59 protein-coding genes (2 of these 59 only partly in view) are annotated in these 55,639 nt (G+C 68.4%); 41 read left to right on the forward strand and 18 right to left on the reverse strand.

Annotated features, from left to right (window positions below; all coding sequences use genetic code 11):
• From gyrA to dnaA, 6 genes are all read right to left on the reverse strand, one after another.
• Positions 1-2,190 carry the 5' portion of a DNA gyrase subunit A gene (gene gyrA, locus GQQ95_RS12695; protein WP_157428032.1) on the reverse strand. It extends 465 nt beyond the left edge of the window, so 2,190 of the gene's 2,655 nt are visible here — the first part of the coding sequence; its start codon is at positions 2,188-2,190; its stop codon lies off the left edge, out of view.
• On the reverse strand, positions 2,126-4,138 hold the full coding sequence (gyrB, locus tag GQQ95_RS12700) for a DNA topoisomerase (ATP-hydrolyzing) subunit B (protein WP_157428033.1): 2,013 nt from the start codon (positions 4,136-4,138) through the stop codon (positions 2,126-2,128). The genes gyrA and gyrB overlap by 65 nt, the downstream gene beginning before the upstream one ends.
• 123 nt (positions 4,139-4,261) lie before the next feature.
• Positions 4,262-4,762 carry a DciA family protein gene (locus GQQ95_RS12705; protein ID WP_157428034.1) on the reverse strand — a complete coding sequence of 167 codons (501 nt, stop codon included), beginning with the start codon at positions 4,760-4,762 and terminating at the stop codon, positions 4,262-4,264.
• The gene (gene recF / locus GQQ95_RS12710; protein ID WP_157428035.1) at positions 4,755-5,984 is read right to left on the reverse strand and encodes a DNA replication/repair protein RecF; all 1,230 of its coding nucleotides are present in this window, start codon (positions 5,982-5,984) and stop codon (positions 4,755-4,757) included. The genes GQQ95_RS12705 and recF overlap by 8 nt, the downstream gene beginning before the upstream one ends.
• A gap of 94 nt (positions 5,985-6,078) precedes the next feature.
• Entirely contained in the window at positions 6,079-7,233 is a 1,155-nt protein-coding gene (dnaN, locus tag GQQ95_RS12715) for a DNA polymerase III subunit beta (RefSeq protein ID WP_157428036.1), read from the reverse strand.
• 454 nt (positions 7,234-7,687) lie between these two features.
• Positions 7,688-9,121, reverse strand: coding sequence for a chromosomal replication initiator protein DnaA (dnaA, locus tag GQQ95_RS12720; protein ID WP_425482577.1), 1,434 nt, complete (start codon positions 9,119-9,121; stop codon positions 7,688-7,690).
• 434 nt (positions 9,122-9,555) lie between these two features.
• On the opposite strand from dnaA, the gene rpmH reads away from it, so the two are divergent.
• From rpmH to GQQ95_RS12760, 8 genes are all read left to right on the forward strand, one after another.
• On the forward strand, positions 9,556-9,693 hold the full coding sequence (gene rpmH, locus GQQ95_RS12725; RefSeq protein WP_022892375.1) for a 50S ribosomal protein L34: 138 nt from the start codon (positions 9,556-9,558) through the stop codon (positions 9,691-9,693).
• Between the two features lie 7 nt (positions 9,694-9,700).
• The gene (gene rnpA, locus GQQ95_RS12730) at positions 9,701-10,102 is read left to right on the forward strand and encodes a ribonuclease P protein component (RefSeq protein WP_157428037.1); all 402 of its coding nucleotides are present in this window, start codon (positions 9,701-9,703) and stop codon (positions 10,100-10,102) included.
• A complete protein-coding gene (gene yidD / locus GQQ95_RS12735; RefSeq protein ID WP_157428038.1) occupies positions 10,095-10,526 on the forward strand; it encodes a membrane protein insertion efficiency factor YidD in 432 nt (143 codons plus the stop codon). The genes rnpA and yidD overlap by 8 nt, the downstream gene beginning before the upstream one ends.
• 9 nt (positions 10,527-10,535) lie before the next feature.
• Positions 10,536-11,495: a membrane protein insertase YidC gene (yidC, locus tag GQQ95_RS12740; RefSeq protein ID WP_157428039.1), complete on the forward strand. Its 960-nt coding sequence runs from the start codon at positions 10,536-10,538 to the stop codon at positions 11,493-11,495.
• Positions 11,496-11,497: 2 nt separating this feature from the next.
• A complete protein-coding gene (locus GQQ95_RS12745) occupies positions 11,498-11,995 on the forward strand; it encodes a Jag family protein (RefSeq protein ID WP_157428040.1) in 498 nt (165 codons plus the stop codon).
• Positions 11,996-12,011: 16 nt separating this feature from the next.
• A complete protein-coding gene (gene rsmG / locus GQQ95_RS12750; protein ID WP_157428041.1) occupies positions 12,012-12,647 on the forward strand; it encodes a 16S rRNA (guanine(527)-N(7))-methyltransferase RsmG in 636 nt (211 codons plus the stop codon).
• 3,459 nt (positions 12,648-16,106) lie between these two features.
• The gene (locus tag GQQ95_RS19685; RefSeq protein ID WP_281352032.1) at positions 16,107-16,982 is read left to right on the forward strand and encodes a ParA family protein; all 876 of its coding nucleotides are present in this window, start codon (positions 16,107-16,109) and stop codon (positions 16,980-16,982) included.
• Positions 16,982-17,980 carry a ParB/RepB/Spo0J family partition protein gene (locus tag GQQ95_RS12760; RefSeq protein WP_157428042.1) on the forward strand — a complete coding sequence of 333 codons (999 nt, stop codon included), beginning with the start codon at positions 16,982-16,984 and terminating at the stop codon, positions 17,978-17,980. Before GQQ95_RS19685 ends, GQQ95_RS12760 begins: the two co-directional genes overlap by 1 nt.
• A gap of 115 nt (positions 17,981-18,095) precedes the next feature.
• On the opposite strand, the gene GQQ95_RS12765 is transcribed toward GQQ95_RS12760, so the two are convergent.
• From GQQ95_RS12765 to GQQ95_RS12790, 6 genes are all read right to left on the reverse strand, one after another.
• A complete protein-coding gene (locus GQQ95_RS12765; RefSeq protein WP_157428043.1) occupies positions 18,096-19,070 on the reverse strand; it encodes a D-alanine--D-alanine ligase family protein in 975 nt (324 codons plus the stop codon).
• 16 nt (positions 19,071-19,086) lie between these two features.
• Positions 19,087-20,409: an aminotransferase-like domain-containing protein gene (locus GQQ95_RS12770; protein WP_157428044.1), complete on the reverse strand. Its 1,323-nt coding sequence runs from the start codon at positions 20,407-20,409 to the stop codon at positions 19,087-19,089.
• Between the two features lie 217 nt (positions 20,410-20,626).
• Entirely contained in the window at positions 20,627-20,950 is a 324-nt protein-coding gene (gene trxA, locus GQQ95_RS12775; RefSeq protein WP_157428045.1) for a thioredoxin, read from the reverse strand.
• 52 nt (positions 20,951-21,002) lie between these two features.
• Positions 21,003-22,010: a thioredoxin-disulfide reductase gene (gene trxB, locus GQQ95_RS12780; protein WP_157428046.1), complete on the reverse strand. Its 1,008-nt coding sequence runs from the start codon at positions 22,008-22,010 to the stop codon at positions 21,003-21,005.
• Positions 22,011-22,182: 172 nt separating this feature from the next.
• Positions 22,183-23,799, reverse strand: coding sequence for a murein biosynthesis integral membrane protein MurJ (gene murJ, locus GQQ95_RS12785; RefSeq protein WP_157428047.1), 1,617 nt, complete (start codon positions 23,797-23,799; stop codon positions 22,183-22,185).
• Complete coding sequence (locus GQQ95_RS12790; protein ID WP_157428048.1) at positions 23,792-26,332, reverse strand: DUF6049 family protein; 2,541 nt, start codon at positions 26,330-26,332, stop codon at positions 23,792-23,794. The genes murJ and GQQ95_RS12790 overlap by 8 nt, the downstream gene beginning before the upstream one ends.
• A 99-nt stretch (positions 26,333-26,431) precedes the next feature.
• On the opposite strand from GQQ95_RS12790, the gene GQQ95_RS12795 reads away from it, so the two are divergent.
• The 9 genes from GQQ95_RS12795 to GQQ95_RS12835 all read left to right on the forward strand — a co-directional run bounded on the left by GQQ95_RS12795 (position 26,432) and on the right by GQQ95_RS12835 (position 32,950).
• Positions 26,432-27,868, forward strand: a complete 1,437-nt coding sequence (locus GQQ95_RS12795) for a CCA tRNA nucleotidyltransferase (RefSeq protein ID WP_157428049.1) — start codon at positions 26,432-26,434, stop codon at positions 27,866-27,868.
• Between the two features lie 183 nt (positions 27,869-28,051).
• Positions 28,052-28,423, forward strand: coding sequence for a 30S ribosomal protein S6 (gene rpsF, locus GQQ95_RS12800; protein WP_067880937.1), 372 nt, complete (start codon positions 28,052-28,054; stop codon positions 28,421-28,423).
• Positions 28,424-28,428: 5 nt separating this feature from the next.
• Complete coding sequence (locus tag GQQ95_RS12805) at positions 28,429-28,953, forward strand: single-stranded DNA-binding protein (RefSeq protein WP_157428050.1); 525 nt, start codon at positions 28,429-28,431, stop codon at positions 28,951-28,953.
• 75 nt (positions 28,954-29,028) lie between these two features.
• Positions 29,029-29,289: a 30S ribosomal protein S18 gene (gene rpsR / locus GQQ95_RS12810; protein ID WP_022889097.1), complete on the forward strand. Its 261-nt coding sequence runs from the start codon at positions 29,029-29,031 to the stop codon at positions 29,287-29,289.
• A gap of 11 nt (positions 29,290-29,300) precedes the next feature.
• Entirely contained in the window at positions 29,301-29,753 is a 453-nt protein-coding gene (gene rplI, locus GQQ95_RS12815) for a 50S ribosomal protein L9 (RefSeq protein WP_157428051.1), read from the forward strand.
• 475 nt (positions 29,754-30,228) lie between these two features.
• Positions 30,229-31,599, forward strand: a complete 1,371-nt coding sequence (gene dnaB, locus GQQ95_RS12820; RefSeq protein ID WP_157428103.1) for a replicative DNA helicase — start codon at positions 30,229-30,231, stop codon at positions 31,597-31,599.
• Positions 31,600-31,743: 144 nt separating this feature from the next.
• Positions 31,744-32,022: a hypothetical protein gene (locus GQQ95_RS12825; RefSeq protein WP_157428052.1), complete on the forward strand. Its 279-nt coding sequence runs from the start codon at positions 31,744-31,746 to the stop codon at positions 32,020-32,022.
• 76 nt (positions 32,023-32,098) lie between these two features.
• A complete protein-coding gene (locus tag GQQ95_RS12830; protein ID WP_157428053.1) occupies positions 32,099-32,326 on the forward strand; it encodes a YkvA family protein in 228 nt (75 codons plus the stop codon).
• 123 nt (positions 32,327-32,449) lie between these two features.
• Positions 32,450-32,950 (forward strand): NUDIX hydrolase, encoded by a 501-nt coding sequence (locus GQQ95_RS12835; RefSeq protein ID WP_212275435.1) that lies wholly within the window; start codon positions 32,450-32,452, stop codon positions 32,948-32,950.
• A 21-nt stretch (positions 32,951-32,971) separates the two neighbouring features.
• Here GQQ95_RS12835 and GQQ95_RS12840 read toward each other — a convergent pair whose 3' ends face one another.
• Positions 32,972-34,228, reverse strand: a complete 1,257-nt coding sequence (locus GQQ95_RS12840; RefSeq protein WP_170297056.1) for an MFS transporter — start codon at positions 34,226-34,228, stop codon at positions 32,972-32,974.
• 56 nt (positions 34,229-34,284) lie between these two features.
• Here GQQ95_RS12840 and GQQ95_RS12845 point away from each other — a divergent pair, with 56 nt between their 5' ends.
• The 3 genes from GQQ95_RS12845 to GQQ95_RS12855 all read left to right on the forward strand — a co-directional run bounded on the left by GQQ95_RS12845 (position 34,285) and on the right by GQQ95_RS12855 (position 35,967).
• On the forward strand, positions 34,285-34,833 hold the full coding sequence (locus tag GQQ95_RS12845; protein ID WP_157428056.1) for a CGNR zinc finger domain-containing protein: 549 nt from the start codon (positions 34,285-34,287) through the stop codon (positions 34,831-34,833).
• Positions 34,834-34,906: 73 nt separating this feature from the next.
• On the forward strand, positions 34,907-35,245 hold the full coding sequence (locus GQQ95_RS12850) for an ArsR/SmtB family transcription factor (RefSeq protein WP_157428057.1): 339 nt from the start codon (positions 34,907-34,909) through the stop codon (positions 35,243-35,245).
• Positions 35,242-35,967, forward strand: a complete 726-nt coding sequence (locus tag GQQ95_RS12855) for a cation diffusion facilitator family transporter (protein WP_157428058.1) — start codon at positions 35,242-35,244, stop codon at positions 35,965-35,967. The genes GQQ95_RS12850 and GQQ95_RS12855 overlap by 4 nt, the downstream gene beginning before the upstream one ends.
• 75 nt (positions 35,968-36,042) lie before the next feature.
• Here the strand turns inward: GQQ95_RS12855 and GQQ95_RS12860 are convergent, their stop codons facing one another.
• The 3 genes from GQQ95_RS12860 to GQQ95_RS12870 form a co-directional block, all read right to left on the reverse strand.
• Positions 36,043-36,795 carry a helix-turn-helix domain-containing protein gene (locus GQQ95_RS12860; protein WP_246205474.1) on the reverse strand — a complete coding sequence of 251 codons (753 nt, stop codon included), beginning with the start codon at positions 36,793-36,795 and terminating at the stop codon, positions 36,043-36,045.
• A gap of 27 nt (positions 36,796-36,822) precedes the next feature.
• Positions 36,823-37,641, reverse strand: a complete 819-nt coding sequence (locus tag GQQ95_RS12865; protein WP_246205476.1) for an alpha/beta fold hydrolase — start codon at positions 37,639-37,641, stop codon at positions 36,823-36,825.
• An 84-nt stretch (positions 37,642-37,725) separates the two neighbouring features.
• Complete coding sequence (locus tag GQQ95_RS12870) at positions 37,726-38,439, reverse strand: hypothetical protein (RefSeq protein ID WP_157428060.1); 714 nt, start codon at positions 38,437-38,439, stop codon at positions 37,726-37,728.
• Positions 38,440-38,613: 174 nt separating this feature from the next.
• Between GQQ95_RS12870 and GQQ95_RS12875 the strand changes: the two genes are divergently transcribed.
• Both GQQ95_RS12875 and GQQ95_RS12880 read left to right on the forward strand, forming a co-directional pair.
• The gene (locus tag GQQ95_RS12875; protein WP_157428061.1) at positions 38,614-39,054 is read left to right on the forward strand and encodes a hypothetical protein; all 441 of its coding nucleotides are present in this window, start codon (positions 38,614-38,616) and stop codon (positions 39,052-39,054) included.
• 4 nt (positions 39,055-39,058) lie between these two features.
• Entirely contained in the window at positions 39,059-39,730 is a 672-nt protein-coding gene (locus GQQ95_RS12880) for a M23 family metallopeptidase (protein WP_157428062.1), read from the forward strand.
• A gap of 219 nt (positions 39,731-39,949) precedes the next feature.
• Here GQQ95_RS12880 and GQQ95_RS12885 read toward each other — a convergent pair whose 3' ends face one another.
• Positions 39,950-40,408 (reverse strand): peptidoglycan-binding domain-containing protein, encoded by a 459-nt coding sequence (locus GQQ95_RS12885; RefSeq protein ID WP_212275437.1) that lies wholly within the window; start codon positions 40,406-40,408, stop codon positions 39,950-39,952.
• 280 nt (positions 40,409-40,688) lie between these two features.
• Here GQQ95_RS12885 and GQQ95_RS12890 point away from each other — a divergent pair, with 280 nt between their 5' ends.
• Genes GQQ95_RS12890 through GQQ95_RS12900 form a run of 3 tightly spaced genes read left to right on the forward strand, consistent with a single transcriptional unit; the run spans position 40,689 to position 42,147 of the window.
• Positions 40,689-41,090 (forward strand): ArsR/SmtB family transcription factor, encoded by a 402-nt coding sequence (locus GQQ95_RS12890; RefSeq protein WP_157428063.1) that lies wholly within the window; start codon positions 40,689-40,691, stop codon positions 41,088-41,090.
• Positions 41,090-41,572, forward strand: a complete 483-nt coding sequence (locus tag GQQ95_RS12895) for an SRPBCC family protein (protein WP_157428064.1) — start codon at positions 41,090-41,092, stop codon at positions 41,570-41,572. The genes GQQ95_RS12890 and GQQ95_RS12895 overlap by 1 nt, the downstream gene beginning before the upstream one ends.
• A gap of 14 nt (positions 41,573-41,586) precedes the next feature.
• Positions 41,587-42,147 carry a dihydrofolate reductase family protein gene (locus tag GQQ95_RS12900; protein ID WP_157428065.1) on the forward strand — a complete coding sequence of 187 codons (561 nt, stop codon included), beginning with the start codon at positions 41,587-41,589 and terminating at the stop codon, positions 42,145-42,147.
• A gap of 33 nt (positions 42,148-42,180) precedes the next feature.
• On the opposite strand, the gene GQQ95_RS12905 is transcribed toward GQQ95_RS12900, so the two are convergent.
• The gene (locus GQQ95_RS12905) at positions 42,181-42,768 is read right to left on the reverse strand and encodes a GNAT family N-acetyltransferase (RefSeq protein ID WP_246205477.1); all 588 of its coding nucleotides are present in this window, start codon (positions 42,766-42,768) and stop codon (positions 42,181-42,183) included.
• A gap of 79 nt (positions 42,769-42,847) precedes the next feature.
• Here GQQ95_RS12905 and GQQ95_RS12910 point away from each other — a divergent pair, with 79 nt between their 5' ends.
• The 16 genes from GQQ95_RS12910 to GQQ95_RS12985 all read left to right on the forward strand — a co-directional run.
• On the forward strand, positions 42,848-43,939 hold the full coding sequence (locus tag GQQ95_RS12910) for a sensor histidine kinase (RefSeq protein ID WP_212275439.1): 1,092 nt from the start codon (positions 42,848-42,850) through the stop codon (positions 43,937-43,939).
• The gene (locus tag GQQ95_RS12915) at positions 43,936-44,571 is read left to right on the forward strand and encodes a response regulator transcription factor (RefSeq protein ID WP_157428068.1); all 636 of its coding nucleotides are present in this window, start codon (positions 43,936-43,938) and stop codon (positions 44,569-44,571) included. Before GQQ95_RS12910 ends, GQQ95_RS12915 begins: the two co-directional genes overlap by 4 nt.
• 130 nt (positions 44,572-44,701) lie before the next feature.
• A complete protein-coding gene (locus tag GQQ95_RS12920) occupies positions 44,702-45,097 on the forward strand; it encodes a hypothetical protein (RefSeq protein ID WP_157428069.1) in 396 nt (131 codons plus the stop codon).
• Between the two features lie 5 nt (positions 45,098-45,102).
• The gene (locus GQQ95_RS12925; protein ID WP_246205486.1) at positions 45,103-46,452 is read left to right on the forward strand and encodes a DJ-1/PfpI family protein; all 1,350 of its coding nucleotides are present in this window, start codon (positions 45,103-45,105) and stop codon (positions 46,450-46,452) included.
• Positions 46,449-47,201 (forward strand): alpha/beta fold hydrolase, encoded by a 753-nt coding sequence (locus tag GQQ95_RS12930; RefSeq protein WP_157428071.1) that lies wholly within the window; start codon positions 46,449-46,451, stop codon positions 47,199-47,201. The genes GQQ95_RS12925 and GQQ95_RS12930 overlap by 4 nt, the downstream gene beginning before the upstream one ends.
• Positions 47,198-47,812: a response regulator transcription factor gene (locus GQQ95_RS12935; protein WP_157428072.1), complete on the forward strand. Its 615-nt coding sequence runs from the start codon at positions 47,198-47,200 to the stop codon at positions 47,810-47,812. The genes GQQ95_RS12930 and GQQ95_RS12935 overlap by 4 nt, the downstream gene beginning before the upstream one ends.
• A 95-nt stretch (positions 47,813-47,907) precedes the next feature.
• On the forward strand, positions 47,908-48,519 hold the full coding sequence (locus GQQ95_RS12940) for a hypothetical protein (RefSeq protein WP_246205479.1): 612 nt from the start codon (positions 47,908-47,910) through the stop codon (positions 48,517-48,519).
• 61 nt (positions 48,520-48,580) lie between these two features.
• Positions 48,581-49,066, forward strand: coding sequence for a GNAT family N-acetyltransferase (locus tag GQQ95_RS12945; RefSeq protein ID WP_157428073.1), 486 nt, complete (start codon positions 48,581-48,583; stop codon positions 49,064-49,066).
• A 141-nt stretch (positions 49,067-49,207) separates the two neighbouring features.
• Entirely contained in the window at positions 49,208-50,125 is a 918-nt protein-coding gene (locus GQQ95_RS12950; protein ID WP_157428074.1) for an ABC transporter ATP-binding protein, read from the forward strand.
• A 37-nt stretch (positions 50,126-50,162) separates the two neighbouring features.
• Positions 50,163-50,867, forward strand: a complete 705-nt coding sequence (locus GQQ95_RS12955) for an ABC transporter permease (protein WP_157428075.1) — start codon at positions 50,163-50,165, stop codon at positions 50,865-50,867.
• Positions 50,864-52,210: a sensor histidine kinase gene (locus GQQ95_RS12960; protein ID WP_246205488.1), complete on the forward strand. Its 1,347-nt coding sequence runs from the start codon at positions 50,864-50,866 to the stop codon at positions 52,208-52,210. Before GQQ95_RS12955 ends, GQQ95_RS12960 begins: the two co-directional genes overlap by 4 nt.
• Entirely contained in the window at positions 52,207-52,836 is a 630-nt protein-coding gene (locus tag GQQ95_RS12965) for a response regulator (protein WP_157428076.1), read from the forward strand. The genes GQQ95_RS12960 and GQQ95_RS12965 overlap by 4 nt, the downstream gene beginning before the upstream one ends.
• Positions 52,837-52,902: 66 nt before the next feature.
• Positions 52,903-53,385: a Chromate resistance protein ChrB gene (locus GQQ95_RS12970; protein WP_157428077.1), complete on the forward strand. Its 483-nt coding sequence runs from the start codon at positions 52,903-52,905 to the stop codon at positions 53,383-53,385.
• Complete coding sequence (locus tag GQQ95_RS12975; RefSeq protein WP_157428078.1) at positions 53,382-53,813, forward strand: chromate resistance protein ChrB domain-containing protein; 432 nt, start codon at positions 53,382-53,384, stop codon at positions 53,811-53,813. Before GQQ95_RS12970 ends, GQQ95_RS12975 begins: the two co-directional genes overlap by 4 nt.
• Positions 53,810-55,180 carry a chromate efflux transporter gene (gene chrA / locus GQQ95_RS12980; protein ID WP_157428079.1) on the forward strand — a complete coding sequence of 457 codons (1,371 nt, stop codon included), beginning with the start codon at positions 53,810-53,812 and terminating at the stop codon, positions 55,178-55,180. Before GQQ95_RS12975 ends, chrA begins: the two co-directional genes overlap by 4 nt.
• Positions 55,181-55,402: 222 nt before the next feature.
• On the forward strand, positions 55,403-55,639 hold the 5' portion of the coding sequence (locus tag GQQ95_RS12985; protein ID WP_157428080.1) for a PadR family transcriptional regulator. Its footprint extends 117 nt past the window's final position; the window shows 237 of its 354 coding nt (coding positions 1-237); it begins with the start codon at positions 55,403-55,405; its stop codon lies off the right edge, out of view.

Consider the following 55,639-nt stretch of genomic DNA (forward strand, 5'->3'; position numbering starts at 1 on the left):
GCCCTTCACGCCCGACGTCGAACGACCCATCGGCCGGATGGCCTCGTCGGTCGCCTTGAAGCGGAGCGACATGCCCTTGCGGGACACGAGGAGGATCTCGTCCTTCTCATCGGCCAGCATCGCGGAGACGAGCTCGTCGCCCTCCCGGAGGTTGATCGCGATGACGCCGCGGGAGCGGTTCGTGTCGTAGGTCGTGAGCTCGGTCTTCTTCACCAGGCCGTCGCGTGTGGCGAGCACGAGGTACTGCGCCACCGCGTAGTCGCGGATGTCGAGGATCTCGGCGACCTGCTCGTCGGGCTGGAGCTCGAGCAGGTTGGCGAGATGCTGGCCCTTGGCGTCGCGACCGCCCTCCTGCAGCTCGTAGGTCTTCGCCCGGTAGACGCGACCCATGTTCGTGAAGAACAGCAGCCAGTGATGGGTGGTCGTCACGAAGAAGTGCTCGACCACGTCGTCAGCGCGGAGCTGCGCACCCTTGACGCCCTTGCCCCCGCGGTGCTGGGAGCGGTAGTTGTCACTTCGGGTGCGCTTGACGTACCCGCCTCGGGTGACGGTGACGACCATCTCCTCTTCGGGGATCAGGTCCTCGACCGACATGTCGCCGTCGTAGCCCGGCATGATCTGGGTGCGCCGGTCGTCGCCGTACTTGTCGACGATCTCGCCGAGCTCTTCGGCGACGATGGCACGCTGCCGCTCGGGCGAGGCGATGATCTCGCGGTAGTCGGCGATCAGCGTCTCGAGTTCGGTCGCCTCGTCGATGATCTTCTGGCGCTCGAGCGCGGCGAGACGACGGAGCTGCATCTCGAGGATGGCACGCGCCTGCAGCTCGTCGATGTCGAGCAGGTCGATGAGCCCGTCGCGCGCGGCTTCGACCGTCGGGGAACGACGGATCAGCGCGATGACCTCGTCGAGGGCGTCGAGCGCCTTGAGGTAGCCGCGCAGGATGTGCATGCGCGCCTCGGCCTCACGGAGGAGGAACTGCGTGCGCCGGACGATGACCTCGATCTGGTGATCGACCCAGTGCGCGATGAACCCGTCGATCGAGAGCGTGCGGGGCACGCCGTCGACGATCGCGAGCATGTTCGCGCCGAAGTTCTCCTGGAGCTGCGTGTGCTTGTACAGGTTGTTCAGCACGACCTTCGCCACCGCGTCGCGCTTGAGCACGAGCACGAGTCGCTGGCCGGTGCGGCCCGACGTCTCGTCACGGATGTCGGCGATGCCGTTGAGCTTGCCGTCCTTGACCATGTCGGCGATCTTGATCGCCAGGTTGTCGGGGTTGACCTGGTAGGGCAGTTCGGTGACGACCAGGCAGGTGCGACCCTGCAGTTCCTCCACGGAGACGACGGCGCGCATCGTGATCGACCCGCGGCCGGTCCGGTAGGCGTCGTTGATGCCCTTCACGCCGAGGATCTGGGCACCGGTCGGGAAGTCCGGCCCCTTGATGCGCTGGATCAACGCCTCCTGCAGCTCCTCGCGCGAGGCCTCGGGGTTCTCGAGGTACCACTGCGCCCCGGATGCCACCTCGCGGAGGTTGTGCGGCGGGATGTTCGTCGCCATGCCGACTGCGATGCCGACGGAGCCGTTGACCAGGAGATTCGGGAACCTCGCCGGCAGGATGGACGGCTCACGCGTGCGACCGTCGTAGTTGTCCTGGAAGTCGACGGTCTCCTTCTCGATGTCGCGCACCATCTCGAGCGCGAGCGGAGCCATCTTCGTCTCGGTGTACCGGGGGGCGGCGGCGCCGTCGTTGCCCGGGGAGCCGAAGTTGCCCTGGCCGAGCGCGAGCGGATAGCGGAGGCTCCAGGGCTGCACCAGGCGGACGAGCGCGTCGTAGATCGCCGTGTCGCCGTGCGGGTGGAACTGGCCCATCACGTCGCCGACGACGCGGGCGCACTTCGAGAACGCCTTGTCGGGCCGGTAGCCGCCGTCGTACATCGCGTAGATGACGCGGCGGTGCACGGGCTTCAGGCCGTCGCGCACGTCGGGCAGGGCTCGGCCGACGATCACGCTCATCGCGTAGTCGAGGTAGGAGCGCTGCATCTCGAGCTGCAGGTCGACCTGGTCGATGCGCCCGTGGATGCCGTGGCCGCCGTTGGTCTCGTCGCCGGCGGCGCCGGGCTCGATCACGTCAGATGTCAAGGAAACGCACGTCCTTCGCGTTCTTCTGGATGAAGTTCCGGCGGCTCTCGACATCTTCGCCCATCAGGGTCGAGAAGATCTCGTCGGCGGCGGCCGCGTCGTCCATGGTGACCTGCAGGAGGGTGCGGGTCTCGGGGTTCATCGTGGTCTCCCACAGCTCCTGGTGGTTCATCTCACCGAGGCCCTTGTACCGCTGCACGCCGTTGTCCTTCGGGATGCGCCATCCCCTGGCCTGGCCTTCGACGAGCAGCGCGTCGCGCTCCTTGTCGGAGTAGACGTACTCGTGGTCGGCATTCGTCCACTTCAGGCGGTACAGCGGCGGCTGGGCGAGGTACACGTAGCCGAACTCGATGAGCGGGCGCATGTACCGGAACAGCAGGGTGAGCAGCAGCGTCGTGATGTGCTGGCCGTCGACGTCGGCGTCGGCCATCAGCACGATCTTGTGGTACCTGGCCTTGTCGGTGTTGAAGTCCTCGCCGATGCCCGCGCCGAAGGCCGTGATCATCGCCTGCACCTCGGCATTGGCCAGGGCTCGGTCGAGGCGGGCCTTCTCGACGTTCAGGATCTTGCCGCGGAGCGGGAGGATCGCCTGCGTCTCGGGGTTGCGGCCCTGGACGGCCGAACCGCCGGCCGAGTCGCCCTCGACGATGAAGATCTCGGAGACGGACGGGTCCTTCGACGAGCAGTCCTTGAGCTTGCCCGGCATGCCGCCGGACTCGAGCAGGCCCTTGCGGCGGGTCGCCTCGCGCGCCTTGCGCGCGGCGAGCCGCGCGGTGGCGGCCTGGATGGCCTTGCGGATGATCTCGCGCGCCTGCGTCGGGTTGCGCTCGAACCAGTCACCGAGCTGATCGGCGGTGACCTTCTGCACGAACGACTTCGCCTCGGTGTTGCCGAGCTTCGTCTTCGTCTGGCCCTCGAACTGCGGTTCGCCGAGCTTCACGGAGATCACCGCGGTCAGGCCCTCGCGAACGTCGTCGCCGGAGAGGTTGTCGTCCTTCTCCTTGATGATGTTCTTCTCGCGCGCGTAGCGGTTGACGAGGGTGGTCAGCGCAGCGCGGAACCCCTCTTCGTGCGTTCCGCCCTCGTGCGTGTTGATCGTGTTCGCGTAGGTGTGCACGGACTCGGAGTAGGAGGTGGTCCACTGCATCGCGACCTCGAGCGCGATCTTGCGCTCGGGGTCCTCGGATTCGAACGAGATGATCTCCTCGTTCACGACGTCGTTCTTCTTCGACCGATTGAGGTACTCGACGTAGTCGACGAGGCCTCGCTCGTAGAGGAAGGTGTCGGTGCGCGGACCCGCGGTGTCGGCCTCGTGCTCGGCCGTGTCCTCGAGGGGAACCTCGTCGTGCCCGGCACGGAGATCGGTCAGGCGGATGCGCAGGCCCTTGTTCAGGAAGGCGTACTGCTGGAACCGGGTGCGGAGCGTCTCGTAGTCGTACTCGACGGTCTCGAAGATGTCGGGGTTCGGCCAGAAGGTGATCGTCGTGCCGGTCTCGTCGCTGACCTCGTCCTGCGACAGCGGCGCGTCGGGCACGCCGATGCTGTAGGACTGGCGCCAGGCATGGCCCTCGCGCTTGACCTCGACGTCGAGGCGGGTCGAGAGCGCGTTGACGACCGACGACCCCACGCCGTGCAGGCCGCCGGAGACGGCGTAACCGCCGCCGCCGAACTTGCCGCCGGCGTGCAGCACCGTCAGGACCACCTCGACGGTCGAGCGACCCTCCGTCTTGTGGATTCCGACCGGGATGCCGCGGCCGTTGTCGATGACGCGCACGCCGCCGTCGGGAAGGATCGTCACGTCGATGCTGTCGGCGTAGCCCGCGAGCGCCTCGTCGACCGAGTTGTCGACGATCTCGTAGACGAGGTGATGGAGGCCGCGCGGGCCTGTGGAGCCGATGTACATGCCCGGCCGCTTGCGGACCGCTTCGAGGCCCTCGAGAACCTGGATCTCGTCCGCGCCGTATTCGGGCGCGCGCTCGGCCTTCGTGGGTTCCGCTGTCATGGGTGAATCGGGCTCCAAACCGTCGTTCAAGCGACTCTCGATCCTATCAAACCGGGGCGTGCGAACCACCGGGAAGCGCCGATCTGAGGCGATGTCGAACGTCGGGTGACCGAATTTGCCGTCTCAGCCGTAGGTATCGCGTGGGCCACGCCCTGGAATCGATCTGGGACCCCTTTTCCAGGTGGGGGCATCCGGCCCCTGAAAACGGATGGACTCGACCCCGGCGTCTGGGTACCGGTCGAGGATCCTCGTGACGAGGTCGGCCCGGAGCAACCGGAGCTGGGTGGCCCACGCCGTCGACTCGCAGCGCACCTGCAGCACGCCGTGCTCGATGGTCACGGGTTCGGAGTGCGCCGCGATCTCGTCGCCGGCGATCGACGGCCAGGATGAGAGCAGTTCGTGCTGCGAGAGCGGGGCCGCCCACCCGAGCTGCGTGGTGAGGCCGTCGATCGCGGCGCCCAGCGGCTTCGGATCACGGCCGGGGGTGAACGGCTCCCCGCCGGGACGCTCACGTGCCCGCCGCCGCGCCCGTGCGGCACTCGTGGCGCGCGGCTGGCCGCCGAACACCTCGCGGAAGTGCTGGTAGACCCTCAGGGACTCGGACTCGTCTGGCTGCTCAGGCATCGGCGTCCCCGTCGTCGGCCGACTCGTCGAGCACCTGGCCCGCGTTGATGCGGACGACCCGGGCCACGAGACGTTCGGGCACGTCCTCGAGCACCGCGGCGGTGACGAGCACCTGCTCGTACCCGCCGATGGCGGAGGCGAGGCGCTCGCGACGAGCCCGGTCGAGTTCGGCGAAGACGTCGTCGAGGATGAGCACCGGATCGCCGGTGGAGGAATCGCGGCGGAGGAGCTCGGCCGAGGCCAGCCGCAGTGCGAGCGCGAAGGACCAGGACTCGCCGTGGCTGGCGTACCCCTTCGCCGGGAGCCCGTTGAGCATCAGCAGCACGTCGTCGCGGTGCGGTCCGACGAGGGTCACCCCACGTTCGAGCTCTTTCGGCCGCAGTACGCGAAGCGCCTCGGCGAAGCGGATCGCGGTGGTCGATGCGCCCGCCGACCCGCCAGGTGCTGCGCCGTCTGCTCCCTCGCCCGCACCGGTTGCCTCGTCACCCGACGCCGCGTCGACGGCATCGGCATCGGGGTCGGCGCCGTCGATGGAGAGCATCGGACGCAGGGCGGGCGCGTGGTCGGCGTCGACGATCGAGGAGTATGCCGACGCGAGCGGGCCCGCGAGCTCATCGATGAGCGCCACCCGCCGGTCGATGATCTCGGATCCCAGTTGGACCAGGCGCTCGTCCCAGATGTCGAGCGTGGTGAGCTTCTCGGCGGCGAGCCCTCGAGCACGTGCGCTCTTCAGCAGCGTGTTGCGCTGGCGGAGCACGCGGTCGTAGTCCGACATGACCCCGGCGAGGCGGGGGGTGCGCTGCACCAGGAGTTCGTCGAGCAGCCGGCGACGCACCGATGGCTCGCCCCGGACGATGGCGAGGTCCTCGGGTGCGAACAGCACGCAGTGCGCATACCGCGGGAGCTCGCGCGTCTTGACCGGAGCACGATTCAGTTGGGCGCGATTCGCACCCGTCCGGTTCAGCTGGAGTTCGACGAGCAGTTCGCGCTCGGCGTGCGCGAGCAGCGCTCGCACGATCGCGGCTTCGGCTCCGGCCCTGATGAGCGCCTGATCCGACGACACGCGATGCGAGCCGAGGGTCGCGAGATAGCCGATCGACTCGACGAGATTGGTCTTGCCCTGCCCGTTGCGCCCGACCAGGACCGTCGTGCCCGGGCCGAGCGTCAACTCGGCGCGGGCGTAATTGCGGTAGTCGGTCAACGAGAGCCGAACGACGTGCACTCCGGCTCCCTTCGCGTCGACCAGGTCAACGCTACCCGCGCCCGCCGACAGTCCGGTCGTGACATCCGCCCGGTCTTCAGGCCCTGCGAACGGCTCAGCGAAGCAGCAGGTTCGGCTGCAGCAGGTACCGGTAGGTGTCGGCGCCGGCCTGCTCGCGCGAGGTCTGGCTCGTGATGAGGACCGGCCCGGGCTTGTTGGGGTTCTCGGTCTTGGTGAACGAGATGCGCACGAACTCCGAGTTCACGGCGCCGAGGCCGTCGAGGAGGAACTGCGGCTTCAGCGACACGACCGTGTCGTCTCCGGTGAGGATCGCGTCGATCGTCTCCTGGGCTTGGGCCTGCTCGCTGCCGATCGCCTCGAGGGTCAGCCCGTCGGCGGAGAAGGTGAATCGAAGTGCAGCCTCGCGCTCGAGCACGAGGGCCACGCGTCGGGTCGCCTCGATGAGTTCGGCGGTGTTCATGACCGCGTAGTTCTCGACGGTCTCGGGGAAGAGCCGGCGGACGGGTGGGAAGTTGCCCTTGATCAGCAGGCTCGTGACGGTCTTCCGGTCTGCGCTGAACGCGATGAGCTCGCGATCGTCGCGACTCGTGATAGCGACCGAGATCGTGCCCGAGTGCCCGAACGTCTTGCCGACCTCCTGGAGCGTGCGGGCCGGAACCAGCGCTGTCACCGTGTCATCGGAATCGGAGGCGACCGTGCCGCCGTCCCATTCGATCTCCCGGACGGCGACGCGGTAGCGATCGGTGGCGACGAGGCCGAGGCTGTTCTGCCTGACCTCGAGCTGTACGCCGGTGATGACGGGCGTGACGTCGTCGCGCGATGCGGCGACGGCGACCTGTGCCACCGCCGAGGCGAACTCCTCTGCCGGGACGACGCCGGACTGCTCGCCGATCTCGGGGATCGACGGGTACTCCTCGACCGGCATGGACAGCAGCGTGAAGCTCGCGGATCCGCAACTGACCGAGATGCGCGACTCCTCGGTCGCGATGCGGACGGGTGCGTTCGGCAGGCGGCCGGCGATCTCGGCGAGGAGGCGGCCCGAGACGAGCACGGTGCCCGTCTCCTCGACGTCGGCCTGGATCTCGGTCTGGGAGGAGACCTCGTAGTCGAAGGAGGACAGCACGAGTCCGTTTTCGTTCGCCTGGATGAGCACCCCGGAGAGGATCGGGAGCGTCGTGCGCTGGGGCAAAAGCTTCACGGCGAACGACACGGCTTCGCTGAAGACGTCGCGGTTGACCTGGAACTTCACGGTTCTCCCGTCATGGAGGTGCTGAGGATGGCTCCCATGCTATCCGCAGGGTGACGGGCGATGCGGTGCGGATTCCTCCGGTGCGGCGGGACATCCGCTCCCCGACCCTCGATGTTGTCGGGCCCTCTGGGATTAACAAGTTCTCTTAACGGTGTTAACCGTTGTGGAAACTGTGGATGGTGTGAAGAGATCCCCGGAATGGTGCCGATCCGAGGCCCTCGCATCTGTGCACGGTGTGTGGATTCCCGTCGACCATGGTGCGGCGAGTTCTGCACGGTGTCTGCAGTTCTCCACAGGCAGACCCCAAAGGTGCACAGTGTTCAGGCGGTTGCTCGTTAACAATCCACAAGCTGTCCACAGGTGTGGGTTTCGGTGCCGGATGCCTCGAATCCGCGTTTTTCGGGCGCGTTCGACGGACCCGACCGATGGCCGAGGGCGCCGGCGCGGCATCCGATCAGCGGTATCGGTTCGTCTGCCGGATGCGCGCGGTCAGCTCCGTGACCTGGTTGTAGATGGACCGGCGCTCCTTCATGAGCTCCGAGATCTTCTTGTTCGCGTACATCACGGTGGTGTGGTCGCGGTTGCCGAAGAGCTGGCCGATCTTGGGCAGGGAGAGGCTGGTCAGCTCGCGGCAGAGGTACATCGCGATCTGCCGGGCGGTCGCGACGGCCTGCGATCGGCTCGACCCGTAGAGGTCGTCGACCGTGAGCTTGAAGTAGTCGGCCGTGACGGTGATGATGTCGACCGGCGCGACGACGTTGTCCGTGTCATCCGTGATGAGGTCCTTCAGCACCGTCTGCACCAGGGGCATGTCGACGGGCGCGCGGTTCAGGCTCGCGAACGCGGTCACCCGGATGAGCGTGCCCTCGAGCTCGCGGATGTTGCTCGAGACCTTCGTGGCCATGTACTCGAGGATCTCGTCGGGCACCTGCAGGCGTTCGGACTGCGCCTTCTTGCGGAGGATCGCGATGCGCGTCTCGAGGTCGGGAGCCTGGACATCGGTGATGAGTCCCCATTCGAAGCGGCTCCGCATCCGGTCCTCGAACCCGGTGAGGTGCTTCGGCGGGACGTCGCTCGTGATGACGACCTGCTTGTTGTGGTCGTGCAGGGTGTTGAAGGTGTGGAAGAACGCCTCCTGCGTCTCCGCCTTGCCCTGCAGGAACTGGATGTCGTCGATCAGCAGGATGTCGATGTTGCGATAGCGCTGCTGGAAGAGCGAGCCCCGGTTGTTCGCGATCGAGTTGATGAAGTCGTTCGTGAACTCCTCGGAGGAGACGTACCGGACGCGGATGCCGGGATACATCGTCATCGCGTAGTGGCCGATCGCGTGCAGGAGGTGCGTCTTGCCCAGGCCCGAGTCGCCATAGATGAACAGCGGGTTGTAGGCCTTCGCCGGTGCCTCCGCCACGGCGACCGCTGCCGCGTGGGAGAACCGGTTCGACTGCCCGATGACGAAGCTGTCGAAGCTGTACTTCGGGTTCAGCCGGGTGTCGCCCGGGCGGTCGGGACTCGTGTTCTCGAACACCGACTGGGGCGAGGCGGGGAGGTCGACGCGGTCGACCGCGCTCGGGAGCGGCTGCGAGGTGAAGGCGTCCGAGTCGGACGGCCGCGACTCCTCCAGCTCGGGGTTCACGACGACGTAGAAGGAGGTCACGGGGGTCGGTGCCTCGATCGCGCTCATCGCGGAGAGCAGGGACACGCGCATGCGCTGGTTCAGCATGCTGCCCGTGAAGTCGTTCGGCACCTCGAGGTAGAACGTCCCCGCGGCGATGCCCTTCGGCTCGACGAGGTTCAGGAACCCCTGCAGCATCGGCGTGATCGTCTCGTCGTCCGAGAGTCGTTCGAGGACCGTGGCCCATGTATCGGTGATGGGCTGTTCGGTCATCATTCCCCGCAATCTCGGTGCTCTCGTCTGCCACTCGTCGATCCCCCGAACGACGGAGCAAGCGGCACGAGATGAAGTATTCACAGTGTTATCCACCGGCTGTGGGCAGATTCCGGGCGAACCGCGAGATTCCGCGCCCGAGGTTGGGGATAACTGGTCTCAAACGGTAGCGAAAGTCGGGCCTGTGGACAAATGCCGCTCGCGGGATCCTTCCGACTCGGCGTGTCTTTCCACAGGGTTTCCCGAGGAACGGGAGATACTCTCTCTTTTGCGCTACGTCGGCTCGATCGCCTCCTGGTTTGACGACAGGTCCTCGAGGCCGTAGTTTTAATCAGTTGACCCTCGCCCGTTTGGGCGCCCAGTTTTCCCGTCACCGCATGAATCGGCCTGGCCGACATTCGCGTGAGGCGCGGAGATCCGAAAGCCGGAGAAGAAGAATGAGCAAGCGTACGTTCCAGCCGAACAACCGTCGTCGTGCCAAGAAGCACGGCTTCCGCCTTCGCATGCGCACCCGCGCCGGCCGTGCCATCCTTTCGGCACGCCGCGGCAAGGGTCGCACCGAACTCTCCGCATAGTCGTTCGGTGCTCGCCAAGGCGAATCGCATCACGAGTGCTGACGACTACCGGGTCGTCGTGCGCCGTGGTGCGAAAGTGGCGACGCCGCACACGGTCTGTTACGTGCGGTCTCGCGAATCCGCAGGCGATGCACGATTCGGTTTCATCGTTTCCAAGAAGGTCGGGTCGGCGGTTCGTCGCAATCGAATCCGCCGCCGCCTGAAGGCCGTGACCCATGAGGTCGTGCTCGCCGGCGCTGCGGATGTCGACGTCGTGGTCCGCGCCCTCCCCGGAGCAGCGGATGCTGCGTGGCCCGAGCTTCGTGACGAGGTGCTGCGGGCGCTCGCCCGACGCGGCGTGACGACCCCATCGCCGACCTCGCCGTCAGCGGAATCCACTCTCCACTCCGAGGTGGGATCACATGCGTGACGCCCTCCTGTTCGTCGGGCTGCTGCCACGGAATCTCGGAGTCCTCCTGATCCGCGGGTATCGCGCCGCGATCTCCCCGCTGTACGGCGACGTCTGCCGCTACTATCCCTCCTGCTCCGCGTACGGACTCGGCTCCGTCCAGCAGCGAGGTCTCCTCCTGGGCAGCGGGCTCACCGCATGGCGCATCCTTCGATGCAATCCGTGGTCGGCCGGCGGCATCGATGATGTTCGCGCCGCCAAGCACGACCGGTACGCGGTCACTCCGTTCGGATGGGTCATCCCCCGCTCATGGGCGGCCTCTCCTGCCGGCGCCAGCCGGACCCTCGACAGCCACGCCCACGCGTCGCATGACGGATGCGATGCGGCATCCGACATCTCCGTGCCGGCGATCGCCTCAGCCCCCACCATGTCCCGAAAGGACTGATCCGCCGCAATGGATATCATCAGCCTGGTCCTCTGGCCCATCAAATGGGTCATCGAGCTGATCCTCGTCGCGTTCCACTCCCTGTGGACGTTCACCGGCCTCGATCCTGACGCCGGCATCACCTGGGTCCTCTCGATCGTGGGCCTCGTCATCGTGGTCCGCGCCGCGCTCATCCCGATCTTCGTTCGGCAGATCAAGAGTCAGCGGCGCATGCTCGAGGTCGCCCCGCAGCTCAAGAAGATCCAGGAGAAGTACAAGGGCAAGAAGGACCAGTTCTCCCGCGAAGCGATGTCGCGCGAGACCATGGAGCTCTACAAGAAGACGGGCACCAACCCGCTCTCGTCGTGCCTCCCCCTGCTCCTGCAGATGCCGATCTTCTTCGGCCTGTTCTCGGTGCTCAACGATGCCCAGCACGACAAGGCCGGCGTCGGCGTCTTCACGCAGGACCTCGCCAACTCGTTCGCGAACTCCGAGATCCTCGGTGCCCCGCTGAAGGGCACGTTCATCGGCGCGATGAACGGCGAGTACCCCTGGCAGGTCATGGTCATCGCAGCGACGATGATCATCCTGATGACGGCATCGCAGTTCATCACGCAGCTGCAGATCGTCTCGAAGAACATGTCGCCCGAGACCAAGGCGAGCCCGATGTTCCGTCAGCAGCGCATCATGTTGTACCTGCTCCCCCTCGTGTTCGCCTTCTCGGGTGTCGCCTTCCCCATCGGCGTCATGTTCTACTGGCTCGTCTCGAACTTCTGGACGATGGGTCAGCAGTTCCTGGTCATCCGCAACATGCCGACCCCGGGCAGCGAGGCCGCCAAGGCTCGCGAGGAGCGGCTCGCCAAGAAGGGCAAGCTCGTCATCGAGGAAAAGGACGCCGGGACCACGACCGTGGTCGTGGAAGAGAAGAAGACGACGCAGCGCCAGCAGCCGGTCGGCAAGAACCGCGCGAAGAAGCAGGGTGGAAAGTGACCATGACCGACGTTCAGAACCTGAATGAGGAGCGCTCCGTCTCGCAGCTCGAGGAGGAGGGCGACATCGCCGCCGACTACATCGAGGAACTGCTCGACATCTGCGACCTCGATGGCGACATCGACATCGATGCGCGCAACGGTCGCGCCTACGTCTCGGTCAATGCCGGCGAGGGTGCGAACCTGAACCTCCTCTCGAAGCCCGACACCGTGAACGCACTCCAGGAGTTGGCGCGCCTCGCGGTGCAGACGAAGACCGGTGCCTTCTCACGGTTGATCCTCGACATCGGCGGATCCCGCGATGCCCGTCGCGACGAACTGGCGGGTCTCGTCGAGCGCGCGGTTGAGCGCATTGAGGGTGGGGCCTCGGAAGCATCGCTCCCCCCGATGTCGTCCTATGAGCGCAAGCTCGTGCACGACCTGGTGGGCGAGCGAGGCTTCCACTCGGCTTCGCGCGGCGAGGGCGCTGATCGCCACACGGTGATCACGCGCTCCGCGTGATGTTTCACGTGAAACGATGAGCGACGAACTCGAGGCTGAGCCGGCCGTCGCGTCGGCCGTGTTCGGTGATCGCATCGAGGTCGGCCGCGCCTTCACCTCCGCTTTGGCGCGTCACGGCGAGGAACTCGGCCTGATCGGACCGCTGGAGCTCCCCCGCCTGTGGACTCGGCACATCGTGAACTCGGGCCTGGTCGCAGGACTGCTCCGCCCTGGGTCCGTGGCCGACGTCGGATCGGGGGCGGGCCTGCCCGGTCTCGTCCTCGCGATCATTCGTCCCGATGTCTCCTTCACGCTCATCGAACCCATGGAGCGACGGGTCGACTGGCTCGAGCGCCAGGTCCGTGAGCTCGATCTGAAGAACGTCGTCGTCGAACGTGCCCGAGCCGAGGACTCCTCGCACAAGCGGCAGTTCGACCAGGTCACGGCTCGTGCAGTGAGCGCGCTCCGGACCCTCATCCCCGTCACCGCTCCCCTGCTGAAGCCGGGCGGCGAGTTGGTGCTCTTGAAGGGCGCCGGCGTGGACGGCGAGATCGGCGCCGCTCAGAAGGTCTTCCGCAAGTACCTCGTGTCGGATCCGGAGGTCGTCGTTCTCGGTGAAGATCTCGGCACTGAGGTCACGCGCGTCTTCCGGGCGACGGTCGACGCGCGCTGAACCGGCGCGCGGCTCCGTGCGCGTCAGGTCGAATTCGCCCCTCGCAGACGCCGGATTCGGCGTCCGCCGACCGACCCGGCCGGCCTGTAGCAGGTGCACTTGGGACAGCTGGCTCCTCGGGCGGATGCTGGCCGGCCTCGGCGTGCGGCTGCGGAGCGTTGCCCATCCCGAACGGTGAGGGTGGACCACCGCCGTTCGCTGGGGATGCTGGTTCCGGAATCCCGCTTGGCTCGCTGAAGAGCGGACGCTCATCCGTATGGTCGTGCGAGTGCCGACCGCACCTGTGCGGGCGGCACCAAGTGTCCGGTCTCCCGACGCGGTGGCTGGGTACGCGGTGCGGAGATCACTCCGGGCGGCGCATGTTTCACGTGAAACAAGGAAGCGGCTCGCGGGCCTAGCCCTCATTGAAGAGGGGTGAAGTTCCGAACCCCTGGCGGCATGTGCAGCGATCTTTGCGTCCTAGGAGTTTCCAGCCCCGAGTCCCGAGCGCGGAGCGCCGAGCGCCGAGTACCAGGCAGGGTGCCAGCGGAGACCGAGCGCCTTTGGCCGAGCGCCATTGGCTGAACGCCTTCGGCCGAACGCCTAATGCCGCTCGCCTTGCCGCTCATCGCTCATCGCTCATCGCGAGCCGAGCACGGAGCGCCGAGCACCACGCCGGCCACCAGCGGGAGACCGAACGCCCTGCGCCGATCGCCGTGTGCCGAGCATCGAGCATCGAGCGTCACGAGCCGAGCGGCGAGCGCCGAGCGCCGAGCGCAGAGCGCAGAGCATGCGGGAGGGCAGCGACATGGGCGTTGAGCGCAGAGCGCCGAGCACGCGGCAGGGCAGCACCACGAGCGCCGAGCGCTATCTAGCGTAGAGCGCCGGGTCTTTGCTGCCGTGATCTGGCGGCCTGACACCTTCGCGGGCCGAAAGCCGAGAGGCATCAAGACCGGGGCAGGTTCGGGTCTGCATTCCGAATGCCGTCGCTGGGTCGGTGCCCGGAGCGGCATCAGCGGCGCTTCATCGTGATCGCGCGATCGCGGTCCGAACCGGGTGAGCGTCTCGCAACGCTCTCTTCTTTGCTTCGTTTCCTTCTCCTCCCCCTCCCCCCTCCTTCTTCTTCACCCGTTTCCTCCTCCCTGCTTCTCGCTGTCCTTTACCTTTGGTTCCCTCTTCGCAGTTCGTTGCCGTCGGATCCGGAAACTCGTGCTTGCCCCTCCCTTGTTCTTCGTTCGAAGAGGTTTCCGCGTTTGCTGGGTATGGCCACAGGCCCGGGTATTTGGCGGCGGTCCAGCGAGTGCCGCATCGTCGACATCCGTGCTTCCGTGGGCGGCGAGCCAAGGGCGGCGCCCAGGAATATGCATCGATGGTGCAAGATTCCGATCGAAGCCCCGATCGGCCCGGGCTTGCTGATCCCGTGTCGCAGTGCGGGCTGGGCGAGTTGGAGGTTGCGCCGGGCTGTTTCCTGATGACCACCGTGGGCTCGTCGGGTCGACCTCCGCGCTCTGTCGCGAGGCCACATCACCTGCACCATCTCGGGTGACGGCGACTCGGATCGGGCGTGCCAGCACCTGCGCCCGGCTTCAATCGCGATGCCGGCTCTCACCGGCCAGGCGGCTTGAGTGCGAGTCCACTGGCCACAATGGCAGCGTGTGAGCCGACCGAGCGCGACGGGTGGTCGATATTCGGATGCCCCTCCTGGCCACGGCTGTGCGACCGACCTCGATCCGTGATGTCTGCTTCGGAGCGTGAGCACGGGCGCCGAACCTCTCCCGCGATGGGAACCAGTGCGCCCTAACGCAGCTGTTTCCGCACTGGCGTGTTCGAAGCGCTGACGCCCGCTGGACCGAAACCAGCGCTGGAACGGCAGCGACCGGCGCAGTGGAGATGAGAGGGTAGCCCCGCAGAGGGCGATCGAGGCCGTGCTGCAAGAGGGGACTGAGGGCCCGCGACCGCGCGAATCCTTGCTCATTCAGCCCGGGTCGGATCCAGCATCGATTTCATTGATCCCCCGCAGTCGGGATGACGCTTCCGAACGGCGAGTCGTGGTCGGCACGCATGCGTGCCGGTGCGGTCCCATGGCCGTTCACCAGCGTTGTACACGTGACCTTCCCGTCCTTGCGAATCACGTGGATGTTTCACGTGAAACACCGGCGTCGAGCGCGTCCAAGCTCCAGTCGACCCGGCTGGGCCGCTTCACTCTCGCGCGTCGTCACGCAACTCCGTCCGCATGGGTCGGTGGTGGCGGTTAGGCTTGGGTGTCCAGTGGAGTTCGGTCGACTGCACTGACTGGTGGCACCCGATCGTGGGGAATGACGGATCAGGTTTGGAGAATTCGGCATGGCACAGGGCGGAGGTCGCGGATGGTTTCATCGTCGTCGATCACAGCCCGAACCACCGGCCACTCCCCCAACTCCTGACGTGAAGTCTGAAGAGACCTCGCCGCTCCCGACACCTGCCGAAACGGCGAGTCCGGCCGCTCCAGAGTTCACGGCCGCGGAGCTGCGTCCAGCCTCCATTGTTCGCCATCCTGATGTGCACGGTGATGCCCGGGCATGGTCCACCCCCGGTGACGCTGATCGATCTGCACGCGGCGCGGAGCCTCCTGCTGCCACCCCGGTCACTGGTGCGGTTCCGGATGGAATCAGCGCTGCGGTCGGTGCGAGCCCCCATGTCGCTCCCCCGAGCACGGAAGAGCGAGGCGTGGATGATCCTCGTCAGTCCACGGTGAAGAGCTACGACTGGGACGCCGCGACGGCCGCGGCGCTGAGCGACGAGGATGGTCCGGCCGTACCGGCCCGGGCTGCACACTCGCTCGCTCAGCCCGATCGCCTCCTCGAAGACATCATCCGTGAGATCGTCGGCGACGCCGCTGCGGATACGGTGAGCTCCCTGCAGACCGCCCGCGCGACGACCCCATCTTCCATCCCAGAGGCGACACGGGCGTACGATCTCAACTCGCAGCCGACGGGTGAGACCGTTTCCGGACGCGAGCAGACGGTTCCCGATGTTTCCGATGTCCCGCTCCCTTCAGCACTCATGGGCACTGACGCAGGATTTGCCGACGCGGCAGAAGTGCCGACGGAGGAAGGCGATGCAGACCCGCACGGCGTTTCACGTGAAACGGCTCACCACGCCCCGTCGGAAACCAGCACCATCCGCGAGGAGCCGGACGCTCCCAAGGATCCCGATGAGCATCCGAACCCGCCCATAGTCGAGGCCCCCTTGGCACCACACGTCGCCGTTTCCGATCGCGACCACGACGATCCCGGCGGCGATCCGCCGGTCTTGGCCCACGACGTCGTGACGACTCCGGTCGTCGATGCGCCGAGCGCTCTCCCGGTGAGCACTGTCATCGAGGCACTTCCGGCGTCCGATGCACATCGAGCGTCGCCTGAACTCGACCCTGGCGCGGCGAAGCCTGCGCTCGTACCCCCCGTTTCACGTGAAACGGAGCCCGAATACGGAGGAACTCCCCTGGCCGACCAAATTGCCGACGAGACTCGTCGACGCATCGCACTCGAGACCGCGGTCCTCCCGTTGCCCGCACAGACGCGCGTGTTCACGATCTCCAATCAGAAGGGCGGAGTGGGCAAGACCACGACCGCCGTGAATCTGGCAGCGGCGCTGGCACGATCCGGCGCCCATGTGCTCGTGGTGGATCTCGACCCGCAGGGCAACGCGTCAACCGCGCTCGGCGTCGATCACCGCTCCGACCAGCAGAGTGTCTACGAAGTGCTTGTCGCAGACCTGGAACTTGCGGCTGTCGTCCGACCTTCGACAGAGCACGAACGGCTCGATTGCGTGCCCGCCACGATCCACCTCGCCGGAGCTGAGATCGAACTCGTCTCGCTCGTCGCTCGCGAACAGCGGCTCCGCCGCGCCATCGACAAGCATCTCGCCTCGATGGACCGACCGTACGACTACGTCTTCATCGACTGCCCGCCGTCCCTCGGGCTCCTCACCATCAATGCATTCGTGGCGGCACGAGAGGTGCTGATCCCGATCCAGTGCGAGTACTACGCGCTGGAGGGACTCTCCCAGCTCCTGAGCAATATCGAGTTGATCGAGAAGCACCTGAATTCCGAGCTCCGACTCTCGACCATCCTCTTGACGATGTACGACTCCCGCACCAACCTGGCGCAGCAGGTGGCGCAAGAGGTACGCGATCACTTCCCGGTGGAGACGCTCGAGACGATCATCCCCCGATCGGTTCGGGTATCCGAAGCGCCGAGTTACGGCCAGAGCGTCATCAGCTACGACTACTCGTCGTCCGGTTCGCTGTCATATCGTGAGGCCGCGGCGGAGATTGCACAGCGAGCCGCTTCGGCGGCACGGAAGGAAGCGAACTGATGGCTACGAAGCGCACAGGACTGGGTCGAGGTATCGGTGCACTCATTCCGCAAGGCGAGGACGCCGCCCGCGCGACTCGACCGGTGGACGTGTTCTTCCCGGACTCCGAGGCCGGCCAGTCGGCGTCAGTCGCAGTGGTCGAGGCAGCGGCTGATGCCGCAGAGTCGAGTGGGCTCGTCTCCGTGCCCGGCGCTCGTCTCGCACGATTGAATCCCGATGACATCGTGCCGAATGCGGTGCAGCCGCGGCATGTCTTCGATCCGGAGGACCTCGCCGAACTCGTCCACAGCGTGCGCGAGTTCGGAGTCCTCCAACCCATCGTCGTTCGTCCCCACCCAGACCAGGCCGGCAAGTTCGAACTCGTCATGGGTGAGCGACGCCTTCGCGCCACGAAGGAAGCGGGTCTCGACTCCATCCCGGCGGTCATCAAGGACACCGCCAACGAGGACATGCTGCGCGACGCGCTGCTCGAGAATCTCCACCGTTCACAGTTGAACGCCCTCGAGGAAGCCTCCGCGTATCAGCAACTTCTCGCCGATTTCGGAATCACGCAGGAGGAACTCGCCGCGCGGATCGGGCGGTCACGCCCGCAGATCTCCAACACGCTGCGGCTGCTGAAGCTCCCCGAGTCGGTTCAGGTTCGGGTGGCCGCCGGAGTCTTGAGCGCAGGTCACGCCCGAGCGATCCTCGCAACGGGCGGTGACAGCGAGCAGATGCAGCGCTTCGCGGACAAGATCGTCAACGAGGAACTCTCCGTTCGTGCGGCGGAGGCTGCAGCCACCTCCGCCGCACCGGGTACTTCAAGTCGAGCGAAGCCATCGGCCGGCAAGCGGCAGGATTTCCTCGATGATCTCGCCGGGCGCCTCGGAGACCGGCTGAACACGCGGGTGAACATCAAGCTCGGTGCGCGAAAAGGCCAGATCAGCATAGATTTCGCGACCGTTCAGGACCTTCGGCGGATCCTCACGGATCTTGGCGAAGAACTCGAAGGCGTCTGACGCGACTTCCTGCTCAGGATCGTTCCTGACGAAGCGAAATACGACGGAAATCGCCCTCGGTCGTCGCCACTGATCGGACGATCCCTCGCCGGAGCCAACCCGGCGAGGGATCGGATCAGTGAACGGTCGCGTGGTTCGACCTCGCGACGGCTGCAGCGACGAGGCCGGAGTAGACCTCCGCCGCGGTCGTTCCCGAGGCCTCGATGGCGAGGGGCAGAAGCGAAGTCTCAGTCAAGCCCGGGATGACGTTCGCCTCCAGGAACCACGGAGTACCCGCGGCATCCACGATGAAGTCGACGCGGGAGAGCTCGCGCAGCCCGAGCGCCGTGTGTGCGTTCACCGCTGCCGCCGCGACCGTTTCGATGACCGCGGGCTCGAGTCGCGACGGCGCGTAGAAGGTCGTCTCCCCCGCGTTGTACCGAGCCTGGAAACTGTAGATGCCATTGGAGGGTTCGATCTCCACGGGCGTCAGCGCGACCGGGCCGTCGCCGGCGTCGATGACGCCGACGGCGATCTCGGTGCCGACGATGCGTCGTTCGACCACGACGACGTCCGCGTAGGTGAATGCCTCGACCATGGCTCGGGGCAGGTCGTTCGAGTCGGTGACGATCGAGACTCCCTGAGCCGAGCCGCCCATCGCCGGCTTCACGACGAGGTCGTCGGGGAGGGAGTCGCGCACGACACGGAGCACCCCTGAGGCTCCCAGTTCGCGGAACGCCTCGTGCGAGAGCACGATCGACTCCGGAACCGATGCCCCGGTCGCGGCGATGAGTGAACTCGCGATGGGCTTGGACCAGGCTCGTCGAGCTGCCGCGGCGCTCGAGCCGACTGTCGGGATGCCGAGCGCCGTGAGCAGGCCGATGAGCGAGCCGTCTTCGCCGCTGGAACCATGCAGGGCGGGGAACACCGCGTCGGGTCGTTCGTTCGCGAGGAACGGCAGGAGGCCGGCATCGGGATCGCGAAGGACGACCCGGTGTCCGGCCGCGGCCAGGGCATCGGCGACGCGTCGTCCCGATCGAAGCGACACGTCTCGCTCATGGGAGATGCCACCCGCGAGCACGACGACGTGAAGACCGTTGGAATCGCTCATGATCAGGGGTTCTCCACTACTTCAGGTCGGTCGGGGGTGCCGGTTCGATGCCGGGCTTGATGGGCAGCTGAAGCGGTCCGGTGCCCGCGAAGGTGTCGAGCAGGTCGAGCTCGCCGTTCACGACCGTCGCAAGCCGTCGGATGCCGACCCGAATGGCGTCGGGCGTCGGATAGCAGAACGACAGGCGCATGGCATGGCGCCCGCGTCCATCGGCGAAGAACGCGGTGCCCGGCGTATAGGCGACGAGCTCCTTGACGGCCCTCGGCAGCATCTGCTTGGAGTCGAGGACGTCGGGCATCGTCACCCAGACATAGAAACCGCCGTTGGGGTTGGTCCAACTGAGTTGCGGAAGGTACTCCCCCAGAGCCTCGATCATCGCGTCCTTGCGTTCGCGGTAGACCCCTCGGAAGGTGTCGATCTGTCCGCGCCAGTCGGTACTGGACAGGTACTCGGAGACGACGAGTTGGCTGAACGAGCTCGGCGAGAGGATGGCGGCCTCGGCGGCGAGGATGAGCTTCTCGCGGATGGCATGCGGGGCGAGTGCCCAGCCCACGCGGAACCCGGGTGCCAACGTCTTGGAGAACGACCCCAGGTAGATGACGCCTTCCGGGTCGAGTGACCGCAGGGCGTTCGGGGCGGGCTCGTCGAAGTGGAGCAGGCCGTACGGGTTGTCCTCGAGGACGAGGATCTCGTTCGCGCGGCAGATCTCGAGGATCTCGGGTCGGCGTTCGGCCGAGAGCGTGACGCCGGCCGGGTTGTGGAAGTTCGGGATCGTGTAGAGGAACTTGATGCGCCGGCTCTGGCCGCGAAGGTGGGCGATCGTCTGGCGCAGTGCCTCGGGGATGAGACCGTGCTCGTCCATGGCCACATGGACGACGCTCGCCTGGTAGGAGCGGAAGACGCCGAGCGCACCGACGTAGCTCGGAGACTCCGCGAGGATCACGTCACCGGGATCGATGAACAGCTTGGCGACGAGATCGAGCGCCTGCTGCGAGCCGGTCGACGTCACGACGTTGTCGACGGACCCCTGGATGCCCTCGAGCGCCATCACGTCGAGGATGTGCTCGCGCAGCGCGGGAATGCCCTGACCAGAGCCGTATTGCAGAGCGGTGGGGCCCTCGGTGCGCATGACCCGGTCCATCGACGACAGGATGAGGTCCTGCGGCAGGGCGGACACGTACGGCATGCCGCCGGCGAGCGAGACGACCTCGGGTCGCGAGGCGACGGCGAACAGGGCGCGAACCTCGGAGGCGGCCAGGCCGGCGGCTCGCTCGGCGTAGTTCGCGTACCACGGGTCGAGGTTGTTGCCGGTCCGCTGGGGGACGCCGTCAGAGGTCACGAGTGCTGATTCCGATCTGTTCTGGGTTGTTCAATGCTAGTTGCCGCCCGGAGGATGACTCGCCATGCGTCGTGGTCGCCGGCCATGCGACGAGGTCGCGGTGCATCCCCGGTCGTCGAGCGCTGCGCGCGGCATCCGCTCGGGTGTTCGCCTGCCCGAATGCGAAAGACCCGCCCGGCGTGTGCCGGGCGGGTCTCGAGCGTGACGAGGCGGCCGACTACGAGATGTAGGCGGCGAGGTCGGCCTCGAGGGCGGGCTTCGGCTTGGCGCCGATGACGGTCTTGACGACCTCGCCCTTCTCGAAGACCTTGAACGCCGGGATGGCGGTGATCTGGTACTTCATCGCGAGCTGCGGGTTCTCGTCGACGTTGAGCTTGACGATGTCGAGCTTGTCGGCGTGCTCGCTGGCGATCTGGTCGAGGATCGGGCTGACCGCGCGACACGGCCCGCACCACTCGGCCCAGAAGTCGACGAGGACGGCCTTCTCGTTGTTCAGGACCTCCTGCTCGAAGGTGGCCTCGGTCACGGCACGTGCAGTCATGGGTGTCTCCTCAGTGTGAATCGTGAAGCGGATGCCGCGGTGCGGCCGGCGTTCAGCGAGCTCGAACGAGCCCGTCGATGGCGACGCCCTCATCGATGGCCTCGGCCTCGATCTCGGCGGCCTCGGGCGATGCGGTGTCCTCGAGCGCGGCGAGGTAGTGCTCCGCATCGAGCGCTGCGACCGTGCCGGAGCCGGCGGCGGTCACGGCCTGACGGTAGAACGGGTCGATCACGTCGCCCGCGGCGAACACGCCCGCCACTGACGTGCGCGACGAGCGTCCCTCGACATGGATGGTGCCCTCGCGCGTGAGCTCGAGCTTGCCGTGCACGAGGTGGGTGCGCGGGTCGTTGCCGATCGCGACGAACAGGCCGTCGAGGTCGAGACCGCGCTCCTCACCGGTGACGGTGTCGCGGAGCGTGACGCCAGTGACGGCGGTCGTGCCGTGGATCGCAGCGACCTCGGAGTTCCAGATGAACTCGATCTTCTCGTTGTCGATCGCGCGCTGCTGCATGATCTTCGACGCCTTGAGGGTGTCGCGACGGTGCACGACGTAGACCTTGTCGGCGAAGCGCGTGAGGAAGGTCGCCTCCTCCATCGCCGAGTCGCCGCCGCCGATGACGGCGATCGTCTTCTGGCGGAAGAAGAAGCCGTCGCAGGTCGCGCACCAGGAGAGGCCATGTCCGGAGAGGACCTCCTCCTCGGGCAGGCCGAGCTTGCGGTATGCCGAGCCCGTTGCATAGATGAGCGCGGATGCCTCGTGGGTCTCGCCGTTGCCGAGCGTGACGCGCTTGACGGGGCCCTCGAGGTCGAGCGACACGACGTCGTCGTAGACGACCTCGGTGCCGAAGCGCTCGGCCTGGGCCTGCATCTTGCCCATCAGGTCGGGGCCCATGATGCCCTCGGGGAATCCGGGGAAGTTCTCGACCTCGGTCGTGTTCATCAGCTCGCCGCCGATCTCGACGGAACTCGCGATGAGCAGGGGCTTCAGCTCCGCGCGGGCAGCGTAGATCGCTGCGGTGAAGCCCGCAGGACCAGAGCCGATGATGATGATGTCGCGCAAGGAGGCTCCTGTCGTCGGTCGGTGGTTCGTGGCATCCGGATCGGTGGATCGGATCGGAGGCAACGACATGGTCAACACAGTCTAGGCGTCGCGTATTCCGGCGCCGTCGGCCCGCTCGGTATGTGACGGATGCCGCGCCGTGGTCGAGTCGTGGAGCGCGGCGGCCGCCGGTTCAACGGCGACGCAACCGGGCGATGAGCGGAGCCGCGAAGCCGTGCAGCTCGGGCGAGCGGAGGAGCCAGAGCCCGCCGAAGTACAGCCCGGACATCACGATGCCGATGACCACCATGGTCACCATCGCACCGGCGACGCTCGAGATGGCGAAGCCTCCCTCGGTCAGTCCGCCGAAGGCGATGAGGAGCACGATGCCCACGCCGACGGGCAGCACGAGGCAGAGCAGCGAACGGCTCAGCGTGCCGAGGATCCGGCGCCCGTCGATGCTTCCGAGGCGGCGACGGAGCAACGCGGTCGCGAGCACGAACTGCGCGGTCACGGCGACGGATGTCGCGAGGGCGACGCCCACGCCGATGAGGTCGAGCGGCAGCAGGAGGGCGCTGAGTGCTCCGATGGCGAACACGATGACTTGGAAGAGCGTGAAGAAGAACGGGGTCCGCGTGTCGTTCAGGGCATAGAAGGTGCGCTGGACCACGAACAGGAGGCTGAACGCGACCAGCCCGACCGAGAAGGCGATGATGACGTTGCCGATGGTCGAGGCGCCGTCGAGGCCCCGATTGAAGACCGCGCCGAACGGGTAGGCGACCACCATCAGGCCGACGGCGGCGAGCATCATGATCATCAGGACACCGCGGATCGCGCCCGACAGGTCGGAGCGGACCTCGTCGAGTCGGTCGGTTGCGGCGTGCTCGCTCATACGCGTGAAGTACGCGGTCGCGATGGACACGGTGATGACCGAGTGCGGCAGCATGAAGACCAGCCAGGCCGTGTCCACGGCGGCGACGGAGGCGCCGTTGCCCGAGGCGACGACGAGGACCTGCGACTGCACGATCCCGGCCCCGGTCGTGAGCAGCAGCATCCCGAAGGTCCAGCCGGCGAGCTTGCCGGCCGCCCGCAGTCCGACGCCCCGCCAGGCGAAGTCGGGACGGTAGCGCAGGCCCACGCGCCGCCAGAACCAGAACAGCACGACCGCCTGCGCCATGATGCCGAGGGTCGCGGTGCCGGCCAGGAGGGCGATCATGCCGGGCGTCCAGTCACCCACCTGGCGGAGGCCGTCGGGGTCGAATCCGAAGATCGCCCCGAATGCGACGAGGCCCGCGATGGCGACGACATTGTTCAGCACCGGCACCCAGGTGAACGGACCGAAGCTGCGTCGCGCGTTGAGCACCTCACCGAGGAGCGTGTACATGCCGTAGAAGAAGATCTGGGGCAGGCACCACCACGCGAACGCGATGGCGAGCGGCAGGATCTCGGCGTTGGAACCGGCATACAGCGCGGTGAGCAGCGGCGCCGCCGCGGTCGCCACGATGGTCGCGGCGCCGAGGATGACGAAGGCCAGGGTCAGGAGCTTGTTGATGTACGCGCTGCCGCCGTCGGCGTGGGCCGAGGCCCGAACGATCTGCGGGACCAGGACAGCGCTCAGGACTCCGCCAGCGACGATCACGTAGACCGTGTTGGGCAGGCCGTTGGCAACGGCGAACGCGTCGGCGCCCGACCCGACCACGCCGATCGTCGCGGCAAGCACCGCCACCTTCGCGAATCCGAGCAGACGCGAGACCAGCGTCCCCGAGGCGAGGAAGAGGCTCGCGCGACCGATGCGGTCGTCGTCAGCCATCGCGCCGCCCGTCGGGTCGGGCGTCGGTGTCGCCGCGGGCGTCCTCGATGTCACGGGTTTCCTCTGCGTCATGGCGCTCCTCGGTGCCGGGAGCGGTCTCGGCGTCGGGCTCGACGTCGGCGTCGGGCGCGGTCTCGGTGCCGGCCACGTCGGTCTCAGCCGCTGCGGCAGTCTCGGCGGCGCGCTGGCGACGACGACGACGGATGTTGCGCCAGATGCCGATGCCGAAGACGACGATCAGGATGCCCCCGAGCACGGCGGCGCCGATGCCCTCCCAGTCGGCCTGGACGTCCGCCTGGATGACGACGGTCGACCCCACCGCGACCCCGGTGAGCGAGGTCAACGAGACCATGAGGAGCACCTCGCCGTTGCCGACACCGGCCGCGACCGGGACGCTCACGGTGTTCCGCGATTCCGGCTCGACCGTCACTTGCACGGGTTCGTCGACGACCAACCGGCCGTTCGAGGGTGCGACGTCGACCTCGACGGTGACGGCGTACGCGGACGTGTTCTGCACGGTGATGGGGATGCCGGTCGAGCTCGCGACGACGAGCACGCTGCTGCTCGGCACGACGGAGACCGAGTCGACCAGCGCGCGCTGCGCGGTGAGCCACTCGGTCGATGCGGCCGACCATTCGGGGGTGGTCGCGAGCCATCCGACGTCGAGGAGGGCGAGGAGGTCGCGCCGGGTCGGACCGGTGAGGTCGGCGGGCTCGGCGAGCAGGGACGAGAACGAGGCGACGTCGGACTCGGCGGACACCATCGCCTGGGCGAGGCTGCGACGACCCTCCCCCTCGATCGAGTCGACGAGCGAGCGCGGAGTGGGGGGCGCGCCGATGGCCTGGGCGAGGCCCGTGGGCGTCACGAACTGCGAACCGGCGAGCTCGACGAGCAGTTCGCCGACGCGTTCGGGGTCCTCGCCGGCACTTCGGGAGAACGTGGCGAGCAAGGGGATCGTCGAGTCCTGGGCGCCGTCGAGGGTGGCACGGGCCAGGACCTCGCTCGCGGCATCCCGCCATTCGAGGTCGCTCGTGGCCGCCGCCGCATCGCGGACCGCGGAGGTCAGGTCCTGGTCGGAGACGATGGCCGTGCCGCCGTCGACCAGGGCGGAGGTGCGAGCGCCGGGGAGGTCCTCGACGTTGGCCGAGTCGAGGATCGAGGTCGTCATCCCTGCGGCGTTGAAGAACGAGATGTCGCCGGGCGCGACGGTGGTGTCGCCGGGCCAGGCGATGTCGGTGCGCGTGTACGACCAAGCCAGCAGTTCGGCAGTGTCGGGCACGGTGGAGACGGGAGCGGTGGGGGTGGGCGTCGGCGACTCGCTGGGGGTGGGCGCGGTCTCGGCCGGGGCCTCGGTCGCCTCCGGCTGCCCGACACCCAGGTCGCCCTGGTCGCCTGCTGCCGGATCCTGCACGAAGTCGTCGGGGTCGAGCACGTCCGCGAAGCTCTCGGGCACGAGCGGAGCGCTCAGGCCGATCTGGGACTGCAGGGCGAGGTCGGCGTCGGCGTAGGCCAGCGGGAAGGTCTCGTTGGGCACGTCGGCGAGGCGCTGGAGCCACTCGAGCGCCTCGGGGGGCGCCGCGCTGCCAAGCGACCTGATGGAGGCGATGACGCGGGGATCGATCCCGATCGCGACCTCGCGGCCGGCCAGCGCATCGAGTTGGGTGCTGAGCGTGCCGTCGGGCGCGGTCCATGCGGCGAGCTCGTCGATGCCGATGAGACCCGTGGTCGCGGTCGGAACCGTCAGCGGAGCCACGAGCGCGATCGGCGCGGCGCCGGCGGCCGTCGAGGCCGTGTTCGCGAGTGCGGAGGTCTGGGTGGCGACCACGACATCGCCCACGCGGAGTTCCGCACCGAGCCCGATGACCGGAGAGCCCGCGACATCCGCGAACGCCTCGGCCGGAACGGTGAAGGCGACCTGTGCGATCGCGCCGGTCGCCAGGCCACGCGTCGGCGACTCGCCCAGCGCGACCGGCTCGGTCGAGAATCCCGACGTCGCGCCCGCGAGCCAGGCGTCGAGGTCGCCGGATGCCTCGATCGGCGAGCCGGCGCGGACGAGACGGAGCCTGCCCTCCTCGAGGAAGGAACCGCTGAGGTTCTCGAGCTCGACGGAGACCGCGACGGCGCTGCCGGCGGCCCCGGGGGTGAACGTCGTCGAGATGGTGGGGGCGATGCTGATGTCGACGCCCTCCTCCACCTTCTGCTGGGCCGTCGACATGGACGCGGACGCGGCGGCATCCGTCGAGTCGGTGACGGCGTCGCTCCGCGTGGCCGATGATGCGGCGCCGACGAGCACGTCGCGGATGCCGGTCACGGGGTCGATGCCGCCGGCCTGCGCGGCGAGCGGCGCCACGACCGCGGCGGCGACGCCGAACGCGGAGACCGCGATGACGGAGCGGCGAACCCAGCGGCGGCGCGGGCGCCCTGCTGCGCCGACTGCCGACGTCGACGAGGTCTCGTCGTGCGCGCCCGAAGCGCCGGTGGATCCGAATCGCCTGCGGGCACGACGACGCCCAGCGTTCGAGTCGGCCACCATGCTCGCGATTCTACGGCGTGAGCCCGTGGCGCCGGTGCGGCGATGCACAGGTTCGGCTCCGCACCGTGCCGTGCGCGGCACCCGAATAGCATTGACGGCATGCAGAGTGTCGCCGAGGCCCTCGCCCGCCTGGGCGAACTGGCCGCTTCGCCGACCGTCTCGAAGCTCGCGGCGGCCTTCGAGCGGGCCGGATTCGAGCTCGCCCTCGTCGGCGGGCCCGTGCGCGACGCCTTCCTCGGCCGGGCGGTCAACGACCTCGACTTCACGACGGATGCCACGCCCGACGAGATCCTCACCGTCGTGAAGCCGATCTCCGAGGCCCACTGGGACATCGGGCGGGCCTTCGGCACGATCGGCGCGAAGGTCGCCGGCGAGACGGTCGAGATCACCACGTACCGGGCCGATGCCTACGACGGCGACTCGCGCAAGCCCGACGTCGTGTTCGGCTCGAGCCTCGACGACGACCTCGGACGGCGCGACTTCACGGTCAACGCCCTCGCGCTCCGACTCCCGAAGCTCGAACTCGTCGATCCCTCCGGCGGGGTCGAGGACCTGCTCGCGAAGACGCTCCGCACGCCGTCGGCGCCCGAGATCTCCTTCGGCGACGACCCGCTGCGGATGCTCCGCGCAGCCCGCTTCTCGGCGCAGCTCGGGTTCGAGGTCGAGGACGGCACGCGTGCGGCGATGACCGAGCTCGCCGACCAGATCGACCGCATCTCCGCGGAGCGCGTGCGCGATGAGCTGTCGAAACTCCTCCTGACCGCGGCGCCGACCGGCGGCATCCGCCTGCTCGTGGAATCGGGACTCGCCGAGCGCGTGATCCCCGAGATCCCCGCGCTCCGGCTCGAGGTCGACGAGCACCACCACCACAAGGACGTGTACGAGCACTCGCTCACGGTGCTCGAGCAGGCCATCGACTACGAGGTCGCTCGGGGCAACCTCGACTCCCCCGACCTCGTGGTCCGCCTGGCGGCGCTGATGCACGACATCGGCAAGCCGGCGACCCGCCGCCTCGAGAAGGGCGGCGTGGTCTCGTTCCACCACCACGACGTGGTCGGCGCGAAGCTCGCCCGGAAGCGGCTGCGCGCCCTGCGCTTCGACAACGACACGATCGCCGCCGTCACGCGCCTCATCGAGCTGCACCTGCGCTTCTTCGGGTATGCGGATGCCGCGTGGACCGACTCCGCGGTGCGCCGCTACGTGCGCGACGCGGGCGACCAGCTCGAGCGGCTGCACATCCTCACCAGAGCGGATGTCACGACCCGCAACCGCCGCAAGGCCGACCGCCTCGGCTTCGCGTACGACGACCTCGAGGAGCGCATCGCCGTGCTCGCCGAGGAGGAGGAGCTCGCGGCCGTGCGGCCGGAACTCGACGGCGCCGACATCATGCGCCTGCTCGACCTGAAGCCGGGACCGATCGTGGGCGAGGCTTACCGCTACCTCCTCGAGGTGCGCCTCGACGAGGGACCCATCGGACCGGATGCCGCGGAGCAGCGCCTGCGCGCCTGGTGGGACGCGCGCGACGCCGACGCCTGAGCCCGCGTCGCCGCCCGCCGCCGGGCGGGGCTGACCGCACGAATGGCGCCTGCACGCGGCATCCGCTAGACTGTCAAGGTTGCCCGTGCGCCTCGAATGTGAGGCCTCCTCGGGTGGCGTATGCACAACCCTCCTGCTGCAGAGATCCTGTAGCCGTTTGAGTCCGAAGGAGGTGGGTTAGTCATGCACCAGTACGAGCTGATGGTTATCCTCGATCCAGAGATCGATGAGCGCACCGTTGCTCCCAGCCTTGACAAGTTCCTCAACGTCATCCGAAACGATGGCGGCACGGTCGACAAGGTCGACATCTGGGGACGTCGTCGTCTGGCCTACGAGATCAACAAGAAGAACGAGGGCATCTACGCCGTCGTCGACTTCACCGCCGAGTCCAAGACCACCGACGAGCTCGACCGCCAGCTGAACCTCAGCGAGGCCGTCATGCGCACGAAGGTGCTCCGCGCGGAAGAGGCGATCGCACAGGTCGCCGCTCACGCGAAGGCTCAGGAAGAGAAGGCCGCCAAGAAGGCTGCCGCTTCGGCCAAGAAGGACGCCTAGTCCCCATGGCAGGCGAGACCATCATCACTGTGGTGGGCAACCTCACGGCAGATCCCGAGCTGCGCTACACGCAGGGCGGACTGGCGGTTGCCAACTTCACCATCGCTTCCACTCCCCGGACGTTCGATCGTCAGGCCAACGAGTGGAAGGACGGCGAAGCGCTGTTCCTGCGTGCGAGCTGCTGGCGTGAATTCGCCGAGCACGTCGCGGGTTCACTCACCAAGGGTTCCCGGGTCATCGCTACCGGACGTCTCAAGCAGCGTTCCTACGAGACGAAGGAAGGCGAGAAGCGCACCTCCATGGAGCTGGAGATCGACGAGATCGGTCCCTCGCTCCGGTACGCGACGGCTTCCATCACGCGTGCGCAGTCCAACCGCGGTGCGGTCGGCGGCGGCGGCAACTCCTTCGGGGGCGGCGGCCAGCAGTCCGACGACGCGTGGGCTCCCAGCGCTCCCGCAGCCCAGTCGGGCGGCGGCGGCGACGTCTGGAACACGCCCGGAACGAACTACGGCGACGAGACGCCCTTCTAGGCCCCAGGGCCGGTGAACGGATGCCGCCAGCCGGGGCATCCGCTCGCACATCGTTTTCAACAGACAGGAAATCCAATGGCTGGAAAGAGCAGCGGCGACCGCCGCAAGCCGAGCCGCGGGAAGGGCGCGAAGAACGCCGCCCCGGCGAAGTCGATCAAGGTCGGCATCATCGACTACAAGGACGTTGCGACCCTTCGCAAGTTCATCTCCGAGCGTGGAAAGATCCGCGCCCGCCGCATCACCGGTGTCTCCGTGCAGGAGCAGCGCCTCATCGCCCGTGCCGTGAAGAACGCACGCGAGATGGCGCTCCTGCCCTACTCGGGCTCCGGCCGCTAAGGAGCACGACAATGGCAAAGGTTATTCTCACGCACGAGGTCACCGGCCTCGGCACGGCCGGCGACGTCGTCGAGGTCAAGAACGGCTACGCGCGCAACTACCTGGTTCCCCAGGGCTTCGCGACGCCGTGGACCCGCGGTGGCGAGAAGCAGGTCGAGCAGATCAAGGCCGCTCGCGCGGCTCGCGCCCTGCACTCGCTCGAGGACGCGCAGGCCCTCAAGGCCTCGCTCGAGTCCACCAAGGTCAAGCTCGCCGTCAAGGCGGGCGTCGGCGGACGCCTCTTCGGCTCCGTCAAGACCTCGGACGTCGCGGCTGCGGTCGAGGCCGCCGGCCTCGGCTCGGTCGACAAGCGCAAGGTCACCATCCCCTCGCCGATCAAGTCGGTCGGGGACCACGAGGCCATCGTGCGTCTGCACGACGAGCTCTCGGCCACGATCACCCTCCAGGTGGTCGCCGCGAAGTAATTCGCGCACGCACGACCAGCGGCGGTTCGGGCTTCGGCCCGGGCCGCCGCTTCGTATTTCCCGGCCCCGTTTTTCGTGCGTCTCATGGGCCTCGAACACAAGGAATCTTCAGTGTTTCCTGTGCTCGTTGTACACAGGTGGGGTATCGCACACCGTGGAGTTCTCAAGAACTTTTTCCACACAGGTGTGGAAACTCTAAATGCCCGATCAAGTCAGAATTCAACTCGTGTAATTCACAACAATTCCACAGATATCCACAGGCTGATTGCACATGTTCTGCGGCGTTTCGCCCAGATTCTCCCCAGAGTTATCCACAGGCTGGGTTGTGCTGTGGAGATGCCTTCCATATCGTGAAGCAGCGTCCCGCGAATCCCCGGTCATCCACCGCGGGAATCACCGTGTCGGTGGTTCCCCGCAGACTCGGTCGTGGGCGCACAACGTGCAGCCCGTGTGGCTGGAACCGGAGGTCATGGAGTTGTCGATCGCGCACATCGGGCTCGCCGAGACGACCGACGACGGAGCCCGCCGCGGTGAACGGGTTCCTCCCCACGACCTCCTCGCAGAGCAGAGCGCCCTCGGCGGCATGATGCTCTCGAAGGACGCCGTCGCCGACGTCATCGAGACCATCCGCGGCGTGGACTTCTACGTGCCCAAGCACGAGGTCGTGTTCAACGCGATCCTCACGCTCTACTCGCACGGCGAGCCGACCGACGTCATCGCCGTGACCGACGAACTGACGAAGACCGGCGAGCTGCAGCGCGCGGGTGGCGTCGAGTACCTCCACACGCTCACCGGACTCGTCCCCACCGCGGCGAACGCCGGCTTCTACGCGTCCATCGTCGCCGAGCGAGCCCTCCTCCGTCGCCTGGTCGAGGCCGGCACGCGCATCGTGCAGATGGGCTACGCCGGCGAGGGCGAGGTCGTCGACCTGGTCAACAACGCCCAGGCCGAGATCTACTCGGTGACCGGGTCCGTCGAGACCGAGGACTACGTGCCGCTCTCCGAGGCGGTCACCGTGGCGATCGACGAGATCGAGGCGGCTAAGCACACCGATGGCAAGTTCACCGGAGTGCCGACCGGCTTCGCCGATCTCGACGACCTGACGAACGGGTTCCACCCGGGCCAGATGATCATCGTCGCGGCCCGACCCGCCATGGGAAAGTCGACGCTCGCGCTCGACTTCGCTCGCGCCGCCGCGATCACCAGCGACCTGCCGGCCGTCTTCTTCAGCCTCGAGATGGGCAAGAGCGAGATCGCGATGCGCCTGCTCTCGGCCGAGGCATCCGTGCCGCTCCAGAACATGCGCAAGGGCACCGTCGACTCGCGCGACTGGACAACCATCGCTTCAACCCGAGGCCGCATCAACGATGCTCCGCTCTACATCGACGACTCCCCCAACATGACGCTCGTCGAGATCCGCGCCAAGTGTCGCCGGCTCAAGCAGCGCGTCGGCCTCAAGATGGTCGTCATCGACTACCTCCAGCTCATGACGAGCGGCAAGCGCGTCGAGAGCCGCCAGCAGGAGGTCTCGGAGTTCTCCCGTGCACTCAAGCTCCTCGCGAAGGAGTTGCAGGTACCGGTCATCGCCCTCTCGCAGCTGAACCGTGGCCCCGAGCAGCGAGCCGACAAGATGCCCGCGCTCTCCGACCTGCGCGAGTCGGGCTCGATCGAGCAGGACGCCGACATGGTGATCCTCCTGCACCGCGAGGCCGCCTACGAGCGTGACAGTCCTCGTGCCGGTGAGGCCGACCTCATCGTCGCCAAGCACCGTAACGGCCCCACCCGCACCATCACGGTCGCGTTCCACGGGCACTTCTCGCGCTTCGCCGACATGGTGCAGGTCTAGGCGGCCGTGTAGACGTACCCGTCCGGGCTTCGTCACCGGGCGGGTATCCGAAAGACCCCTTCGACGGGGCCGGCGAGATGGCCTCGGCAGTCGACGCACGCCCGCTGCGACCGGGAACCGAGTACGCGGCGCTACCCTTTCGTTGTGCAGCCGGGCGAAGAGATGACGTTCGAAGTCCAGAGTCGCTGGAAGGAAGAAGTCATCTACTGGGAGGGCTCCCGCGGCTTCGTCTTCGAGGCCGGGTGGGGTGTCCAGCCTTTCGTCCTCTACGTGCCCTCGGATAACGAGTGGGATTCCGTGACGGCCGAGTGGATGGTCGGTCGGCGGGCGCTGATCGTCAGCCGCCTCGCGGAGCGATCGGGGCACGTTCTTCGCGAGGGAGGCTACGCGGGCGGCCCAGCCGGGCGCACGCTGGTGCGCTGATCGACCCCGTTCCGCGCGCAGCGAAGAATTGAACTCATTTGCCGTCGTCGCCGTAGTCGTGCCGCACACTGGAAGCATGTGGAGGTTTCTCAAGGCGGTCAAGGATCGCGAACACCGTGTCGCGCTGTCGACGTGGGTCGGCGCGATCGCTGCTGTCGTCTACACGGTCGCACCGATCGATCTGATCCCCGAACTCGTGCTCGGCCCATTGGGATTCGTGGACGACATCGGCATGTGGACGATATTCGCTGTGCTCTTCACACGCGAACAGCGCCGGTGGCAAGCCGGCCTCGCATCGCAGTAGGCCAGGGATCGCCGAACGGGCAGTTCCACGTCGCGGGTACCCGGAGCAGGATCCATCGGTCGATGTGGCACGGACGTGTCGTCCCGTGTGGACTTCGTGCATCGATGGTGCCATCTTGAGTGCGTGGAACCGCCTCTCGCCGTCGACAGGAATGGCCAGCGTCTGATTGAGCTGCGACCGGCTGACGAGCCGACAACCGCCGAAGCGGACGGCCTGCCGTGTCCACTCTCGCTCGTCGTCCTGACGCATCAATCTCGGGTGCTCTTCGGTGTGAACCGGTGGCGGATGCAGTGGGAGCTTCCCGGCGGAATGATCGACGCAGGCGAGACACCACGGGCGGCTGCGACACGAGAGCTGCAGGAGGAAACGGGCGTGCTCGTGAACGAAGACGATTTGCGATGGGTCGGGCTGGCGGTGTTCGATCTGCTCGACCCCGCACGAAGAGAGCTGGCCGCTGTCTACGACGTGGTTGTACTCGCCCCGCCCCTCGCTCACCCCACCGAGGAACTCATCCGTGTCGGATGGATAGACCTGGGCGACGCTCCCTCCGACGCGTCGCCCCTCGATCTGGCCATCGCGCGAGGGACCACCGAGCCAGGGGCTTCGCTCGTCAGCGGTAGGTGACATGGACCCCGCGCATCGCTGTCAGGGCGCTGCGTGCGCGAGGTCGTCGAGAGCGACGACCTTGCGCGCGGGAGAGGCTGCGACGGGAATGGAGGCGAGCGCCATGATGACGGCTCCGATGATGGCGGCGGGCCAGGAGCCGGTGACGGAGACGAGTACGCCGCCGGCCAGCGCTCCCAAGGCGAGAAACCCCCAGGATGCCAGCCGGTACCCGGCATTGACCCGGCCACGGACCTCGGCCGGCACGGCGAGTTGGCGGATGCTGACGGCCTGCGAGTTGGCGACGCCGATGCCGACTCCGGACATGAGGAATGCCAGGGTCAGTGCGATCACCGCCGTTGCGGACGCCGCGCCCGCGAAAGCGATGCCGATGAGCGGTGCCGTGTTCCCGAGCAGGAGCGACCCGATCAGAGCACGACCGTATCCGAAGCGCTCGGTCAGGCGCCTGCTGGACATGCTGCCGAGAACGGCTCCGAGCCCGCCGCTCATCAGCACGATTCCGAGGATGAGCGGCCCCAACTGGTAGTCCTGAAGGACCAGGATCGTGAGGGCGATGGTGAAGATCTCGTTGCCGAAGTTCCAGACGCCGGCCTCCGCCACGAGCCCTCGCAGCACCGGATGCCTGATCAGGAGGTCGATACCCGCTCGAGCCTCACGGAACGCCGAGGCGTGTTCCGTGCGTCCCCTGGCCGTTTCCTCGGCGCGGACTGCGGTGATGAGGGATCCGGAGACGAAATAACTGAGCGCGTTCAGACCGAGCGCCAGCGGCGCCGTGATCAGTTGGACGAGCGCTCCGCCGGCGCCGGCGCCGGCGATTCCGATCGCGGACTGGGTTGCCGTGATTCTCGCGTTCGCGTCGAGGAGATTCTGTTCCTCCACGATGAGGGGCAGGAAGGCGAAGTCCGCCATCGCGTACACGACGGTGAAGGATCCGAGGAGCAGGGCCGCGACGATCAGCATCGGGATGGTCAGCCACCCCGCCACGGCGAACCAGCACACGAGTGCCAGCAACACGCCGCGCGCGAGATCGGCCGCGATCATCAGCGGGCGTCGCCGGCTCCGGTCGACGACGACGCCTGCCCACAATGTCAGCAGCAGGAATGGCACGAGCAGGGCGGCACGCACGAAAGAGAGCTCGGATGCCGATGCAGCCAGGGTCATCAGGGCCAGGACGGGGATCGCGAGTTCGCCGATCTCCCCGCCCAGGGTCGAGATCGCACCCGCGCCCCAAACGCGTCGGAACTGCGCGTTGCGCCACACGCTCGTAACCGCCGTCATGAGAATGCAGGTTAGTTTGACAACCGGCATCCCGTCAATGGTGGTTAGATGTAGCCATGTCGCGGACGGTGTATCCCAGTGCTCCCGGCGAGCTCGAGTTCGTTCGCTCGTTCGTGAACACGCTGGACGTCGAGAAGGGCACTGACCAGCTGCGTGACGGGACGTCCTGGATGGCGTGGGCGACCGAACACCAGGTGCGCGGGGCCGCTTCGGCAGCCGACCTCGCAGTCGCACGCGAGGTTCGCGAGGCCATTCGAGAGGCGATGATCGCCAACCATGATCGGTCGGGTCTCCCCGCCGGTGCGATCTCCGCTCTCGACATGATCGCCGACCGGGCGAACGTGAAGGTTCGGTTCTCCGCCACCGGTGCCCGTCTGCGCGGTTCCGGCGCAGGAATCGACGCGGCCTTCGCCAGGATCGTCACGGCGGTCGCGGAATCGATAGCCGATGACACCTGGACCCGTCTGAAAGCGTGCGTCAACGACGAATGCCAATGGGCGTTCTATGACACGTCCCGCTCACGAACAGGACAGTGGTGCTCGATGAGCATCTGCGGCAACCGCGCCAAGCAGAGCCGTTGGCGGGCAGCACGAGACGGGTCATAGCGCCCAGGCCTCAACGTCGCACGGAAACGATACAGAGTTCCCTTAATTCATAGATCGCTGTACAGTCGCTCGCATGTCGACCGCCACCGCGTCCGTGACGCACACCGCCGCACTGGCCCGGCTCGGGTACGCGCTCTCGGACGCCACCCGTGCCGGCGTCCTCCTGGCCCTCCGCGAAGCCCCGGCGTACCCATCCGATCTGGCCGATGCGCTCGGCGTCTCCCGCCAGGTCATGTCGAACCAGCTGGCCTGCCTGCGCGGATGCGGCCTCGTCGAAGCAGTGCCCGACGGACGCCGCACGTGGTACCGCCTCGCCGACCCGCACCTCGCACCCGCGCTCAACGAACTGCTCCAGGTCGTGCTGTTCGTCGACCCCGACTGCTGCGCAGGAGAGAGCTGCGCCTGCGCATGACCGTCCACACGCCGTCACTCTCCGGCGAACGCAAGCACACCCTGCAGCGCCGGATCCGCTGGATCGTCACGGCGACCATCGCGTACAACCTCATCGAAGCCGTCGTCGCGATCACCGCTGGGAGCATCGCGTCCTCATCCGCATTGATCGCGTTCGGGCTGGACTCGACCGTCGAGGTGCTCTCCGCGGCAGCGGTCGCCTGGCAATTCACGCGCCGGGACCCCGAGCGCTGGGAGCAGGGCACCCTGCGCGTCATCGCGGTCGCGTTCTTCGCCCTCGCCGCGTACGTGACTGCTTCCTCGCTAGTCGCCCTGATCCTTCAAGCCGACGTCGAGCACAGCACCCTCGGCCTGATCATCACCGCGCTCAGCGTGCTCGTGATGCCATTCCTCTCGATCGCGGAACGCCGAGCCGGCCGCGAGCTGGGATCGGCGACCGCCGTCGCGGACTCGAAACAGACCCTCATCTGCACGTATCTGTCCGCGGCCGTGCTCGTCGGCCTCGTCCTGAACAGCCTGCTCGGATGGTGGTGGGCCGACGCGATCGCCGGCCTCGTCATCGCCGGCTTCGCCGTACGCGAGGGCATCGAAGCATGGCACGGCGACGCCTGCGCCACGTCCGTCGGCATGCTCCTCGAGGACGAGCACGAGGACGAGCACGAGCACGAGGACGAGGACGAGCACGAGGACGAGCACGAGGAGCGCGGCACCACTTCCCGATAACGATCTCTCTGCGAACGCCGCGCAAAGAGGATCCGCTTGCGGGCGGGCGCGCTGTAGCTCACGGGGTGTCCTCGATCACTCGTGGGGCACTGCGATGCCGGCACTCCGCAGTCGTGCCTCGGTGAGCGCGGTCAGCCTGGCTGAGATGGGTGCCTGGTCCTCGCCGTGGTTGTTGATCAGTGAGTACTTGGCGGTGGCGTTGAGCCAGGCGCGCATGATCTCAGGGTCCCCGAGGAGGGCGGGGTTGGCGAGATAGTGATCGGCCGTGGCGGTCGCGAGCTCCTCGATGCGCGGGTCGTCGGCATCCCAGGCCTCCGCCTCCCAACTGCGTTTGGTCAGGTCGACGAACACTGGATCCTCGAGCCGGAGTTCGATCTGAGCGAGGAAGCTCTCGAAGCCGACCGGCAGCAGTGCTCGAGCCAGCACAAGTCCCTCACGCTGGCCGACCAGGTAGTCAGGGCTGAAGCCGAGGGCGCGCATCCGTTCAAGCAGAGCGCACGCCCGATCCGGCAGAAGAGCCCGGTCGCCGTCGGCGAGCCGGTGCAGCGTGTCGCGACGCGCGATCAACGCCGAGATCTGATCGGAGAGCCGCTGCTCGACGTCGACGAGAGCGGCGGTGAACTGCTTCGTGCCGGCGTCGAGCAGGGGACCGATCTCGGCCAGGGGTACCCCCGCAGTGGCCAGGGTACGAACCTGCACCAGCCGCAGCAGCTCGCTCGATCCATACCGCCGATAGCCAGAACTGTCACGGCTCGGCTCTCCGACCAGGCCGAGCCGATGGTAGTGCCGCACGGTCTTCACGGTGACCCCGGCGTAGGTCGCCGCCATCCCGATCGTCAGTCCACCGGCCATGCCCTAACGACCCGGCCGTTCAAGGGCGGCGACCTCGCGCACGACGACAGCAACAGCGCGGGAATCCTTCCGCAGGACGCTCCCGTGGTTGCTTCCCACCTTCGCGCTCACCTTCAGGTTCGGGTTTCGGGCCAGCAGCGGGTCGATGGCCTTGCGCATCTGCTCCTGCAGGTCGTCGCGGCTTCCGACGGCCTCCCCGGATGCGACGACGTAACGGACCGGCACGGTGATGCCGTCGAGGACGGGCTCGAGGGCGGCGTGCAGAAGGTGAGACTCGATGGCGAGATCCGCATGCGTCTCAGCGGAGAATCGCGCGGCCAAACCCAACGGGCGAACCAGCGGCATCAGCGGCTTCATCCGCTTGAACACCTTCCGGATCTCGTCGTGGCCGGCCTCGTCGGTCCAGCCGACCGGATACGGGCCATCGACACCGACCACACCCAAGGCGCGGGTCGGGTTCCGACTCGCCCAGTGCACACCGAGCAGGGCTCCGTACGACCAACCGACCAGCAGTGGACGCTCCACGCCCCTCGCATCGAGGACGGCGTCGATGTCGCGCATACAGGCCTCGAACGAGTAGTCGGTCGCGCGCTTGGACTTCCCACGGGCCCGTTCATCGAAAGCGATGTGTCGGTAGCCCGGCCCGAGCTCGGCGATGACGCGCTGCCAGTGCCGCGTTGAGGCATATGCGCCGTTCAAGTAGACGACAGGGATGCCCGGGCCGCCGGTGTCGGTGACGGCTAGAGCCGTGTCGTCGACCGCTACCATGCCGGTCCAGGTCGTGTCGGAATCATGGGCTGTCGTTGCGCTCGTCGTGTTCATGTCGTCAGCATTCACCGTGACCTAAGGTCAGGGTCAAGAGCCGTACTCGATTGCGCCCGTGCGCAATGGGTCCCGCCATCCGTCCTAGCTCCGTTCGCGATGCTCCAGGCGGTAGGTGCCAGGATCGGGGCACGCCTCGTGGAGCGCAGCGTCCATCTCCCGGTCGAGGAATCGCTGGTCGGCGGCAGCGCTCGGGAACCAGCCGAATTCCGGCCAGCTTTCGATCCATGCGTCACGGTCGGGTGCCGACTCGACGGTGATGCCGTTGGCTTCGAGACAGGGCGCGTAGAACGACGTGAGGTAGTCGTACACCCAGCCGAGCTCGTCGTCGTTCGGCGGAGGCGTGGTGGCCTTTGTCGAGTGGGCGGCGTTGCATGCCCAGCCGGCGATGAGGTCCGCCTCTGTCGACGCGGAGTAGTTGAGCCCCGAGTATCCAGCCGTATCAGCCGGCGTGCTCGGGACGACAGAGAGGTCGGCGTCCTCGTAGCAGGCGCCGAGCACGGCGGCTTCGTCCTCATCGGTGAGGTAGCCCTCGAACGCGACCTCCGGACGTACGGCGTCCGGGTACTGGGCGAGCACACCCTGCCATTTCAGTTCGAGCTGCGTGATCCGCTCGGCTTCGGATTGGGCCTCACTCAAGGGCTGATCCGGTGCAGGCACCGGCGCGAACTCAGGGGCAGGGATGCTCACGATCGCGTCCACCGGGTCGGATGCCGCCGCCGTCGGCTCATCGGCGCCCGCTGGGGAGGCGGTGCACCCGACGAGCAAAAGGGTGAGGAGCGCCGGGACGGCGGTCAAGAGCGAGAGTGTGCGGTGTCGCGCGGATCGGGTCACCTGCGCATTCTGCCGGAACCGGCCACCTCGACGTCAAGCGGCCAGCACCGATCGCGCTGGCTCTGATCACTGTGGCTCCTGCCATCGGTCACCGGTGGCGGCTTGACATGCCGACGGCTGGTTGGTCGGATGGAGCACGTGGCGACGACGGCGGCTTGGCTCAGTGCGATCATCGGCGTCGGCTTGCTCACCTGGTCCGTGGTCGTGGTGAGTCGCGCCAACGCGGGAGACGAGTTGCCCTACTGGACGAATGCCGCGCGGACTCCGCGCCGCTCCATGGGGCTGCGGGTTGCGGGCGTCGCCTTGGTCATACTCGGGACCGGTCTGTTGTCGCCCACGCTGAGCTACTGGGCTGTCGCAATCGTCGTCGGGGCCTTCCTCCCGGGCATCGCGCTCATGATCTGGCACAACCAGGCGGTGTCCAGGATGAGACGCCGGGACGCAGGCCGCATGCCCGCCTCTCCTCTCGCGGGCGGAACCGCGCGCGGGCCGGCTGCCTCGCGGGCCGGCGAACGGCGAGAGAGCGAGGGGAACTTCGGGGTGATGCTGGAGCCCGCACGGCGATCCGACGGAGACTGACCGCATGCCGACTCCACCGCTCGACCGGCGGCCCGTCCTCCTGAGCTACCCCTTGAGAGGGCTGTTCCGTGCACGCAACAGCCCCGCCCGGCGGGTGCCAAGCCATGGCACGGATCTTATGGGGACCACCTATGCCATCGACCTGATTCCGGTCGACTCCCGTGGGCGATCGGCGCCCTGGGGTTGGCGGGCGGTCGGAACGACTGAGCGACCCGACGCCTTCATCGGATTCGGTGCGACGGTGTTCGCACCAGGTGCAGGTGTGGTGGTCGTCGCTCACGATGGCGAGACCGACCACGAGGCGCGGAGGTCGCAGCTCGCACTCCTGCGCTACATGGCGGGACAGGCCGAGCGCATACGACGCGGCCCTGCCGCGATCGCGGGAAATCACGTGGTCATCGACCTCGGCGACGATGGACCCTTCGTTCTCATCGCCCACTTGCAGAAGGGGTCACTCGGCGTCCGCGTCGGCGAGCGCGTCCGCGATGGCGAACCGATCGGGAAATGCGGCAACTCGGGGAACAGCACCCAACCACATGTGCACGTGCAGGTCACGGACAGCATCGAATGGACAACGGCACGTGGCATCCCGATCGCGTTCAGAACCTCCGCCGGCACTGAGCTTCCCGCCGAATCGCAACTCATCGCCGTCACGGCGGAACCGGATTCTCGGTAGACGACCCGATGCGGGCGGGCCGGCCGTTCGGCCGGTGCGTCCCTTCGCTCCGCGCCGCGCTCGACCGGACCTGCAGGATCGCCCGGCCGTGTCCGATCGCCTCCGCATGCATGCCGCACGATGAACGTCCGGTCCAGTCCGCTGGGACCGGACCGGACGTCATCGCGGCAACGCTCGGTGGAGAGCCGCCGGCTCAATCGTGCGCGGTGCGCCGAGTCGTCAGACGCTGATTCGGTGACAACCCCCCGAACCATCCGTCCACCAGAAGGCTCGAGCCGTGTTGGGTCCGTAGATTCCGTCGGCGGTCACGCCGAACTTCTGCTGGGCCCGGATCAGTGCGGAGCGGGTCGCCGGCCCGAAGACGCCGTCGACGGCGAGCCCGGCACGGACCGCGCAGGCTCCGTTCAGGCCCTGCTGGAGCGCCTTGACGGCGATGGAGTTCGCGCCCTGATCGAGGCGGCACAGCTCGTTGAAGTTGGAATCGGCCGGGGTGTTCCACCAGCGGTCACCCGCTCCCCAGTTCATGATGAGCTTCGAGCAGTAACCGCCGTTGGCGGCATTCGCAGCCGGGGCGGCCACGAGGCCGAGCCCGAACAGCATGCCGACCGCGAGCATCGTCGCGGTGATCCGCTTGGCCCACCGGGACCTCGTGGCTGACGTGAATTTCGTGAACTTCATCGTTCCCCTTCTTCAGTCGAAACGCGCTCCCGGCACGATCATCGGGCCCGGCGCGGATCGGACAGCGTTGTCCGATCCGGTGCAGGGTATCGAATGGAACGACGGAGGATGCCACGTTGTCCACAGGCCGGGAAGCGGAGCGAGGGATGCTCCGTCGGCACGTGTCGGATGGGTTCGACGGTGCCCGCCGCCCGCGTGCACTCGGTCTCCCGCCCATGGTCTTGACGAGCCCTGCCGGCAGCCATACATTTAACGCACTCGTTAAATGAATGGAGCCAAGGTGAGCGGCACCGATCAGCTCAGCGCGGTGTTCTCGGCACTCGCCGACCCGACCAGGCGCGTGATCCTCGCGGGCCTGGCCGAGGGCGATGCCACCGTCACCGAGCTCACGGCTCGGCTTCCGATCTCGATGCCGGCAGTGTCGCGACATCTGAAGGTGCTCGAGGGCGCCACGCTCATCTCGCGGACGCGCTCGGGCAAGTGGCGTGCGAGCCACCTCGAAGCGGCACCGCTGCGCGAGGCAGCGGACTGGATCGAGCGCTATCGCGAGTTCTGGGACACGTCCCTCACCCGCCTCGACGCCCACCTCGCCGCCGTGCAGGCCGCCGAGCGCGCCGGCGTCACGACGGAGCACGACCTCGGGCGACCCGCCCACTCGACCACCGACCTCGAGGAACCATGATGCAGACCGACGTCCCGCAGATCGACATCTCGCGCCTGCTCGACGCGCCACGTGAGCTCGCCTACCGTGCCTTCACCGATCCCGACCACTTCGTGGCCTGGTGGGGTCCCGTCGGAAACTCGCTGCCGCGCGAGGAGATCGAGTTCGACGTGCGTCCCGGAGGCCACCAGCGATGGACGGAGGTCTCCGCGGCCGACCCCGCCATCCGCGTCCTGATCTCCGTCGAGCTGACCGATGTCGGCCACGGTGAGTTCCTCGACGGCCTCATGCACGTCGGCGGCCGACTCCCGAACGGCATCGAGCCGTTCGAGACGAGAATCCGGGTCGAGTTCCACGATGCGCCCGACGGGCGCACCCGACTGGAGATCCGCCAGTGGCTTCCAGAACCCCTGGCGCACCCCAGCGAGGAGGGCTGGCGCCAGGTGTTGGGCAAGCTCGACGCCGTGCTGAGGGGCATCCGGACCATTGCAGTCGATCAGTGAGAGAGGAAAGAGACATGGCGAAGCTGACCTACGTGACGAACGTGTCGCTCGACGGCTACATCGAGGACGAGCGCGGCGCGTTCGACTGGTTCCCGATCGGTGACGAGGTGTTCGCGTTCCACACCGAGCTCCTGAGGTCCACAGGAACCCTCCTCTACGGGCGGCGGCTGTACGAGGCGATGTCGGTCTGGGAGACCGACACCGCACTCGCCGCACAGTCCGAGCTCATGGCCGACTTCGCGAGTGCGTGGAAGGCCGCGAGCAAGGTCGTGTACTCGACGACCCTCGCCGAGGTGTCGACGGCCGACACCCGGATCGAACGCCGCTTCGGCCCCGCCGCCGTGCGCGAGCTGAAGGCCACGGCCGACAGCGACCTCACCGTGGGGGGTGCCGACCTCGCGGCTCAGGCGTTCCGGGCGGGCCTGGTCGACGAGTGCCGGCTGGTCATCCTGCCCGTCATCGTCGGCGGCGGGAAGCCGGGCCTGCCGACCGGAATCCGCGCCGATCTCGAGCTCCTCGATGAGCGTCGGTTCGAGAACGGCATCGTGGAGCTCAGGTATCGCGTCACGGGCTGACCCGCGGAGACGTCCGCGGGAGTGCGGCGCGTCTCAGTCGCGCCGCGCGTCCCATTCGACGTCGCGCAGCGCGTAGACATCCGTGTCGGCCCAGCGGCCCTTGAACCAGATGTTCTCGACGAGGTGGGCCTCCTTGCGCATTCCGAGCCGACGGCAGAGCGCGACGGATGCCGCGTTCTGCGGATCCACCTCGGCGACGATGCGATGCAGGCCGATCGTCTCGAACCCCAGCCGCAGCACCTCCATCGCCGCCTCGGTCGCGTACCCCCGACCGGAGTACCCGGGATGGAACGCCCAGCCGATCGCGGCGCAGCCGTGCTCTGCCCGCTCGAGCATGAAGTAGAGGTCGCCGATCACGCGCGCGTCCGCCCGGTGTTCGACCGCGAGCTCCAGGAAGTCGCCATCGGATGCGAGGGTGGACTGCGTCGACCACTTGGCGATCCTCGCCGCGAGGGTCTCGCGGTCTCGCGGCTCGTAGAGCAGGAACTCGCAGACGTCGGCCCGAGCCTGGTAGTCGAGGATGTCATCGAGGTCGGCTGCGCGCATGATCCGCAGCCGGAGGCGTTCGGTGAGCGTCTCCTCGAACCGGAACGGGAGACGGAAGGCAGGACGCTCGATCACGCCGCCGAGTCTAGAGGGCGTCTTGCGGCGGGCCGGGCGACGGTTGACCGCGAACCCGAGGTGCTCCAGAGTGAGACGGGTGCACTGGGCACTGGCCGTCCTCACCGTCGTCGCGTACCTGACGCTCCCGCTCGGGTCCGCGAGCTCCGTGCAGCTCCTTCCGACGATGCTGGTCGGTCTCGCCTACACGGCGATCGCGATTCTCGGCTTCAGGTTCGTGCAAACACGGTCGGTCTGGTGGGGCGCCGGCTACGTGGTCCTCCAGATGGTCCTCGGGTTCGTCGTCTTCGCGCTCGCCGACGCGGCGGTCGGCGCGGTCCTGCTCCTGGTGGTCCTCGTCGCGCAGGCGGTGCTGCTCCTGCCGCTGCCGGCCGCGATCGTCGTGGCCGTCGTGGTCCCGCTCGCGCACCTCGGCATGCCCTGGCCGCATGTCCTCCGCGAGGGCCTCAGCACGCTCGCGGTCGCGACGTTCACGGTCGTCGTGACGGAACTGCTCGTGCGGGAGCGCAACGCCAGGGCCCAGCTCGCCGAAGCCCATGAGCAGCTGCGGGGATACGCCGCCCAGGCCGAGCAGCTGGCCACGATGAAGGAACGGAACCGGCTCGCGCGTGACATCCACGACGGGGTGGGACACCACCTGACCGTCGTCCAGATGCTGCTCGAGGCCGCTCGCGCCGTCGCCCGCACGGGCGACCACGAGCGCCTCGACCCCATGCTGGCGAAGGCCCAGGCGCAATCGGGCGAGGCCCTCGCCGAGGTGCGGCGATCGGTCGGCGCGCTGCGGGAGCAGCGCCCCGCCCTGGCCGCAGCACTCCAGACCCTCGTGGCCGAATCGACCGAGGCCGGCGTGCCGACCCGGCTCGACGTGCTCGGAGAGGTGCGGAGCCTGCGCTCCGACGTCGAGGAGTCGCTCTTCCGGGCCGCCCAGGAGGGGCTCACCAACGTTCGGAAGCATGCGCGCGCCACCCGAGCCGGCGTCATCCTCGACTACCGCGGGGACGAGCGCGTCCGGCTCGAGGTGCACGACGACGGGCGAGGACTGCCCCCGCAGCACGGTGCCGGCTTCGGGCTGACGGGCCTCCGCGAGCGCACGGCGAGCCTCGGCGGCCGCATGTCGCTCGACGCGGCCGACCGTGGCGGACTCACCCTCACCGTGGAGGTGCCGGGATGACGGTCCGGGTGCTCGTGGTCGACGATCAGGCGCTCTTCCGCGAGGCGCTGACGACCCTGCTCGAGGTGCAGCCGGGCATCGAGCCCGTCGGCGAGGCGGGCGACGGCGAGCAGGCGATCCGGCGGGCCGCCGAGCTGCGGCCCGACGTCGTCCTCATGGACCTGCGGATGCCGGTGCTCGACGGAATCGCTGCGACGGCGCGTCTGCGCGTGGAGCACCCAGAGGTCCGCGTGCTCGCCCTCACGACGTTCGACGACGACGAGGACGTCTTCGCGGCGTTGCGTGCCGGTGCGGTCGGATACCTCCTCAAGGACGTGTCGTCGGCCAGGCTCGTCGAGGCGATCACCGCCGCGTCGCGTGGCGAGACCGTCCTCCAGCCGTCGGTGGCGGCGAAGGTCGTCGCACGGGTGGCGCGGATGCCGCAGCAGCCGGCGCCCGCCCACCCGCTGACCGACCGGGAGGTCGACGTGGTCCGCCTCCTCGCCGAGGGGCGCAGCAACCGGGAGATCGCCGGCGCACTGTTCCTCGCGGAGGGAACGGTGAAGAACCTCGTCACCAGCGTGCTTTCGAAGCTCGACGTGCGCGACCGCACGCAGGCGGCCCTGCGCGCCCGGGACCTCGGCCTCCTCTGACGGATCGGCGTCGCGGAGGTTCGTCGGTCACACCCGAGAGGTGACCCCGGCATGACCTCCGGCACGTGCCGGAGACCCCGCCTCCCGCGGAGGATTCCCATGTCCGACGCGAATCTCCGGGAGGAACGAGATGAACCACGAAGAGACGACCCTGCGCCGACCATCCATCATGCGGTTCGCACTGCATGGCGTCGGGATGGTGATCGCGATGGTCCTGGGCATGATGCTGCTCGCACCGATCTGGTCGTGGGCCTGGCCCGGGCTCGATGAGAACACCACCGCGCAGGCCCTGGTGATGGCCACGGACATGTCGATCGGCATGGCCGTGTGGATGCGGATCCGAGGCCACGGGCGCCGGCCCATCCTCGAGATGTGCGCCGCGATGTACCTGCCGTTCCTGGTGCTGCTCCCGTTCCACTGGGTCGGGATGCTGTCGGCCACGGGGCTCATGACCGCCGGCCACCTGCTCATGATCCCGGCGATGCTGGCCGCGATGCTGCTTCGGCGGCGCGAGTACGGGTGGTGACCGGCATGCGTGCGATCCTCGCCGTCGTCGCGCTGGTGCTCGCCGCGCTGGCACTGCCGGCCGCGGTCGGCGCGCCGGCCGTGGCGGGCGCGCTCGACCTCTACGAGCCGAGGTCGGACGGCGCCCCCGAACCGGTTGAACCCGCGGGACCGGTCGAACACGACTCGTCGAAGCCCACCGCCGCCGTCGTCGTCGGCGAGCGGGGCGCCGTCGTGTCCGACACCCTCGCACCGTACGAGATCCTCGCCCGCACCGGCGGATTCAACGTCTACACGGTGGCATCCGAGATGCAGCCCGTGCCGCTGACCGGCGGACTCGACCTGCTGCCCGACCTCACGTTCGCCGGCCTCGAGGAGCTCCTGGGAGGCTCGGCCGACGTCGTCGTGGTCCCCGCGATGCCCGATGTGGGGCAGCCCACGACGAAGCCGGTCACCGACTGGCTCGTGCGACAGGAGAACGACGGCGCCACGCTCCTGAGCGTCTGCAACGGGGCCGCGGTGCTCGCATCGGCCGGCCTCCTCGACGGGCGCGAGGCCACCGCGCACTGGCTGCGCATCGACGAGTGGGAATCCACCTACCCGGACGTGGACTGGGTGCGCGGCACCAGGTACGTCGACGACGGCGACGTCGTCAGCACCGCCGGCATCCTCTCCGGCATCGACGGGACCCTGCACGTCGTGGCTCGCACGCTCGGCGCCGACGCCGCGGCCCAGGCGGCGCGGGCGATCGAATGGCCGCACCACGACCCGGACGGCGCCTCGCCCATCGAGCAGTCGCAGCTCGAGGCATCCGATGCGGTCGTGGTGTTCAACACCGCCTTCGGATGGGACCGGCCGCGGATCGGCGTCCAGTTGACCGACGGGGTCGGCGAGGTCGAACTCGCCTCGGTGTTCGACACCTACGGGCAGTCGCTGGCCGTGGGCACGGTCGCCGTCGGTGACGGAGCGGTGCAGTCCCGCCATGGACTGACCTTCGTGCCGCGAGCGGAGACGGGCGCCGGGCTCGATCGCCTGGTGGTCCCGGGAACGACCGGACACGAGGTCGAGCCCGGCATGGTGGCGACGCACCCGCATCGAGAGCCCGGCTTCGCCTACGACGCCGTGCTGCAGGACCTCGCGAGGACGACCGACGTGGCCACCGCCCGGTGGACGGCGAAGGCCCTCGAATACCCCGTCGACGGGCTGCGGCTCGAGGGTGAGGCCTGGCCCTGGACCGAGACCGTCCGGCCGCTCGCCCTCGCACTCCTCGGCGTGGTGCTCGCGCTCGCCGGCTACGCGCTCGCTCGGCGGTGGCGCAGACGGCCGCGGAAGGCCGCCGCCGATCCGTCGGGACATCGAGAAGGGATGCCGCGATGAGCGACTGCCTCCGGCTCCGGGACGTCGAGCTCTGGTACGACGAGCAGGGATCGGGGCGTCCGGTCACCCTGCTGCACGGCAACTTCAGCGACGCACGCGACTTCGCGGGGAACCTGGACACCCTCGCGTCCTCCGCGCGGCTCCTGCTCCCCGAGCGTCGCGGACACGGCCACACCGCGGACGTCGTGGGACCCATCACGGTCGCCGACCTCGTGACCGACACGATCGAGTTCATCGAGCGGGTGGCCGGCGGTCCGTCGGCGGTCGTCGGCTACAGCACCGGCGCCTGCGTGGCGCTCTGCGTCGCGGTGCGGCGTCCCGATCTGGTCTCCGAGCTCGTGCTGATCAGCGGCGCCTTCGACACGGCCGCCTACGTCGTGCAGCCCGATCCGGACGGTCGGTGGCCGCGGCAGGTCGTCGACGCCTATGGCGACGTCTCCCCCGACGGCCGGGACCATTTTCCGGTCGTCGCACGCAAGACGGCGCTAGCCTTCCTCGAGGGCCTCCAGTTGAACGCAGGCGACGTGGCGCGCATCGCCTGCCCGACGCTCGTGATCTCCGCCGACGACGACCTGGTCCCGCTCGAGCACACCCTCGAGCTGTACCGGGCGCTCCCCGATGGGGACCTCGCGGTCGTCCCGGGATCCAGCCACCTGCTGCTGCTCGAGCATCCGGAACTCTGCACTCGGCTCGTCGGCGACTTCCTGTTCGGGCGTCGCGGCGCGCGCCTGATGCCGGTCGCCCGATGAGCGCCCCGATCCGGGTCCTCCTTGCCGACGACGAGGAGCTGATCCGGGATGCGCTCGCCGCGCTGCTGGGGTGCGAGCCGGACATCCGGGTCGTGGGCACCGCCCGAGACGGTCGCCACGCGATCGAGCTTGCACTGCTGCATCGGCCGGATGTCGCGGTCGTCGACCTGCAGATGCCGAGGGTCGACGGCGTCGGCGTCATCCTGGAGCTGGGCCGGGCCCTGCCCGCGTGTGCCGGGGTGATCCTCACCGGCCACGCCCACCCGGCCGTGCTGCGCCGGGCACTGGATTCCGGCGCGCGCGGGTTCCTGGCCAAGGGTGCTCCCGGTACCGCGCTCGCCGATGTCGTGCGGCGCGTCCATGAGGGGCAGCGCTACGTGGACCCGGTGCTCGCCGCGGACGCGCTCACCCAGCCGGCGTCCCCGCTGACCCCGCGCGAGACCGAGGTGCTCCTCGTCGCGCAGGAGGACCGGTCGGTGCGGGAGGTCTCGCGCGAGCTCTTCCTCTCGCCCGGCACGGTCCGCAACTACCTCGCCGCCGTCACCCGCAAGCTCGGAGCCGACACCCGTTCGGAGGCGTACCGGATCGCCCACGAGAACGGATGGGCGTGAAATCCGCCGGGCGTCGCGGCTCGAACGACCCTCACGACCCGGTCATGACAGGTGCACGGGTTCGACGCGCGCCGAGCGAACGGAGACTGACTGGCATGGACCAGACGACGAACCTCGAACGCAACGCGCACCACCACCACGCATCCGGCCTCGCCGCGGACGTCGGACTGCAGCTGCTCGCGCGGTGGCCCGCGGTCCTCGGCCTGCTGGGCCTGCTCACCAGCACGGCGGACGGGGCGGATGCCCACGTGACCGCGATGATCATCATCGTCGCCTCGGTGTGCTACCTCGGCGCCGCCGCCCTCGGCTCCCGCCGGGGCGGGTGGGTCATGGTGGTCGTCACCGGCGTCGCCGTCCTCCTCGCCCGCATGACCGGGCTCGACCAGACGATCGTGCTGCTCGTCCTGGGCGCGGCCGTCGCCGTGCTCGGGCTCTTCCGTTTCGGCGCCGTCGATCGTCGCGAGCTCGGCGTGCAGGCGCTCGCCTTCATCGGCTTCAGCGCGCTGGCCCTCACGGCGATGATGTCGGGTCCCGTGGTGGCCCTCTCCCTTGCCGCTGCGGCCGCGATCGGGCACGCGGTCTGGGACGTGATCCACTTCGTGCGCGACAAGGTCGTCACGCGATCGCTCACCGAGGCCTGCTTCCTCCTCGATCTCGGGCTCGGGATGGCGCTGCTCCTCGCTGCCGCGGGCGTGTCCGCGGCCTGACCGCTCGAGGGGCCACGCGAGCATCTGGACGCGGGCGCGCCGCGTGGACGAGGCTGGGGACATGGATCGCGAGACGAGGGTGACCGTTCGCCGCATGACGCCGTCGGAGTTCGACGAGTGGCAGGCCGAGCTCGCCGCGCAGTACGCGGTCGAGCAGGTCGCAGCCGGGCGGTGGCCGCGGGAGGGCGCCGAGCAGCGGGCTCGCGACGAGAACGCGCAGTTGCTGCCAGGCGGGCCGGAGACGGACCGGATGCTGGTCCTCCGCGGCGTCGACGCGGCGGGCGAGCCCGTCGGCAGGGCGTGGGTGGGGCTCGACCACCCGCGCGGCATGGCGGACGTCGCGTTCCTCTACGACATCGAGGTCATCGAGTCGATGCGGGGACGCGGGTTCGGGCGCGCCCTCCTCGAGGCGGTCGAGGATGCGACGCGGCGGGCCGGGGCATCCGCCCTGGAACTCAACGTCTTCGGGCACAACCGCACGGCCATCGCGCTGTACGGGGCATCCGGCTACGACGTCGTCACGCAGCAGATGCGGAAGGCGCTCTGAGGCCGCGGGCCCGGCGCACCCGACGCGCCCGGCGCACCCCGCGCGCATCCACCGATCGGTGGATTCCGGGATCATCCGCGGCCGGCTGATCCAACCCGCCCGGTCGATGGGCTGGGCCCCCGCTCTCGCGATGCTGGATCCATGCCAGTCATCGACGTCACCGAAGTCACCAAGCGCTACGCCGGCCGCACCGTCCTCGACGGGATCACCTTCTCGGTCGAGGAGGGCGAGATCTTCGGCATCCTCGGGCCGAACGGCACCGGAAAGACCACCACGGTCGAGATCATCGAGGGGCTGCGCGCCGCCGACTCCGGCTCGGTCCGCGTGCTCGGGCTCGACCCCATCACCGACGGCAGGCGGCTGAAGGAGTTCATCGGCGTGCAGCTCCAGCACACCGACCTGCCGGACAACCTCAAGGTCTGGGAGGCGCTCGACCTCTACGCATCGTTCTACGAGGACCCGCGCGACTGGCGTGAGCTGCTCGTCGAATGGGGCCTCGACGACCTGCGGAACGTCCGCTTCGCCAAGCTCTCGGGCGGGCAGAAGCAGCGCCTCATCATCGCCCTCGCGCTCGTCGGCAACCCGCGGGTCGCCTTCCTCGACGAGCTGACCACGGGGCTCGACCCCCAGGCCCGCCGGGCGACGTGGGAGCTCATCAAGCAGATCCGGGCGACCGGCGTGACGGTCGTGCTCGTCAGCCACTTCATGGACGAGGTCGAGGAGCTGTGCGACCGGGTCGCGGTGTTCAGCCAGGGGCGCATCGTCGCGATCGACACGCCCGCCGAGCTGATCAACGGCGTCGATGCGGAGCACTCGATGCGGTTCAGCCTGGCATCGGATGCCGCGGAGGAGATCCTCGACCTCATCCGACGCGTTCCCGGCGTCGCGTCGGTGCAGCGGAACGGCGCCGTGGTCACGGTGTCGGGCCGGAGCGACTTCGCCACGGCCGTGACGTCGGTGCTCGCGCGCGAGCACGTGGTCGTCACCGACCTGCGCATCGACAAGCGAACCCTCGACGACGCCTTCGTCGCCCTCACCGGGCGCGAGTTCGACGTCTGACCCCGAAGCATCCGACACCCGTCCTCAGGAGACCCCCATGTCCGCAACCGCGAAGCTCACCGCCGTGGAGTCGAAGCTGCTCGTGCGCGAGCCCGGCTCGCTGTTCACCGTCGTCATCCCACTGTTCGTCCTCATCGTCTTCGGCAGCTCGATCGGCCCCGACGACACGACCCTCCTCCCGATGACCATCGCCATCGCGATCGGGCTCGTCGGGCTCTACCTCATGCCCACCGCGCTCGCGACCTACCGCGAGAAGGGGATCCTCCGCAGGCTCTCGACCACGCCCGTGCGGCCCGCGAGCCTGCTCGTGGTGCAGCTCATCCTGCAGTTCGTGCTGGCGCTCGCGAGCTGCGGCGCACTGCTCGCGGTGGCCGGAACCGTGCTCGGGGCGAGGCTCCCCGCGAATGCCCTGACCTTCATCGCGGTCTTCGTGCTCGGGACGGCGTCGATGTTCGCCATCGGGCTGCTCATCGCAGCCCTCGCGCCGAGCGGTCGGGCCGCCAACGGCATCGGCGTGCTCCTCTACTTCCCGATGGCCTACCTGGCCGGGCTCATGCAGCCGGTCTCGCAGATGCCCGCTATCTTGGTGAGGATCGGGGAGTTCACCCCGCTGGGCGCCTTCCGCCAGAGCCTGCAGGACGTCTGGGAGGGAACGGCACCCGACCCCGTGCTGCTGGGGGTCATGGCCGCGTACGCGGTGGTCGTGAGTATTGCGGCAGCCAGGTTCTTCCGTTGGGAGTGAGCACGGTGGCGGTGACGACGGCGAAGCAGCTGGAGCAGCGCGAACAGCGCCTGCTCCGCGTGATGGCCGTCGCCCCGTACCTGCTCCTGGCCACCTCGGCCGCCCTCGCGATGCTCACCGGGGCCCACTCGTGGACCGACCGGCTCATCACCCTGTGGCTCGTCCTGATGGCGGCCGCGTGGATGTGGCTCATGAGCCGGCGTGCCCCTGGCGGGGTCTACGTCGCCGGGCTGCTCCTGCTCCTCGCCCTGCTCTGCGCCCGCGACGAGTGGTTCGCAGGGCTCTTCGGGTTCGTCGGCTACCTGCACTCCTGGCAGTACCTCCGCAGCGGATGGCGCTTCGTCGGGCTGACCGTCACCGCGACGATCAGCATCACGACGTTCATGGGCGGGATCCCCGATCCGACGCCGGTCGCCGTGCTCACCTACCTCTTCTTCATCGGGGCCATCGTGGCGGTCGTGGGCCTGTTCAGCAGCATCGGCGACACCACGACGGCGCACAGCGCCGAGCGCAAGCGCATGGTGGCGCAACTCGAGGAGACGATCCGCGAGAACGAGGGCCTGCATGCGCAGTTGCTCGTGCAGGCCCGCGAGGCCGGCATGCTCGACGAGCGCCAGCGCCTCGCCCGCGAGATCCACGACACCATCGCGCAGGGCCTCGCCGGCATCGTCACGCAACTGCAGGCGGCCGAGCGGGCGGCCGACGCCGGCAGCGACGAGCTGTGGCGCCGCCACCTCGGCAACGCCACGACGCTCGCCAGGGAGAGCCTCGCCGAGGCGCGCCGATCGGTGCACGACATCGGCCCGTCGCAGCTCGAGTCCGCCCGGTTGCCCGACGCGATCGCCGCCGTGGCGGCTGACTGGGGCACGATGCACGAGGTCGCCGTCGAGGTGACCACGACGGGCGACGTCCGGCCGCTGCATCCGGAGATCGAAGTGACCCTCCTGCGCATCGCACAGGAGGCGCTCGCCAATGCGGCCAAGCATGCCGGCGCCGCGCGGGTCGGCCTCACCCTGTCGTACATGGACGACGTGGTCACGCTCGACGTGCGCGACGACGGGGTGGGGTTCGACCCCGCGCAGGCGGGCGGCGGCGGGTTCGGCCTGACCTCCATGCGCCAGCGGGCCGGGCGCGTCAGCGGCACGTTCGAGATCGAGTCGGAGCGCGGCACCGGTACCGCGATCTCGGCGAGCATGCCCGCGATCCCGGCCGACTCGGCCGTGCCGGCCGTTACCGGGGTTCTCCCCGAGCCGCCTGCGCACGGCGGCGAACGCGACGAGCCAGGCCCCGCGGGTCGGGCGCGACCGGACACGACCCGCCCCTGCGACGAGGAGCACGCATGACCGAGCACGCGATCCGGGTGCTGATCGCCGACGACCACCCGATCGTCAGGGACGGGCTGCGCGGCATGTTCACCGGCGACGCCAGGTTCGAGGTCGTCGGGGAGGCCGCGGACGGTGCGGAGGCCGTCGCCCTCGCCCGGGCCCTCGAACCCGCGGTCGTGCTCATGGACCTGCGGATGCCGCGCATGGACGGCGTCACGGCCATCAAGCGCCTCGCCGAGTTGGGCCTCGCGACGCGGGTGCTCGTGCTCACCACGTACGACACCGAGAGCGAGGTGCTCCCGGCGATCGAGGCCGGCGCCACCGGGTACCTGCTGAAGGACGCGCCGGGCGACGAGCTCATGCGCGCGGTGGAGGCCGCGGCCCGCGGGGAGGCGGTGCTTTCGCCGGCCGTCGCGATGCGGTTGATGGGGCGGGTGCGCCGACCCGAGTCGCCGCTCAGCGCGCGCGAACTCGAGGTGCTCCGACTGATCGCGACCGGGGGGACCAACCGTGATGTCGCCGCGCGGCTGTTCATCAGCGAGGCGACCGTGAAGACCCACATCCTGCACATCTACACCAAGCTCGACGTCAACGACCGGGCGGCCGCGGTCGCCGTGGGGTTCCAGCGCGGACTGCTCGACTGAGCGGAGATCGTGTCGCCGTGTGACGGCTCGATGGCGAGGGAGGCGTCGCGAAGCTAGCTTGTAACCGTGGTTACAAACGTCGCCTGGCTTCTCCTGTCCTACCGCGTCCCCCGCGAGCCGTCCGCGCCGCGCATCGCGGTCTGGCGTCGCCTGAAGCGGCTCGGCGTCGCCCAACTCGGCGACGGCCTCGTCGCGCTCCCGGCCGACGCGCGCACCAAGGAGCACCTGGAGTGGATCGCGGAACTCGTCGACGAGGCAGGCGGCTCGAGTTCGCTCTGGAGAGCCGAGGTCACGGGGCGCCGTGACGAGGAGCGCATCATCGCCGACCTGGTGGCCGCGCGCGCTGCGGAGTACGAGGCGGTCATCGCCCGGGCGCATGAGGCGATCGAGCCGGAGGCCGCGCGGGTCCTGAGGTCCCTTCGCCAGGAGCTCCGGCAGATCGAGCGACGCGACCACTTCCCGCCCGAGAACCGGGAGCTCGCCCGCGCCGCCGTCCGGGAGCTCGCCGAGCGCGTCAGCGCACGCGCGACCGAGGCGGTGGTCTCGTGAGGTGGGCGACCCGTGCCGGCGTGCACATCGACCGGGCCTCCTCGGCGTGGCTGATCCGCCGGTTCATCGACGAGACCGCGGAGTTCGTCTTCGTCGCCGACCCCGCTGACGTGCCCGCCGACGCCGTGCCGTTCGACATGCGCGGCGTCGAGTTCGGCCACCACGGCGACGACTGCACGTTCGAGACCCTCCTGCGCCGGCACGACCTCGCGGATCCGGTGCTCTGGCGGATCGCGGAGATCATCCATGAGGCCGACCTCGAGGACGACCGCTACGACGCGCCCGAGGCCGCGGGCATCGACGTCGTCCTGCGCGGCCTCTCGCTGACGCAGCCCGACGAGGCGATCCTCGACCTCACCGGGCCGATCTTCGACGGCCTGTACGAGTACCACCGACGGGCGCTGCTCGGTCGAAAGGAGCCCTCGTGACCAGCACGGCCACCCGTGACGTCGTCCCGCTCCGCGACGCCACCCGCGCCTGGTTCCTCATCTCGCTGCAGACCTTCGGCGGGCCGGCAGGCCAGATCGCGGTCATGCAGCGCACGCTCGTCGACGAGCGACGCTGGATCAGCCAGCAGCGCTTCCTCTTCGCGCTCTCCTACTGCACGCTGCTCCCCGGCCCCGAGGCGCAGCAGCTCGCCACGTACGTCGGGTGGCTGCTGAACGGGACGCGCGGGGCCCTGATCGCAGGGACGCTGTTCATCCTCCCGGGCGTGGTGGCGCTCCTCGGACTCTCGGCCGTCTACGTCGCCTTCGGCGACACGGTCTGGGTGCAGGGCCTGTTCCTCGGCCTCGCGCCCGCGGTCATCGCGATCGTGCTCCAGGCCCTGCTCCGCGTCGCCGGGCGCGCCCTCCACCATCCCGCACTCATCGCGATCGCCGTGGGCGCCTTCATCGCCTTGAGCATTTTCGCCGTACCGTTCCCGCTCGTGATCGCCGCCGCGGCGCTGGCGGGCTGGGTCCTCGGCCGCGTGCGTCCCGACGTGAGTGCACCCAAGAAAATCGCGGCGAGCGATGGGCCGCCTCCGCTCATCGCGGATGACGCCCTGCACTCCGAACTCCCGTCCCGCACGCGCACCGTGTTCGTGCTCGTGTTCGGGGTCGTCATCTGGCTGCTGCCGGTCGCGCTGGCGGCGGTGTTCCTCGGCGCGCAGAGCGTGTACGTCGACCAGGGGCTGTTCTTCTCCGGGGCCGCCCTCGTCACCTTCGGCGGTGCGTACGCCGTGCTGGCGTACGTGGGCCAGCAGGCCGTGAGCGTCTACGGATGGCTGGGATCGGGCGAGATGGCCCGTGGCCTCGCGCTCGCCGAGACCACGCCGGGGCCGCTCATCATGGTCGTCCAGTTCGTGGCGTTCCTCGGCGCCTTCCGCGACCCGGGGGCGTTCGGGCCCTGGGGCGGCGCCGTCGTGGCTGCCCTGCTCGTGACATGGGTCACCTTCGTGCCGAGCTTCCTCTTCATCCTCCTCGGCGCGCCGTACGTCGAGCGCCTCCGCCAGAACCGCGGCCTGGCATCCGCGCTCGGGGGCATCACCGCCGCGGTCGTGGGCATCATCGCCGATCTCGCGCTCTTCTTCACCCTGCACACCCTCTTCACGCAGACTACGGTCGTCATCTGGGGCCCGGTGGTCGTGGAGGTCCCCGACTTCGGGACGGTCGACCTCGTCGCGCTGGCGATCACGGTGCTCGCCCTGTTCCTCGTCTTCGTGGCGAAGTGGGGCGCCCTCCGGATCCTCGGCGCCTGCGCCCTCGTCGGCATCGTCAGCCACCTCATCGTCACCGCGCTGATCGGCGGCTGATCGGCGGCGGCTGCCAGGGCGGCCACGCTGCGTACCCGTCGCCGATGCGGCGGCATCCGGAGCCTGATCCCCCGATGTGGCATGCCCCGGCCGGCCGCGCCGGCGGCTCGCGCCCGAACCATCCTGAAAAATCTGCTATTCAGTGTTGCTATCTACCGGTACTCATGCTTACTATGTACCAGTACTCAGCAACACCAAGTACCAGATGAGAGGAGGGGTTCCATGGGCAAGCAATCGACCGAGATGCTGAAGGGCACGCTCGAGGGCATCGTCCTCGCGACGCTCGCCGTTCAGCCGGCATACGGCTACGAGATCACGGCTCGACTTCGCGAGCAGGGCTTCACCGACATCGTCGAGGGCACCGTCTACGCGCTCCTGATCAGGATCGAGCAGCGCGGCCTCGTCGACGTCGAGAAGGTCCCGTCCGAGAAGGGGCCGCCGCGAAAGGTCTACTCGCTG

Source organism: Agromyces salentinus, assembly GCF_009749395.1.
GTDB classification, from domain to species: domain Bacteria; phylum Actinomycetota; class Actinomycetes; order Actinomycetales; family Microbacteriaceae; genus Agromyces; species Agromyces salentinus.

Excerpts from the sequence above, each read along its gene's own strand:
- GQQ95_RS12790 (WP_157428048.1), bottom strand. The coding sequence starts at position 26,332 with ATGGTGGCCGACTCGAACGCTGGGCGTCGTCGTGCCCGCAGGCGATTC.
- GQQ95_RS12805 (WP_157428050.1), top strand. The coding sequence starts at position 28,429 with ATGGCAGGCGAGACCATCATCACTGTGGTGGGCAACCTCACGGCAGAT.
- GQQ95_RS12925 (WP_246205486.1), top strand. The coding sequence starts at position 45,103 with ATGCGTGCGATCCTCGCCGTCGTCGCGCTGGTGCTCGCCGCGCTGGCA.
- GQQ95_RS12860 (WP_246205474.1), bottom strand. The coding sequence starts at position 36,795 with ATGGCGGCGACCTACGCCGGGGTCACCGTGAAGACCGTGCGGCACTAC.
- dnaA (WP_425482577.1), bottom strand. The coding sequence starts at position 9,121 with ATGATGACCGAACAGCCCATCACCGATACATGGGCCACGGTCCTCGAA.
- GQQ95_RS12830 (WP_157428053.1), top strand. The coding sequence starts at position 32,099 with ATGTGGAGGTTTCTCAAGGCGGTCAAGGATCGCGAACACCGTGTCGCG.
- GQQ95_RS12930 (WP_157428071.1), top strand. The coding sequence starts at position 46,449 with ATGAGCGACTGCCTCCGGCTCCGGGACGTCGAGCTCTGGTACGACGAG.
- GQQ95_RS12940 (WP_246205479.1), top strand. The coding sequence starts at position 47,908 with ATGGACCAGACGACGAACCTCGAACGCAACGCGCACCACCACCACGCA.
- trxA (WP_157428045.1), bottom strand. The coding sequence starts at position 20,950 with ATGACTGCACGTGCCGTGACCGAGGCCACCTTCGAGCAGGAGGTCCTG.
- gyrB (WP_157428033.1), bottom strand. The coding sequence starts at position 4,138 with ATGACAGCGGAACCCACGAAGGCCGAGCGCGCGCCCGAATACGGCGCG.
- GQQ95_RS12855 (WP_157428058.1), top strand. The coding sequence starts at position 35,242 with ATGACCGTCCACACGCCGTCACTCTCCGGCGAACGCAAGCACACCCTG.
- GQQ95_RS12900 (WP_157428065.1), top strand. The coding sequence starts at position 41,587 with ATGGCGAAGCTGACCTACGTGACGAACGTGTCGCTCGACGGCTACATC.
- GQQ95_RS12935 (WP_157428072.1), top strand. The coding sequence starts at position 47,198 with ATGAGCGCCCCGATCCGGGTCCTCCTTGCCGACGACGAGGAGCTGATC.
- rsmG (WP_157428041.1), top strand. The coding sequence starts at position 12,012 with ATGAGCGACGAACTCGAGGCTGAGCCGGCCGTCGCGTCGGCCGTGTTC.
- murJ (WP_157428047.1), bottom strand. The coding sequence starts at position 23,799 with ATGGCTGACGACGACCGCATCGGTCGCGCGAGCCTCTTCCTCGCCTCG.
- GQQ95_RS12920 (WP_157428069.1), top strand. The coding sequence starts at position 44,702 with ATGAACCACGAAGAGACGACCCTGCGCCGACCATCCATCATGCGGTTC.
- rpsR (WP_022889097.1), top strand. The coding sequence starts at position 29,029 with ATGGCTGGAAAGAGCAGCGGCGACCGCCGCAAGCCGAGCCGCGGGAAG.
- GQQ95_RS12745 (WP_157428040.1), top strand. The coding sequence starts at position 11,498 with ATGACCGACGTTCAGAACCTGAATGAGGAGCGCTCCGTCTCGCAGCTC.
- GQQ95_RS12795 (WP_157428049.1), top strand. The coding sequence starts at position 26,432 with ATGCAGAGTGTCGCCGAGGCCCTCGCCCGCCTGGGCGAACTGGCCGCT.
- GQQ95_RS12880 (WP_157428062.1), top strand. The coding sequence starts at position 39,059 with ATGCCGACTCCACCGCTCGACCGGCGGCCCGTCCTCCTGAGCTACCCC.
- GQQ95_RS12760 (WP_157428042.1), top strand. The coding sequence starts at position 16,982 with ATGGCTACGAAGCGCACAGGACTGGGTCGAGGTATCGGTGCACTCATT.
- GQQ95_RS12850 (WP_157428057.1), top strand. The coding sequence starts at position 34,907 with ATGTCGACCGCCACCGCGTCCGTGACGCACACCGCCGCACTGGCCCGG.
- yidD (WP_157428038.1), top strand. The coding sequence starts at position 10,095 with ATGCGTGACGCCCTCCTGTTCGTCGGGCTGCTGCCACGGAATCTCGGA.
- GQQ95_RS12845 (WP_157428056.1), top strand. The coding sequence starts at position 34,285 with ATGTCGCGGACGGTGTATCCCAGTGCTCCCGGCGAGCTCGAGTTCGTT.
- GQQ95_RS12865 (WP_246205476.1), bottom strand. The coding sequence starts at position 37,641 with ATGAACACGACGAGCGCAACGACAGCCCATGATTCCGACACGACCTGG.
- GQQ95_RS12885 (WP_212275437.1), bottom strand. The coding sequence starts at position 40,408 with ATGAAGTTCACGAAATTCACGTCAGCCACGAGGTCCCGGTGGGCCAAG.
- rpsF (WP_067880937.1), top strand. The coding sequence starts at position 28,052 with ATGCACCAGTACGAGCTGATGGTTATCCTCGATCCAGAGATCGATGAG.
- GQQ95_RS12705 (WP_157428034.1), bottom strand. The coding sequence starts at position 4,762 with ATGCCTGAGCAGCCAGACGAGTCCGAGTCCCTGAGGGTCTACCAGCAC.
- GQQ95_RS12895 (WP_157428064.1), top strand. The coding sequence starts at position 41,090 with ATGCAGACCGACGTCCCGCAGATCGACATCTCGCGCCTGCTCGACGCG.
- GQQ95_RS12945 (WP_157428073.1), top strand. The coding sequence starts at position 48,581 with ATGGATCGCGAGACGAGGGTGACCGTTCGCCGCATGACGCCGTCGGAG.
- GQQ95_RS12915 (WP_157428068.1), top strand. The coding sequence starts at position 43,936 with ATGACGGTCCGGGTGCTCGTGGTCGACGATCAGGCGCTCTTCCGCGAG.
- GQQ95_RS12965 (WP_157428076.1), top strand. The coding sequence starts at position 52,207 with ATGACCGAGCACGCGATCCGGGTGCTGATCGCCGACGACCACCCGATC.
- rpmH (WP_022892375.1), top strand. The coding sequence starts at position 9,556 with ATGAGCAAGCGTACGTTCCAGCCGAACAACCGTCGTCGTGCCAAGAAG.
- yidC (WP_157428039.1), top strand. The coding sequence starts at position 10,536 with ATGGATATCATCAGCCTGGTCCTCTGGCCCATCAAATGGGTCATCGAG.
- rplI (WP_157428051.1), top strand. The coding sequence starts at position 29,301 with ATGGCAAAGGTTATTCTCACGCACGAGGTCACCGGCCTCGGCACGGCC.
- GQQ95_RS12950 (WP_157428074.1), top strand. The coding sequence starts at position 49,208 with ATGCCAGTCATCGACGTCACCGAAGTCACCAAGCGCTACGCCGGCCGC.
- GQQ95_RS12765 (WP_157428043.1), bottom strand. The coding sequence starts at position 19,070 with ATGAGCGATTCCAACGGTCTTCACGTCGTCGTGCTCGCGGGTGGCATC.
- GQQ95_RS12840 (WP_170297056.1), bottom strand. The coding sequence starts at position 34,228 with ATGACGGCGGTTACGAGCGTGTGGCGCAACGCGCAGTTCCGACGCGTT.
- GQQ95_RS12955 (WP_157428075.1), top strand. The coding sequence starts at position 50,163 with ATGTCCGCAACCGCGAAGCTCACCGCCGTGGAGTCGAAGCTGCTCGTG.